Below are 57,671 nucleotides of genomic sequence, written 5' to 3' on the forward strand. Positions count from 1 at the left end.
ATCCTCTATTTCCGAAAGCATGGGCGGACGGATGAGCCACTTTTCCGCTTCGATATTTTCCAGTTTCTTCAGATTCGCCACGCGGGAATCGCCAATCATGGCAAGGCCGCCCGCCAGATAAGCTTCCGCCAGTTCAGGCGCACCGCAGCATGCCTTCGTCACGCCCATGACGCGGATACCGTGACCGGCACACAGCTGTTTGACGACCCGTGTATTTTCTTCAATCCGTTTCAAGTATATTTTCAACCGGGGATACATATGCCGCCTCCTGAAAAAGCCCACCCCGTCAATTTCCGGAATGAGCTTTTTAGTACGAAATTATTATTTCCAGTATTCCACTTCGTCAAGATCCAGACCCACGTCAGCCGCATGGAAGACCGGATCCCTGCCTTCTCTCTTCTGGCGCTCATAGTCTTTCATCACTTTGACTGCCGTTCCGCCGAGGACAAGGCAGGCGGGAATATTGATCAGGCACATAAGAGCCATGAGAATATCGGCGATATCCCAGGCCGCTGCCATAGACATGCCCGCACCGACGAAAATGACAAGGGATGCCAAAATTCGGAAACCTGTCATAAAAGATTTTCCCGGTTCTTTTTTATGAATAAAGATCAGGCAGTTATCCACATAGAAGAAGTTGCCGATCAGTGTGGAAAAGGCAAAGAGCACCATGCACACCGTGATAAGGATCGGGCCGAAGCTTCCAAAAGCCACAGTCACGGCATTCTGCACATATCCCGCACCGGCGATTTCTTTCGTAATCGGAGTACCGGAAGCCAGACACATCATAGCGGTCGCCGTACAGATAAGAAGCGTGTCGATGAAAACGGACAACATCTGTACAAGTCCCTGCTTGACCGGATGGCTTACATCAGCGGAAGCGGCAGCATTCGGCGCGGAACCTACGCCCGCCTCATTAGAAAAGAGGCCGCGCTTTACGCCGAACATGAGACAGGATCCGGAAACGCCGCCCAGAATGGACCGGAAATCAAAAGCATCGGCAAAAATCATGCCAAACACCTGCGGAATAAGATTTATATGCATCACAACGACAATCACAGCCGCCGCCACATAGATGAGCCCCATAATCGGCACGAGAACACCGGTGACACGGAGGATACGTCTTCCGCCGCCCATGATGCAGTACCCCACAAGCGCGCCGAGAACGGCACCGATGATCCACGGCGTGACAGCCGGATCATACCAGCCATAGGCCGCAAAAGTGGACTGCAGATTATATGAAGCAAGCATATTGAAGCCGCCGGCATAGGTGATGATGAGGAAGAAAGCGAAGAGTACGCCAAGGGTGCGGTTGTGCATGGCGGATTCGATGTAATAAGCAGGTCCGCCGTAGCTGTCTCCCTTGCTGTCTCTTCTCTTATAGACCTGGGCAAGGGTACTTTCAATAAACGCGGACGCTCCGCCGATGACGGCAATAACCCACATCCAGAAAACGGAGCCCGGCCCGCCAAGACAGATTGCCGTGGAAACACCCAGAATATTTCCTGTACCTACGCGGGATGCCGTGGAAACCATGAGCGCATGGAAAGGAGAAACCGCCCCTTCATTCTGCGGCTTTTCCATTACAAGGCGGATACTTTCCCAAAACATACGGAACTGCACCAAACCCGTCCTGCATGTAAAATACAGCCCTGCCGCCGTTAATACCACAACGAGGATGGGATAATACAGTATCCCGTCCAGATAATCAAGAATTGGCATCATAACCGTTTCCCCCTCTGCGTCCGCGGGTAAATCCCGGGCACTTCATTTCAGTCCCCGAGCCCATGACGACTTCAACATAAAATTCCTGTCCTGATTTGAATCATAACTATAAAAATAGTAATAACTTATATGCCTTTTGTCAACAAATTCCGTAAAAGCGCAAACAGGCTCCCATAGGGTTCAGAAAAAGCAAAGGCCGTACCGAACTTCCTTTTTATTTGCAAAAACCGGATAAAAAATCCCTGCTGATCCGATTCCCTTTACTCCTTCTCCTCTGTTTCCATTCCCACATATTCTTCGCCCCGGTCTTCCACCTTTACTTTTCCGCCGGTCATATCCCGGAAATACATTTCATGCCTTGCTTTATTTTCCGGAAGGCAGAGGCATGTGATTTGCACTTCTTCCGCAAAGATTCTGTCCAGTACACGGATATCCGTACCTTTGATGTAGTGTTCAAACGCGCCTGCCGCGGTATAGGGAATCGTAAGTTCCAGGCGGACGTGGGGCATAAAACAAAGAACACCCGCTTCCTCCACGGCTTCCGCCAGAGTACCGCCGTATGCTCTCGCCAGTCCGCCCGTCCCCAGTTTGATGCCGCCGAAGTATCTTGTCACAACGGATAGAGTATTAGTGAGCGATTTCATCTGCAGGACATGGAGCATGGGATGTCCTGCCGTCCCCTGCGGCTCTCCGCCGTCGCTTGATTTCTCACGGATGCGGACGGTGCCGATGCGCCATGCCCAGCAGTGGTGGGCCGCATCTTTGTGATTTTTCCGCACAGTTTCCAAAATGAACTGCGCTTCCTCTTCTGTTTCTACAGGGAAAAGCTGCGCAATAAATATTGATTTTTTTATCTCCGTTTCTTTTCGGCAAGGTGTCCGCACCGAGCGGTAAGGAATGAGCATGAATGATCCTCCATGAAATATATTTCTATTGTACCATGAAAAAACACCTTCCCCTGCTTGCAGAGAAGGTGTCTTTATCATTTCAAGGTGTAATCGTAATCTTCTTTCAGGATGAGGATGGCGCCTTCATCGCCCTTCATGGCCGCTTTGATAAGCCATTCCATGGCGGATTTTTTATTTTTCCTCACGCCTTCCCCATTGGCAAGGGCGCAGCCGTAATGGGCCATGGCGAAAGCATTTCCTTTTTCCGCCGCTTTTTTATAATATTTCACGGCTTTGGAAATATCCGCTTCTGCACCGAGACCCGACTCATAGCAGAGACCCAGCGCCGCATCGGCTTCGGGCAGTTTGTATTTCGCCGCTTTCTTAAAAGCATCAAAAGCTTTTTTCGCATGATTTTCCACACGGCTTGCGCGATAAGCGTATCCCATGCGGAGATAGACTTCCTTATCTCCCATCGCTTCCGCTTCTTTGGCCATGGCAGCAGCCTTTTTCTCATCCACCACGCCTGCCGCCCCTGTCAGATACTCCGTGCAGGCCACCGCCAGAAATCCGCGGAGCGTTTCATCGGCATCGGGGTCGCCCGCTTCTTTCCCCTTCCGTATCCATCTTTCTGCTTCCACGGTATTTTTGGGCACGGATACTCCCTGCGCATAAAAAAGACCGGTCATAAGCATGGCTTCCGAATCTCCCCGCTGTGCTGCCAAAAGGTAGTATTTAAAAGCAGTTGCGGGATTAACCTGCCCCATGACACCTTCATCGTATATCCGGGCAAGAAGAACGGCCGCTTCCGTATATCCTGCCTCAGACGCATGCTCCAAAGCGCGTTTGGCTTTCCTCGGATTCGGCTTTCCTCCATTAAGCCCCCGAAGGTACAGCTTCCCCAGGTACAGCCACGCTTCATCATCGCCCATTTCTCCGCACAGGCGGTAGCAGTGGGCCGCTTTTTCCTCATCCTTTTCCAGCCCGTCTCCCTTTTCCAGCCGGCGGCCGATAACGCCGATTTCATGAGCCGCTTCGCCGGCACCTAGGTTGGCCGCTTTACGGAAATAAGTGACCGCTTCGTCGATATCTCCGGCAGCCAGGGTATCCTGCCCCATGGAATAATAGTATTCCATCATTCGATCTGATGCCATGATGCTTATCCTTTCCTCAGGACGCAAAAGCGCCCTTCACACTTCGGGACAGGCCCGCTATTTCAAGTAGTTGCTGCTTAAATCGCAGAATCTGATTTATAAATGTTTTCTTAATTCCGAAAGCGGAAAACCGCCGCCGGAGAACGATTTTACCGAAATTCCATACAGAGATCTTCAAAAAGCGCAGCTGACGGCTTTTCCACGTGATCTGCAAGGCGCACATCCGCCGACGGAACGATTTCACCGAAAGGTACAGCGCCTTCCTCTTCATAAATAACGCCCAGTACGAGGCTGTCGGTGTCGGAAAGCAGATGGAACGCAGCCGCCTTATCATGAGGATCATAGTTTTCCCGTATATCTGCCAGTTTTTTCAGATGACCATTGTACCATTCCACTGTATTGAACTGGTTGAAAGTGACGCAGGGCGTGAAAATATTGACATAGGAGAACCCTTTATGATCGACCGCTTTGGTAATGACATCCACCATATTCTTCATGTCGATGGCATACGCCTGCGCCACGAAGGTAGCGCCCGCGGCAAGAGCCATGGACGGAGCGTCAAGCGGAGTGAGGGGATTGCCGTCAGGCGTCGTCTTGGTCACAAAGCCTTTGGAAGACATGGGGCTCGTCTGCCCTTTTGTCAGGCCGTAAACCTGGTTGTCGAAAACGATATAGGTGATATCCATATTTCTCTTCATCGCATGGAGGGCGTGTCCCAAACCGATGGCGTAAGAGTCGCCGTCACCGGAGCAGACGATCATATGAATATCTTTGTTGGCGCATTTGATGCCCTGGGCAAAAGGAAGCGCGCGTCCGTGGGTCGTGTGGGCACCGTAGCAGTACTGGTACCCGCCGATGCGGGAAGAACAGCCGATACCGGAAATCAAAACGATATCTTCATTCGGCCAGCCTTTAGCCGCACAGACAGCGGCAATCGCATTTTGGATCCCGAAATCGCCGCACCCGGGACACCAGTTCGGCACGATAGTATTTTTATAATCTCTCGGTGAACCCATAATCAGATGACCTCCTTGGATTTATTGATAATGGTCGAAGCCAGGAACGGCGTGCCGTCATACTGCAAAAGAGAAAGAAGTTTATCGTGGCAGTCAAAGCGGATGGCAAACTGCTCGCGGAGCTGCGCCGTCAAATCCTCTTCGACAATGAGAACCTTCTTCGCCCCTTCGATATACGGACGGAGTTCTTCTGCGGGGAACGGGGAAATCAGGCGGAGCTGGATATGATTTACCTTCCTGCCTTCCGCTTCCAGACACTCCCGCGCTTCTTCCAGCGCGCCATTGGTGGAAGTAATGCCCACAAGGAGCAGGTCGCAGTTCGTTTCTTCATGGGCTGCGGTAAACGGCTGAATCGCTTTGGAAACGGCAGCGAACTTCCTGTGGCGCTTTTCCATTTCCATCACACGGTCGCCCTGTCCTTCCGCCGGTTTGCCGAATACATTATGTTCAAGGCCCGTAGAAAGGAACATGCCGTTTTTCACGCCGGGAATCGTCCTTGGGGAAATACCGTCTTCCGTGTCCTCAAAACGGTGGAAATAAGATTTCGTTTTCATATCCAGTTCAGAAAGGCCTTCCGTCACTAATTTACCGCGGCGGATGCCGATACGGTTCCTGTCGAAAGCGGGAACAGACTGCTTGCACATGCCAAACTGCAGATCGGACAGCACAATGACAGGAGTCTGGTATTCCTCCGCCAGATTAAACGCTTCCTGGACGATATAGTAGCAGTCTTCGATAGACGCGGCAGCAAGAACAATCTTTTCCGCATCTCCGTGCCCGGAGCCGACAGCATAGCGGATATCGCTCTGCTCCACCTTTGTCGCCATCCCCGTGGACGGCCCTGCACGCATCACATCGATAATGACCACCGGGATTTCAGCAACAGCCGCCATGGAAATGGATTCCGCCATGAGAGAAAGCCCGGGGCCTGATGTCGCGGTAAACGCGCGGACACCCCCATAACCCGCCCCCATCGCCATCATAACGGATGACAGTTCATCTTCCGTCTGCACGACCGTGCCATGAATCTTATGAGCCACTTTAATCATATATTCCATGATTTCCGATGCCGGAGTAATCGGATAAGAAGCCATGAAACGGGATCCTGCGGAAATAGCGCCGAGCGCGGCCGCTTCATTCCCAAGCAGGTACAGCTGGTCTTTCTTTTCAGGAACGGCCAGTTTCCCCAGCTCCACCCCCTGCATGGCAGCGACAGCCGTGTCATAACCCTCCTTGAAAATCTCTTTATTTTTATTGATGACCGCTTCCCCTTTTTTCGCAAAACGTTCCGCGATAAAGCGGTAGAACGGCGTTTCCGGAAACCCGAGCAGTCCTGCGCTCATACCGAGAGCGGCAATATTTTTCATCTGCATGGATCCGTACTTCTTTGCCATTTCCGTAATGGGGAGCGGCAGGAAAATACGTCCCGTATGCGCCTCCCATTTCGGTTTAAAAGCATCGTCGGCAATAATAACACCGCCTTCACAAATTTCCTTTCCGTGAAGATCGATCGTTTCCTGGTCAAGAGCTACAAGACAATCCACATGCTCCCCGATCGTCGCAATTTCCTTGGTCGCGATACGCAGGGCAATCGTCGTATGTCCGCCTTTGATCCGGGATGCAAACAGACGCTGGCTGAAAAGGGAATATCCCTCCTGTGCCAGAACACGCCCCAGAATTTCTCCGCAGGATTCAACGCCCTGTCCCTGCTGCCCTCCCATTTTCCAGATAAAATCTTTCTTTTCCACTCCATCTTCCTCCTTGTCGATGTTCAGTGAATCGATCCTATGTGCACGGTAATGGTCCGGTATCGATTTTTTATCATACACATACGATTTCATTATACCATTAAAGTCGTTTTTATAAATGGGATGCCGCCGTTAAAATGCAGAAATTTTCAAGGAAATAAAAACACAGGTACCGGATATTGAATATTGTCGACTGCCGGCACACGTAGTACGATTGAGGATATTCGCTTGTCGTAATGATTTAAATCGTAAAAGAATAGTTAGCTTGCAGCTGACAGCTCACAGCTGATAGCTTTTATCTTCATACCGGCCTCCTCACTACAGCAGCAGATCCTTCACATTCGTTCAGGATGACGATTAACGTTAGCGTCACTCTTATCAAACAATAAAAAGACCGTCCGCTTATCCCCCGCTTACATAAAAATACGGTACCCATCACATCTGACGAGTACCGCATTCTATTTCTTATACTATTTCCTTATCCTTGTCTTTGCTTTCCAGTTTACGCTTCCGGGGAAATATGAGAACCGTACACATCACGGTAATCATTGTTTGCCTTATCATCTTCGCTGTTGACGCGGACACGTTCTACCTTATTTCTGTCATTGTCCTTGCCGGAAATACGGTCAACACGGATACGATCCAGACGAATCTGGCGGAGTTCCGGTTCGAACTCATTCATAGCTCTGTCCATATTGTCATCTACCGGTGCTCCATTCTTCAATGCACGATAGAACATCGCCGCAAATTCATAGCGGGTCATGGTACGGTCGCCGCTGAACATGCCGTCCGGATAGCCTTCAAGGATGCCGTTTCCTGCCAATGTAGCCACATATTCATAAGCCCAGTGGTTTTCCGGCACATCGGGGAAGTCCTTCTTTTTACCCATATCCAGGATGCCGAGAATGGAATTCATCTTCTGCTCCATGGTATCCAGACGTTTCTTCAAATCCTTGTTCTCATCACGGAGATCGACGATTTCTTTCGCCATGGCTACTTTGGATGTGGATACATGGTTGCCCTGTCCCAGCTTCACGCTGACTCCGGCATTCACCATATTTTCTCCTCCTCCGAAGGAGCCTCCCACGCTGAACATGGTGTCTTCATTAGGACGGTAGAATGCGCCTACCGCTACCGCATGGGCGTCTTTGTAGTTGCCGTAGCCGGCTGCCACATCCCACTTGTCATCCGGGTCGAAGTCCAGCGGGTGGAGGGCTGCCAATGCCGCTGCTCCTGCTCCTACTCTGTCCATGCGGTCGCCAAGTTCATTGACGGCTCCTCCTATGTTGTTGATTGTTTGGTTTGTTTTCCACAGCTGCCCCCCGTTGACGGCGTCAGTGCTGTTTGCGCTGATGTCTCCGGCTGCTACGTTGGTGATTTTCTTGTTCCCTGCGTTGATGCCGCTGTTGTCGATTTTCACGTCTCCCACGGTCAGGGTGTTGGTGGTCACACTGTTCAATCCTTTCAGGTCTTTGGCCATGCGGACTTTCAGGTTGTTATTGCCGTCGGATACGACGCCGAGGTTGTCTTCTGTGGTCAGTTTGTTTGTGTCTGTAATGCCTCCGACTACGTTCACCTGTTCGTTCAGTTTCTTCTTGATGACTGCTCCTGTGTCACCGCCGTACTTCATGCCGTCATTTAAGGTAGCCACTTCTTCTTTGGTGCCGTCCGGTTTTTCGTATACGATACGGGTCGTTGTCGTACCCGGCGCGCCGTCTACTCCGGGTTTGCCGTCACGGGTAACCGAGATGTTTGTTGTTACGCCGTCTTTTCCGTTGATGCCGATTTTTCCGTCTTTGCCGTTTTTACCTGTAGCAACGATGGTTTCGGTTTTCAGGTTCTTGTCCATTTTGACGGTGAGGTTTCCGTTCGCATCGGCAAAGGTTTTTATGTTTTCACCGGAGTATTCGGAGGCATCTTTTGTCCCTTCTCCTTTGATGGTGACTTTCTCTCCCAGGTTCCGGTGGAATTCTCCGTCGTTGCCGGCAAAGTCCATGCCTTTTTTCGTCAATTCTTCGGACGTATTCGTAATCTTTTGGTCTACGGCTTTGAGCTGGTCTTCTGTGGCGGCCTGTCCGCTGGTGATGTTGTTCGGATCCCAGGTTTTGTTGGTCAGTCCGTTGACGGTTCCTTTTTCTCCATTGATTTTCACTTTTCCGGCATCGATGTTTCCTGTCTTGCCGTCAATGGTGACTTTGTCTCCGGCTTTGATGATGCCTGTTGTTCCGTCGATGGATACCTGTTTGGACGGATCGGTTCCCAGTGTGACTTTGTCGCCGAGTCCGACAGTATATTCTTTGCCGCCTGTTCCATTGGTTCCTTCGGTGACAGTTATATTGCTGTCTTTGGCTTTGACGGTCGTATGCTGGCCTGCCAGTGTCTTTACGTCATGCAGCTGGCTGCCGTTGACGGCATCGGTGCTGTTTGCGCTGACGTCTCCGGCTGCTACGTTGGTGATTTTGTTGCCGCCGTTGTCAAGGCCGTTCTTGGTGAGGGATACGGTGTTTCCGGCTGCACCGTTGCTGATGGTTATTCCGTTATTGTTGATGAATGTATCGCCGGCGGTTATGCTTTCGAGGCCTTTCAGGGCTTTGGCAAGACGGACTTTCAGGTTGTTAGTACCGTCAGATACCACGCCGATATTGTCATCTGTCGTCAGCTTGCTTTCGTCTCTAATGCCTCCGACGACGTTCACCTGTTCGTTCAGTTTCTTCTTGATGACTGCCCCTGTATCACCGCCGTACTTCATACCGTCGTCCAGTGTGGCAATATCATGCTGCTTGCCGTTCTTTTCTTCGATGATGAGACGGGTGATATTGGTACCGTCAACGCCCGGCTTTCCATCGCCGCCCTTAATGGTGAGTCCGTTAGCGCCGTCCTTACCGTTCAGACCAATGGAGCCGTCTTTGCCGTTGATCACTACAGCAGAGCCGTCTTTGCCGTTGACTCCGATGGAGCCGTCTTTGCCGTCGGCGCCTTTCCTGCCGAGCACCAGATCGTCATTTACATTGACTTTATATGGATTGGCAACGGTGCCTTCGCCTTCGACGGTGGTATTCTTACCGTCTTTCAGGATTGTCTTTCCCGCCGCGACAGCATCTTTCAGCTGGCCGAAGTTGACTGCGTCACTGTTTACTGTGCCGTCAGCCACGTTGGTAATCTTCTGGCCGTTCGCATTGAGACCGTCTTTATTGACATAGGTCTTTCCGTTGATGGTCAGGCTGCCATTCGGCCCAAGATCCACATCTTTTTTCAGCTTCACATTGAGCTTTGCTCCATCAGATACGACGCCAATATTTCCATCTGTCAGATCTGCCGAGGCTCCGCCTTTGATTTCCAGCTTGTCTCCCAGCTTTTTATTAATATCCGCGCCGGAGTCTCCGCCGAAGTTCAGCCCTTTTCCAATTGTCGTATTGATGTTTGTAATATCATTGGCATTCTTTGTGATATTTGTCTTATTGGTCTTCACGCCGTCACTGACTGTTTTCAGCTGGTCTTCCGTGGCTGCCTGTCCGTGCACGACTGTCGGGTTGTCAATATCCCAAGTCGTATTTGTAAGACCGTTTACGGTTCCGGCATCCCCATTCACCGTGACGGGATGGGTCTGCCCTACGGTAACTACATTCCCCAGCCCGACGGTATATTCTCTACCGCCTGTCTCAGCACTGGTTCCTTTCGTAACGGTTACATTGGCGTCTTTCGCTTTGACTGTCGTCGCCTTTGCCGTACCGCCGATGGCCGCATTCAGCTGATCCACATTGACGGCATCGGTTCCGGCCGTACCGGTTGCCACGTTGGTAATCCTCTGATTGTTGGCATTTAGGCCGCCGTTATTGATATAGGTCTTTCCGCCTACATGGACGCCGTTGTCGTTGATGACGACTTTATTCGTTCCCGTGCCTGCCGTCACTTCTTTAAATTCCGGCTTTTCACTCATCACTAAATCGAGGCCGTCTCCTGCCGCATTTTTCTTCACGCCCAGGTTCTTGCCCGATACGCCGGTGGTCACATCAGCAAGTCCGCCTTTCACGGTCAGTTTGGTGCCGAGGTCACGATGCACTTTGTTCGCCGCGCCGTCATTGCCTTCGAAATCAAGGCCTTTTGCCGTCAGTGCATTTGTGACATTGGTTACAGCTGTCTTTACATCGCCAATATTGGCCGCGTTGCTGTCTGTCGTTCCGCCGCTGGCTACATTCGTGATAGTTTGGTTATTCGCATTGATGCCATTATTCGTCACATAGGTCTTTCCGCCTACATGGACGCCGTTATCGTTGATGACGACTTTATTCGTTCCCGTGCCTGCCGTCACTTCTTTAAATTCCGGCTTTTCACTCATCACTAAATCAAGGCCGTCTCCTGCCGTGTTTTTCTTCACACCCAGGTTCTTGCCCGATACGCCGGTGGTCACATCGGCAAGGCCGCCTTTCACGGTCAGTTTGGTCCCGAGGTCACGATGCACTTTGTTCGCCGCGCCGTCATTGCCTTCGAAATCAAGGCCTTTTGCCGTCAATGTATTCGTAACATTGGTCACCGCATTGTTTACGGCTGTCTGCACATCTCCGATATTGGCCGCATTGGTCGTCGTATTTCCGCCGCTGGCTACGTTCGTGATGGTCTGGTTATTCGCATTGATGCCGTTATTGGTTACATAGGTCTTTCCGCCTACGGTCAGCCCGTTATTATTGATCACCGTATTGCCCGTTGTGACGCTGTCCACTTTCACGTCTTTCGCCAGTTTGATATTCAGCGTATCTGTCCCGTTGGATACCACGCCGATATTTCCGTCTGTCAGCTTAGACGCATCTGCCACGCCGCCGACGATATTCGTCTGTTCGCCTAATTTTCGGGTAAACTTATTAGCCGCGGCTGCCGCAGCTTTCACATCGCCCGCATAGGCCACGCCCTTATCCATTTCCGTAGTCACCGCATACAGCTGGCTGCCGTTGATGGCATCGGTAGAGGCAGCGGAAATACGGCCTGCCGCCACATTGGTGATCGTCCGTTCACTGCCCGCCTTGCCCACGCTGACTGTGGAAGCCGGATTTACTCCTGCAAAATTATGTGCTGTGCCGTTGATTGTTGCGGAGGGTGTCGCCACAGCTGCCGCCGTTTCCGAACCGGCGCCGAGGGCTACGGCATTTTCATTGGCCGCTTTTGTATTGCTGCCGAGAGCCATGCCGTTCTTCGCCGTTACAGAAGCGTTGTTCCCCAGCACCATAGCCCCGTCGGCGGAAACCGTGGAATTGCTGCCCACTGCATAGGCATTATCCGCATTAATAGTATTTTTGTACCCGAAAGCGCCTGCCATATTTCCTTTCACCGTGCCGGCAGTGACTGTCGTGATTTTATCCTGATCAGCACCGGCGGCGCTGCCGTTTGCTTCCGTCGCAGTGTTAACCGTGGCGGAGCCGATGGTATTTCCGGCGCCGACAGCATAGGCCTGATTTCCGTAAATAGTATTTTTAGATCCGACGGCTGCAGATTCTTTCCCAGATTTAGACCCGTCCTTCATATCCAAACCCACCTGGTTCGTATCCCCGATGGAGGAAGACCGGTCACCATAGGCACCTACCTGCGTACCGAGGGCAAGAGAATTCGTGCCCCAGCTCCGTGCCATGATACCGATACCGGTGCTGGCTACGCCCTTGGTCAAAGAATTGATACCAATCGCCGTGGATCCTGTGCCATAGGCTTCACTCAATGTCCCGATGGCCGTGGTGGCATCACCGATGGCAGCGGTGTTCGCATACTTCCCTTTCACATTGATAGAAGCTGACCCCAATCCGCCCGGAAATTTAGTTTCTATTTCCTTATTAAAGCTCTTTTTAATCCCGTTTCCTGCCGCCAGCTGGGGCACGGCCGTTTCCAGTTCCGTACGGGCCATATCAATATCATCCCCGCCGATAGCAACGGAAGAGTTCCCAATCGCCCTGGTATCCGCACCAAGCGCCAGCGACTGGGTACCATATGTCTTAGCTGTACTCCCAATAGCGACCCCTTGTGCATATTTAGGATCGACAGTACCGCCGGACTGTTTGATCTTGACATTGGTCTCTGCCGCAGCGCCGATGACCACATCGCCTCTGGCGCCGTATGCCGCCGCTTCCGCGCCTGCCACTACCGCGCCGGATCCCGGATTGCCGTGCTCTGTAGAAGCGATACTCTTCGCCTTGCGGCCGATGACGATATCCCCGTTTTCCAGCGCCTGCGCGCCCTGTCCGATGGCTACCGTACTTGCCGGGAGACTTGGAGTGCCGGTGCTGCCTTTCCCTGACGCTTTCGCTCCTGTACCGATGGCAATGCCATGCTCTGTTCCATCCTCAACGGAAGCAGTCTCACCTATGGCGATACCGCGATCCGCTTCACTCTTGCTGTCCCAGCCGATAGCCGTAGAATTAACTCCTTTTGCCGTGGAATTTGCCCCCAATGCGCGGGCGCCATCAGCCAGGGCTTTTGCACCGTTACCGATGGCTACGCCCCAATCCCCTCTGGATTGAGAACCGTTCCCCATGGCAATGGCACCGCCATTAGCAGCTTTCGCATTATTCCCGAAAGCCATAGAGGAACCGCCCCAAGCCCTGGCATTGGAACCGAAGGCCTGGTCATTATCTTTGCCTATAATATTTCCAGCCTCATCTATACCTGCCCGTGCTTCATTACCAAGTGCAAAACCGTTAGTAGAACGAACCCAGGTATTATTCCCGATAGCGACCGTATTATTCCCGTCCGTATGCGCATTACGGCCGATCGCCACTGCCTGCGCGCCTTGGCCGACAGTACCGGTACCGAGGGCAACCGTATTGATATCTTTGGTTGTCGCATTATGACCGATTGCGATCCCTCCGCTCTTATCGGTAATCCCCGGTGTCGCCGTGGCAGGGTTTACTGTAACGTTCGCACCATGTCCGATGGCAATCCCGTTTTGGCTCGATTCTGGATCCGGATCTCCCTTGCCGACGGACGCTTCATTACCGATGGCCACACTGTGTGATGACAATGCCTTTGACTTAAGACCGTAAGCGGAGCTGTTCACCGCCGCCGCCTTAGCATCGTCCCCCACCGCCACGCTGGCAGTTCCGGTAGCGGAAGCGCCGGGACCATACTCTGTCTTTGCTTCCGCCATACCCGGCAGCAGGCATCCCGTGACGGCAAGGGCGCACAGAAACGCGCGGACGGGCATACTCTTCTTTTCAGAAGCCACTCCCCCATTTTTTCCGCAGCGGCCGGCGATTTCCGAAACCACCACATAGCAGCGCTTCACCCGGCTCCAGATGACTTTGTAAATCTGATTCATAACTTCCTCCTTTTACATAAAAAGATATCCGCTCTCTAAAGAACTAAATAATTTATATCTCTTTCACCATATTATACATTTATAAAGTTATTTAATAAAGTTATTTATTATAATGAGATTAGTATACCAAACGCACTTTTATTAAAGTATTTCACCGGAGATTTTCCGTACCTGATTCTCTTTCAGCTGTCTGCTTGATCCGTTTCTCTTCCTCCGCATATATCTAATCAGGACATCCGTCACAGGGAAGCCTTACAGAAAATATCCGGAAAGCGGATCATACGTAATTCACAGTTCTTACATTTCCATAAATAAAGAGAAATAAAGATATCATCGTTCAGAAAGACAACGCTGTCTCTTATGCCGTCGTCATTCCCGTTCATGGAATGGCAAATCCGGTTTCGAGTTAAAATGTGCGATTTCTGCTTTCCGCAATAAATGGGTAAAAGACTCTCTCCTGAAAGCATATGCTATCGAAGAAAGTCTTTTATCTTCTTCCTGATTTAGAAAGATGGTCTTATCCAATCAGGATCCTACGCTGTTTACGAACTGGATTGTCAGCACTGACGGAGTGGAAATAATCCCCAAAACGGTTACCCGCTGTCCCATAGGAACAACTGCACCATTGAGATTGATAAGAATTTTATTCCCCCGGGCGGTACGGAAATTCATAAGCCCGCCGCCGGCGCTGGACAGGATGCTGCCCACAGTGCAGATCCTTGTCCCTACAGGAAGCCCGGACAAATTCCATGCTACCCGGTAAGCACCCAGATCCTCTAATTTCAAATCTCCCGGATTCGTCTGATACCAGTTGGCAAGATCGCTTTTCACCGGTCCCATGAAATACCCTGCGTCCCGGGATGTCCGTGATCCTATCGGCCCCTGTGACGCCTGCGGATTCCCAATATCTTTTCTGTAGCTGACCGCACGCTGATTAGGAGCCCGCTCCTGGTAAGACACGTTCCGGATAATAAGTACGGGCTGCCCGGCCTGATTATAAGCCACATACCCTGTCGCCTGAAAAGGCGTATAACTCATTATCTTTCCCGCATGCTCCATCATGGCAGGGATTTCCTGTCCATCGGCAGTAACAAAACGATATACATTGTCCGCATAGGCTCCTTCAAACTGGCCGGCTACGGTGATATTATCCGCTGCCGCAGCCATCGTGCCCGGCAGCAGCAATATCAATATCATTCCTATCACAGCAAACCATGATTTCTTCATCTGAAAGCCTCTTGCTCCGATTAACCGCGGCCTTTGATGACGCGTACACGCTGGATATCAGGTGTACCGTCCTTATGCTTGCTGATGGTATCTACCCTGATGCGTTCCAGTTCCGGTTCGAATTCTTTCAGCGCTCTGGCCATCCGATCATCGGCAGCCGCACCATTCTGCATAGCCCTGTAGATCAACGCGGCCATTTCATACCTGGTCATCATGCGGTCTCCGCCGAACTGTCCGTCCGGGTAGCCCACGATGACGCCGTTTCCTGCCAGAGTCGCCACATAGTCATAGGCCCAATGATTTTCAGGCACATCGGGGAAGAGCTGCATCTTGTCCATATCCATGGAATCCAGTGGTCTTCCGTCCGCAACCTTCAGCAGCGCCCCCTTCACATTTTCCAGTTCAGCGCGGAGATCCTTGATTTCCTTAGCCATCGCCACTTTGGATGTGGACACATGGTTGCCCTGTCCCAGCTTCATGGAAAGACCTGCATTCACCATATTTTCTCCGCCGCCGATGGAACCGCCTACACTGATCATCGTATCTTCATTCGGCCGATAGAAGGCACCGAGTGCCAGAGAATGGGCATCTTTATAGTTGCCGTAGCCCAAAGTGAAGTCCCACTTGTCATCGGGATCGAAGTCCAGCGGATGGAGTGCTGCCAATGCCGCCGCTCCTGCGCCGACTCTGTTGATACGGTTATCAACTTTGTTGATGGCTCCGCCGATCTGTTTCAGCTGTCCTACATTCACAGCATCCGTATCTGCCTTGCCTGCTGCCACATTGGTAATCCGTTTTCCGCCTGCGTCAACGCCGGTCTGCGTGATGCTCGGGCCATTCTTAATCGTCAGGCCGCTGCTACTCATCACCGTATTTCCTGTAGTCACGGTCTTGAAGGTCGGTGTATCGACTACAGATACTTTGTAGTCCGTACCGCCGTTTGCATTTGTTCCCGTTGTCACGGAAATATTGCTGCCCGCCGTTACGGAAGAATGCCTGCCTGCCTGGCCGGATACAACCTTCAGCTGGTCTTCCGTCGCTGCCTGTCCGCTGGTGATATTATTCGGATCCCAAGTCTTATTGGTCAGTCCGTTCACTGTGCCGGCCGTACCGTTGACAGTCACCTGTCCGGCCTTGATCGTACCTTCGGTACCTTTAATGCTGATCTGCTTGGAAGGATCGGTTCCCAGCGTAATATCATCATTCAGATTGACACGGTACGTTTTGGATCCGTCGGCATTGTCTCCAGAAGTCACCGTCGTATTTTTTCCGTCCGCTACTTTCGTAGTGGCACTGGCTGCCGCTTTTTTCAGCTGGCTGACATTGACAGCATCGGTATCCGCCTCGCCTGCTGCCACGTTGGTGATCTTCTTGCCGCCTGCGTCGATTCCCGACTTGGTAACACTGGGGCCGTCCTTGATCTTCAGCCCATCCTTGTCGACTGTCACTGCTGTATTCCCGGAACCATCCTGAATGGTAAGCCCGTTGGTATCCATTTTCGTACGGCCCGTAGTAACGCTATTCAATGAAATATCATCTTTAAGCGCCACTTTGACTCTGCCGCCTTCGACTCTGGTGGAAATATTCTTACCGTCGCCTACAACGTCCACCGTTTCGCCAAGCTTCTTCTTTACTTCATTTCCGTCTTCCGCTTTTATGCCGAAGCCCTTGTTGACGATCTCCGAACCCTGATTTTTCAGCTGGCCGAAGTTGACTGCGTCACTGTTTACTGTGCCGTCAGCCACGTTGGTAATCTTCTGGCCGTTCGCATTGAGACCATCTTTGTTGACATAGGTCTTTCCGTTAATGGTCAGGCTGCCGTCCGGTCCCAGGTTGATATTTTTCGCCAGACGGACTTTCAGGTTGTTGCGGCCGTCAGATACCACGCCGATATTGTCATCTGTCGTCAGTTTGCCTTCATCCGAAATGCCGCCGACTACATTCACCTGTCCGTTCAGTTTCTTCTTGATGACCGCCCCTGTATCACCGCCGTACTTCATGCCGTCATCCAAGGTGGCAATATCATGCTGTTTGCCGTTCTTTTCTTCGATGATGAGACGGGTGATATTGGTACCGTCAACGCCCGGCTTTCCGTCGCCGCCTTTAATAGTCGCTCCGTCTCTGCCGTCTTTGCCGTTAATTCCGACACTGTCCGCTTTCAGGTTCTTATCCAGACCAACAATCATTTCACCGTTACTGTTTACCATGGTCTTGATATTGGAGGCATCATACTCCGTATCAGCCTTCACACCAGTTCCTTTGATGGTCATGGTCTCATTCAGTTTTTTAGCTACAATGCCGGTATTTCCTGCGAACTTGAGCCCGTCATCCAGTGTGGCTACATCATGCTTCTTGCCGTTCTTTTCTTCAATGATGAGACGGGTGATATTCGTGCCGTCAACGCCCGGCTTTCCATCGCCGCCCTTAATGGTGAGTCCGTTAGCGCCGTCCTTACCGTTCAGACCAATGGAGCCGTCTTTGCCATTGATCACTACCGCAGAGCCGTCTTTCCCGTTGACTCCGATGGAGCCGTCTTTGCCGTCAGCACCTTTCTTACCGAGCACCAAGTCATCATTTACATTGACTTTGTACGGATTGGCAACGGTGCCTTCGCCTTCGACGGTGGTATTCTTACCGTCTTTCAGGATTGTCTTTCCCGCCGCGACAGCATCTTTCAGCTGGCCGAAGTTGACTGCGTCACTGTTCACTGTGCCGTTAGCCACGTTGGTAATCTTCTGGCCGTTCGCGTTGAGACCGTCTTTGTTGACATAGGTCTTTCCGTTGATGGTCAGGCTGCCGTCCGGTCCCAGGTTGATATTTTTCGCCAGACGGACTTTCAGGTTGTTGCTGCCGTCAGATACCACGCCGATATTGTCATCTGTCGTCAGCTTGCTTTCGTCTCTAATGCCGCCGACTACATTCACCTGTTCGTTCAGTTTCTTCTTGATGACCGCCCCTGTATCACCGCCGTACTTCATGCCGTCGTCTAAGGTGGCAATATCATGCTGCTTGCCGTTCTTTTCTTCGATGATGAGACGGGTGATATTGGTGCCGTCAACGCCCGGCTTTCCATCGCCGCCCTTAATGGTGAGTCCGTTAGCGCCGTCCTTACCGTTCAGACCAATGGAGCCGTCTTTGCCGTTGATCACTACAGCAGAGCCGTCTTTGCCGTTGATTCCGATGGAGCCGTCTTTGCCGTCAGCGCCTTTCCTGCCGAGTACCAGATCGTCATTTACATTGACTTTATACGGATTGGCAACGGTGCCTTCGCCTTCGACGGTGGTATTCTTACCGTCTTTCAGGATCGTCTTTCCTGCCGCGACAGCATCTTTCAGCTGGCCGAAGTTGACTGCGTCACTGTTCACTGTGCCGTCAGCTACATTGGTAATCTTCTGGCCGTTCGCGTTGAGACCGTCTTTATTGACATAGGTCTTTCCGTTAATGGTCAGGCTGCCGTCCGGTCCCAGGTTGACATCTTTCTTCAGCTTCACGTTGAGCTTCGTTCCATCAGATACAACGCCGATATTGTCATCTGTCAGGTCTGCCGAGGCGCCGCCCTTGATTTCCAGTTTTTCTCCCAGCTTTTTGTTAATATCCGCGCCGGAGTCTCCGCCGAAGTTCAAGCCTTTGCCAATGGTGTTATTGATGTTTGTAATATTTGTCTTATTGGTCTTCACGCCGTCGCTGACTGTTTTCAGCTGGTCTTCTGTTGCCGCCTGTCCATGTACGACTGTCGGGTTGTCAATATCCCATGTGCGGTTGGTCAGTTCATTCACTGTGCCGGCGCCTGTCACTTTGACTGTGCCTGCCTGGATGTCCCCTGTCGTTCCGTCGATGGTGACCTTGCTGCCCGCCGTAATCTTTCCGCTGGTTCCGTCTACGACGATTTTCTTGTCAGCCGTGCCGAGGGTTACTTTATCACCCAGTCCGACGGTGTATTCTTTTCCGCCTGTCTCTGTACTGAGCCCTTCCGTAACGGTTACATTGGCATCTTTCGCTTTGACGGTCGTCGCTTTTGCCGTACCGCCGATGGCCGCGTTCAGCTGATCCACATTGACGGCATCTGTCCCGGCCGTACCTTTCTCTACGTTGGTGATCTTCTGGTTGTTCGCGTTGAGACCGTTTTTGTTGATATAGGTCTTTCCGTTGATGGTCAGGCTGCCGTCAGCACCCAGATTGACATCTTTCTTCAGCTTCACATTGAGCTTTGCTCCGTCAGATACGACGCCGATATTTCCATCTGTCAGGTCTGCCGAGGCACCGCCCTTGATTTCCAGCTTTTCTCCCAGCTTTTTGTTAATATCTGCGCCCGAGTCTCCGCCGAAGTTCAGGCCTTTGGCAATGGTGTTATTGATGTTTGTAATATTTGTTGTATTCGTATTCTGCTGCGCTTTGGATGCGATATCTGTCAAGGTAACCTGTTTCCTGTCGTCTTTTTCGTTCGCTACGGTCAGCACCATATTTCCGCTGCTGTCCGCTTTGTACTTGCCCTGGCTTCCCGCTTCCGGATTTGCTACCAGATGGTAATCTTCCTTTGCCACCTCGGTGAATATTTTGCTCAGGTCCACATTGACTTTGCCCGTATCATTCCGTTCCAGTGTCAGGGTTTTGCCGTCATTGGAAACACTGCCTGTTGTGACATAATTGTTTTTGAGTCCCGTTATATTGGCAGTCAGGTTGTTCGTACCGGTCAACGCAGCCGTGCCGTCGCCGTTTGTCTGGTAATTTGCGGTACCGCCTGTCACATACTTGTCTTTTGCTTCGACAATACGGTTGATATCGCCGATATTAGCCGCGTTCGTTATCGTATCTCCGCCGCTGGCTACGTTCGTGATCTGCTTGTTCCCTGCGTTGATGCCGGTGTTGTTGATCTTTACGTTACCTATGGTCAGGCTGCCGTTCGAACCGAGATCCACATCTTTTTTCAAGTTGTATTTTACAGCCGTTACCTTTCCGGACGCATCTTTTGTCACGGAAGCCGTTGTATTTGTTCCATCGGCAAAGTTGACTTTACTGCCGTTCTTTACCTCATTCACATCGCTGTAGTTCTCCTGTACCGTCCAGGAAACACTGCCTGCCGCATTGGCTGCCGCCGCTTTCAGCTGGGCCACATTGACGGCATCGGAATCATCCGTGCCGGCCGCCACATTGATGATCTGGCGTTTTACCGTATCCGAGCCGACACTGACGGCACCTGTCGTTCCTTTTGTCGCATTAATGGCATTTACCTGCGCTGCGCCGGCACCAGCAGGAATATACGGATTGGTCGTTCTTACATCCCCTGTCGCAGACCCGCCGGCATGGCGGTTGGAAATACTGTTCGCGCCGAGCGCCACGCCGCCGTCCACTTCGGAATTGGCATTAGATCCCAGAACGGTAGAATACTCCCTGGAAGCCTTCGCCGCCGAACCCATGACGGAGGAATACTGGCTTGTCCCCGTCGCTGTCGCCCCGACACCGATAGCGATGACATGAGCCTGATTGCCATCATCCGCCTTCGCATCCTTGCCGATTACAATAGAGGATATGCCTTTGGCGGAGGCATTCAGGCCGATAGCTACGCCGCCGGCATTCGTGGAAGAGTCCACACTTGCTTTCTTGCCCAAAGCGATGCTGCCTTCATTACCGCCGGCGCTGCTTTCTGTACCGATAGCCAGTCCGCTGTCATCACCGGAGCTCAATACTTTAGCCTTGTAACCGATGGCAGTCCCTTTCTGGGCACCGTCTACGGAACTTTCCGTACCGATAGCTATACCGCTCTCTGTGGATGAGGCCGTCACCTGTGCCTGCCGCCCGAAAGCAATACCGCTGCCTTCCACACGGCTTCCTGTACCGATAGCCGCCGCATCGGCAGCCGCACCGATACCGATAGACGCGCTGTTGCCGATAGCGATACCGTATCCGTTGACGGTATTTGCGGAAGCATTTTTACCGATGACAACATGGCCGGCGCCGTCTTTGACGGACGCGCTGCTGCCGAAAGCAATATTACCGTCACCGGCGGCGCTTTCAACCTTTGCCTTATGGCCGATGGCCGTATTGCCTTTTCTACCGGCTGCCTCGGCACCAGCACCTACGGCTATAGAGCTTTCCCCTTTTGCCTTTGCCGATCCACCTACTGCCGTACCATAGCTGCCTGCCGCCTGTGCATAGTAACCAAGAGCAACGGAACTGGTACCGCTGGCAGTCGTCACATACCCCAAAGAGGTCGCGCTGTCGCCGGACGCTGTTCCTCCCACGGCAACTGTTGATTTATTCATTGCCTGCGCATTATTACCGATACTTACCGCATTTGTTCCTTTCGCATTCGCGTTCGTACCGATGGATAATGCGGAACCGTCAGTCAGCCCCGGGGCAGTCGGATTTCCCTCTGCCGCCGCATTATAGCCTACGGCAATATCATAATTTTTCTTAGCCTTTGCTTTATTTCCCAAAGCAGTCCCCGAGGTTCCGTCGGCCAAAGATTCATTACCGACGGCCACAGCACCTTCTTCCTTAGCCAAAGCGGTCCTGCCCATGGCAATGGAATTCTTTCCTTTGCTCCGTGCCAAAGGCCCGATCGCCGTGCTGGCATCGCCTTCCGCCAAAGCATTGAGCCCCATGGCCATGGAAGCGTCACCGGCGGCCTGGCTCATCGCGCCGATTGCTACAGATGCGGTACCGATGGAAGCAGTCTTGACATAGCAAGGTTTATCTCCCAAGGCGGCCGAACCAAGCGTCGCATCATTGGGCGCCTTATTATTCAGATTTTCATTATCCTCCAGCCCCGGCAGAAGGGATTGCAGTCTTGTACGATCCAGCTCGATATCATCGGTGCCGATCGCCACGGAAGAGTTGCCGATCGCCCTTGTGTCCGCGCCGACAGCCACCGCCTGCGATCCGTAAGCCTTTGCCACGCTGCCGATAGCCACGCTCTGTCCGTCAGGTTTTTCCACCGTGCCTGTAGTATGATCCACATTTTTGACCCTTATATTCGTCTCCGCGCCGGAACCGATTGCCACATCACCCCGAGTTCCGTAAGTATTGCTGTTGCTGCCGATCGCCACCTGTCCGGAACCGGGCAGCTGATGATACTTGGACTTGACCGTAGCCGCCCTGTAGCCCACAGCGATATCTTCATCAGACTGTACGCTGGATTCCATACCGACAGCAACCGCGTTATTGACGGACCGTGTCGATGTCAGCTTGGTAATCCGTTTCACATCACCGGTCAGGCTGACAGAATCTTCATTCCGTTTTTTCTCCAAATCGCCGGCTTTGGCGGAAGTACCAAGAGCGATGGAATTATTGCCGCTTGCCATGGCATTATCGCCGATGGCCATGACGCCTTTTTTATCCAGCTGCTCATCAGTCCCGGTCACAAGCGGATTTGTGCTTGTCGCATTTTCCAAGGTCAACGCGCTGGCTTCACGGCCGATAGACAGCGAACCGGCGCCTTCCGCATGGGCATTGTTGCCGATGGCCGTAGTCCTCACATCATTAGCCGTTGCCGCATTGCCGATAGCAACAGAAGACGGTCCGTTGCCGATGCTGTCATTCCCTACTGAAACGGAAGAACCGCCGCTGGCTTTAGCCGAATTGCCCACTGCTACCCCATTTTTGGACAGAATGGTCGGTATACGGGGATCCTTATCGTCTGCCGTTCCCGATTCCGCATTGTTGCCGATAGCTACACCGTCCTGCGCGTATCCTTTGGCACCTGCGCCTGCCGCGATACTGTTCGCGCCTTTCGCGTTCGCCTGTCTGCCGATAGCAAGGCTCTGTAACCCCTTAGCTGTGGCTTTATACCCCATAGCCAAAGCATATTCTTCCTCTGCGTCCGCCTCTGTGCCCTGGGCGATTGAATGTTTCTTCATCGCTTTTGCACTATACCCGTAAGCAATGCTGGAATCGCCGGAAGCTGTCGCGCCGGTTCCTGCATGGATCAGTCCCGGCGCCGCATCCGCATCAGCAGGAAGCATACAGCCCGCAATCACCATGGCGCACAAAAGCGCGCGAAGCGGACGGATTCCCGTCACAGAGGCTTTATTATCTCTGCCGACCCTCTTCGTGATTTCCGAAACGACTATGTAGCAATTCTTCACCCTGCTCCATATGACCTTGTGTACTTGATTCATAACTTTAATCCCATCCTTTCTCTATTGCAAAAATGTTTTCTCCGATGTATAAAACGCCAACCGTTTTTATTCCTGTTTTCTTTACGATACTTTCTGCCGGAGAAACTGCCTGCGCATGTTTTCCCTGAAACCGCAGCATTGGGCTGTCTCTTTATCCTCTGCCCTGTTTTGTGCATCAGGAAATCATGCTCCCGCAGCAAACACGAAAATCATTTTACCCCATGCCTTAAATTTTTTCAACCGTAAATTTTACAAATATAAAATATCCAGTATTTATACGGTTTTCTTATTGTTTATAAATTGACCCTAAGACGGTTTATCTTTATTTTCTCCAAGATCCAGCCATCTGCGGATTCCTTCATCTTACAGACACCGCTTTATGCCTGCCTCTGAAAAACAACCTCGTCAAATCCTGCATTCCTGTAAAAATACGGGAAACTCCACTCGGGCAGGATATTTCCCTAAAAGTCCGTAACCTTCTTCATGACCGCCTCCATTTTCCATCATGCCTCTTCACGCCGGTACCGCTCCGGTTCGAAATTTCTCTCCCCGAATCTCTCTTCACGCCGGCTTTTCAGGCATACAAAAAACGCCCTCGAAAACAGCCGCCTAAGCAGCCGCACAGAGCGCTCTTAAATTCCTGTGTATGTTCCGGACACAGATGTCACATCTACTTCGTGACTTGCCCCGGATATCCCAATAAAACATATCCATTATTAAAACTCCCCCATCATCCCTGCCCCAGTCACTTCAGGGATATCTGCCGTTTTCTGCCATTACTCCGATTACAAAAAGCGGTTCTGCCGGCAAAAACAATCTCACCATCATACTCCCGTGGATGATAAGTATTCTTTCCATGCCGCAGCAGGATTGTATATCAGACTCAACTCTCCCCCCATCCGGATTAAAAACGAATAGTATGATTCCGATACATAATCGTTTCGATTATACGACACCCCACCACAAAATGCACATATCAATTCCGCATAGCTGTATTACTTTTTATAATCAATAGGTACATATTTTCTAATCTTTTCATAATGCATCATGTTTCGGCAAACCATGCTGCGTACCGCATTCACGTTTTATACACCCCTATAAATATTTTCTTATTTTTTAACTTTATTTCCTCATTAATCCTTGAACTAAAGTTTATAACATTACATCCCATATTCAGCATTAAGTAAAATACATAGATAATACATCATGCCAAATTGCGCAAATCATGAATTCCACTTCATGAATAATGGTTGCATGCCCCTGCGTGATAAATCTGTCACTTTGATGAGATTTTACGGTTTTCCCCACCATGGTGACAGATCCTTCACATTCGCTTCGGATGACGCTTTACTGTCCGTCATCACTCAGAACGGGGGCAGAAAAAGAATCTTCATTCTATTCTTTTGCGTCGTTCCCCCAAGCCAGTATCCTCCGTCCGACTTCGCCGGCCACCTCCTTATAAATAAGGAGGCTTGCCCAATCCCTATTTTTCCCGTCAGAATCCCTTTCCTCAACACAGCAGCAAATCCTTCGCTGGCGCTTTGAATGACGCCTTACCGTATCCCGTCATTCAGAGCGGAAGTAAGAATGCTGTATGAGAATGAGGAAAAATCACAACATAACACAGAGCGAAGAATCTATTACTCTGATGACACCTTACGGTTTCCCCTCATCACGGCAGCAGATCCTTCACATTCGTTCAGGATGACGTTTAACGTTTCCCTCACTACAACAGCAAATCCTTTGCTGTTGTTTCGTATGACACCTAATGGAAATCATATGCTTCGGCTTTTAACTCACAGCTAACGGCTAACAGCTCACAGCTTGCAGCTGACAGCTCACAGCTGATAGCTTTTATTTTCTTACCGCTTTCCACTCATCACGGTAACAGATCCTTCATATTCGTTCAGGATGACGTTTTACCGTCCGTTATCACTCAGAACGGGGGGCAGAAAAAGAATCTTCATTCTATTCTGGGTTATAGGACATTTTGTGTTGGTGGTTAATCCCAAAAACAAGCAGGAAATGAATCGGATTTATGTAATTCTGACCACACAATAGCATCTCCCCATGTGGGAATTGAATCCTCTAATTTGGCTCGTTCATTCATCGCTTTATACAGTTTAGAAATGCTTCTGTCAGTGGGCATTACCTTTAGGATTTCAGATGCAGAAAGCGGTTTCGGTGTGTGGAAGTAACACCACCAGAAAACCGCTTTTATGCGTCTTTCAATGGACATCCCACGATGGTTTCTAAGCATCGTTCTTAATTGTGCATTTATTCCGCCTTCTATACGGTTATTTGTCGATGGTAGTTCTTCTCCATAAGACAACGATTCATCCAAATAGGTAAATAATGTGTTTTGCCGTACTAATCTGACCAGTGACCGCTCGGCCTTTAGTAAACGTTCATGCATAGGGCGAAGTTTGCCTTTTTCATCTTGTGTCATTTCACTAAGAAAGGTCTTATGCTTTATTCTCCAGTTTATCAATCGGGTTACCCAATGACCTGCTTGCTCCATGTCTTTTATCATCAGCAAATCCTTTGCTATCATGTACATCTCAATGCCGGCAATGGTTTTAGGACTACCGGTTGTGTATCTCTTTACCTGGATGAATGCATGGAAAGTACAACGCTGCAACTTAGCCTTGGGCCAGACTCTTTTTAGTGCTTTCCGGAAGCCGTGGCCTCCATCAGAAACGACCATAGCGGGAGCCGCAATTCTCTGCATCAATGCTTCCCAGGCTCTGGAATTCTCATAGCGGCACAAATACCATCCAAGCACATATCTTTCATTACAACAAATAAGGATACATGCTTTTCTTCCTAAATAAATCCCATCCACATATATGACATTCATCGGACTCTCAATTTTAGGCTGCATAGGCCATATTTCCCAAAATTTAGAGGTTTTCCTTCGAAAACCACGACCGTTGCCAGGCATGGATTTTTGCACATCCTTACCAAACAACCACTGAATAAAGTGCTTAAAATCATGAACCGTCTTATTAATCGGATTCACAAAGACAGAATGACATTCTTTGCAGTACCACCGTTGCCTTCCTGTACGAGTTTTACCATATTTTGAGCAAAAGAAACCGCAATATAAACACCTAACTTGTTTCATAAGGTTCTCCTTTTAAAATAAACATATTTTAAAAAGATATAACCCTAATTAAAGCAGTCATAGCAATCATTTTCGGATTTTTTACCAACTCATTTTGTCCACCCTTTATCTTCTTAGGAAAAGGATAAAATACCGATGAAGCCAGACAATGTCTAACTTCATCGGTATTAAAATCAACACAAAATGTCCTATAACCCTCTATTCTTTTGCGTCGTTCCCCCAAGCCAGTATCCTCCGTCCGGCTCCGCCGGCCACCTCCTTATAAATAAGGAGGCTTGCCCAATCCCTATTTTTCCCGTTAGAATCCCTTTCCTTAACACAGCAGCAAATCCTCTTTGCTGTTGTTTCGTATGACACCTAACGGAAATCATATGCTTCGGCTTTTAACTCACAGCTAACAGCTTATAGCTGACAGCTCACAGCTAACAGCTGATAGCTTTTATCTTCTTACCGTCTTCCCCCAACATAAAAACCGACCCATTATTTGTATGGATCGGTTCTTGTGTTGGGATCAAAGGGTTCCTGTCGTTTTGAGCCGTGTCAGCGCACGCTGGAGAGCGAGTTTAGCACGGTCGACATCAATCTCTTTGCTCTTGGACGCGAGCCTGTCTTCCGCACGTTTCTTCGCGGCTTGGGCACGGGCAATATCGATGGTGTCCGCCAGCTCCGCCAGGGGGGCTACGATATTTACCTGATTGTCCTTTATTTCCAGGAAACCGCCAAATACAGCCACCTTTTGTTCCTTTCCGCCTTTAACAATGCGCACAGGGCACATTTCAAGAGCGGCTGCCAGAGGCAGATGGTTTTTCATGACGGCAAATTCGCCGTCTGCTGCACGGGCCACCACCATTTCCACGCCGGTTTCTCGATAAATCGGTCCGTCGGGGCTGATGACTTCCACGTGCATGGGATTCGTAAGGGTATCAGCCATGGCTTATTCCCCTTTCTTCATCTTTTCAGCCTTTTCGATCGCTTCATCAATTGTGCCGACCATGTAGAACGCGCCTTCAGGCATATCATCGTGCTGGCCTGCAAGGATTTCCTTGAAGCCGCGGATGGTTTCCTTCAGGGATACGTATCTGCCGGGGGAGCCTGTAAACTGTTCGGCTACGAAGAAGGGCTGAGACAGGAATCTCTGTACCTTTCTTGCGCGGGCTACGATGACTTTGTCATCATCGGAAAGTTCTTCCATGCCCAGGATGGCGATGATATCCTGCAGTTCTTTGTAGCGCTGCAGAATAGCCTGTACGCCGCGGGCCACTTCGTAATGCTCTTCACCCAAAACATTCGGGTCAAGGATACGGCTGGTGGAGTCCAGCGGATCTACTGCCGGATAGATGCCCAGTTCCGCGATGGAACGGCTCAGTACGGTGGTAGCGTCCAAGTGTGTAAATACGCCTGCCGGAGCCGGATCCGTCAAGTCATCGGCCGGTACGTATACGGCCTGGATGGATGTGATGGAACCGTCTTTGGTGGAAGTGATGCGTTCCTGCAGTTCGCCGATATCGGTGGCCAGGGTCGGCTGGTAGCCTACGGCGGACGGCATACGCCCGAGCAGCGCGGATACTTCGGAACCGGCCTGTACAAAACGGAAAATATTGTCTACGAAGAGCAGGACGTCCTGTCCCTGTTTGTCGCGGAAATATTCAGCCATGGTCAAACCGGTGAGAGCCACACGCATACGCGCTCCCGGAGGTTCGTTCATCTGGCCGTATACCAGCGCAACTTTGGAAAGAACGCCGGAGTCTTTCATTTCTCCCCAGAGATCGTTCCCTTCACGGGTACGTTCGCCGACGCCGCAGAATACGGAGCAGCCGGAGTGTTCTGTCGCCACGTTATGGATCAATTCCTGGATAAGAACGGTCTTACCTACACCCGCACCGCCGAAGAGCCCGATCTTACCGCCTTTTGCATACGGAGCGATGAGGTCGACGACTTTGATGCCGGTTTCAAAAATTTCGGTTGCCGGAGACTGGTCTTTAAAGGCCGGTGCCGGACGATGAATAGGCCAGTAGTCGGATGCCGGTACTTTTGTATCGTCATTGTCGACGGTCTGTCCGAGTACGTTGAAAATACGTCCCAGGCATCCGTCGCCGACCGGTGCCGCAATAGCACGGCCGGTATCTACTGCTTTCATTCCGCGTACCATGCCATCGGTGGAACTCATCGCAACGGTGCGGACTACGCCGTCACCTAAGTGCTGCATGGTTTCACAGATAACATCTACCGGAACAGTGCCTTCTTCATCTTTGACATGAATTGCGTTATAGATGGCAGGAAGTTCCTGATCGTCGGAAAAAGCGATGTCGACGACAGCGCCCATGACCTGTACGACCTTGCCTACCTGTCCCTGCTGTTCATTTGCCATGAAGAAGCATTCCTCCTTAATCAAATTAAGCCGGTTTATTCAAGAGCTGCCGCACCGCCGACAATTTCGGAAATTTCATTGGTGACCTGTGCCTGACGCGCTTTGTTGTACGTAAGGTTGAGGTCGGCAATTCTTTCCGTCGCGTTGTCAGTGGCAGCGGACATGGCCGCCATACGGCTGCCCAGCTCGGACGCCGCGGATTGCAGCATCGCATTATAAACCTGTACTTGTATATATTCAGGAAGCAGTTTGGAAAGTACTGCCGCCGCATCGGGAAGGAAAATATAGGGATCTTCCTCGATACGGAGGAAATCCTGTCTTTCTTTTTCCCATTCGCTGGCAGCCGCTTTTGCTGCTTCTTCCGTTTTTCCCTCAGCCGGCGCTTCAATGGGGAGCAGCCGGTCTACCCGGACCTGCTGGCGGAGGGCGGTGATGAATTTGGTATAAATAATATAAACTTCATCGACTTCTTCTTTTGTGAAGTATTCCACCATCTCTTTGGAGAGATCGATAGAATCCTGAGCCGACGGCTTATCAGAAAAGCCGAAATGATAGGTATCGGGATCATACCCGCGGAATTTCAGATAATTCTTCGCCTGTTTCCCGCAGACATATAAAGCGTATGCAGAACGATCCTTTCCGGAGATTTCCTGCAGGGTACGCTTCATCACGTTGGAGTTATAAGCGCCGGCAAGGCCTTTGTCGCCGCAAATGACGAGATATCCGACCTTCTTTACTTCGCCTGTCCTGAAGAGCGGGCTTGTAAATCCGGGTGTCACCGAAGAAGCACGGCGCAGGAGCTCTCCGATCTTTTCCGCATAAGGACGGGAGCCGTTTGCCTTTTCCTCCGCTTTGCGCAGACGGGCGGCGGCTACCATCTTCATGGCTTTCGTGATCTGCTGGATGTTGGTGACGGATTTTATGCGCCCTTTTATATCACGCGTACTTTCCAATCAGATCACCCCTCTACCGTTTCAGACTTTTCTTCTGTTTCGCTTTGTGCCTTGTAACGTTTCTTGAATTCATCAAGAGCTTCTCTGAGTTTCGCTTCATTTTCATCTGTCAGCTTCTTTTTATCCACGATATCAGCGCCGATTTCCGGATGGCTGCTGTGGAGGAAATTCAGAACCTGCTGTTCAAACCCGACAACCTGGTCTACGTCCACGTCATCAAGATACCCCTTGACGGCCGTGTAGATCGCCATAACCTGGTCTTCGACCGGATAAGGGGAATACTGCGGCTGCTTCAGAATTTCCGTCGTCCTCTGACCGCGGTCGATCTGCGCTTTGGTGGCAGCATCAAGATCGGAACCGAACTGGGCAAATGCTGCCAATTCACGGAACTGTGCCAGATCCAGACGCAGCGTGCCTGCGACCTGTTTCATGGCCTTAATCTGTGCAGAACCGCCTACACGGGATACGGACAGGCCGACATTGATGGCCGGACGGATCCCGGAATAAAAGAGTGCCGTTTCCAGATAAATCTGTCCGTCCGTGATGGAAATGACGTTTGTCGGAATGTACGCACCGACATCACCTGCCAGTGTTTCAATGATCGGCAGCGCGGTGATGGAGCCGCCGCCCAGTGCATCGGACAGACGTGCCGCACGTTCCAGCAGACGGGAATGCAGATAGAATACGTCACCGGGGTAAGCTTCGCGTCCCGGCGGACGGCGCAGCAGAAGCGACATGGCGCGGTAAGCGACAGCATGTTTGGAGAGGTCGTCATAGATAATGAGGACATCTTTGCCCTGGTGCATGAAATGTTCCGCAATGGATACACCGGAGTATGGTGCAAGGTACTGCATCGGAGACCCTTCGGAAGCACCGGCATGTACGATGATGGAGTAATCCATAGCGCCGGCAGCTCTCAGCCGTTCGTATACACGGACGACGTTGGAGTTCTTCTGCCCGATGGAAACATAAATACAAATGACATCCTGCCCCTTCTGGTTCAGAATGGTATCAATAGCGATGGCAGTCTTGCCTGTACCGCGGTCGCCGATGATCAGCTCACGCTGTCCGCGGCCGATCGGGACCATGGAGTCGATACATTTCAGACCGGTCTGCAGCGGGACGTTTACCGGCTGTCTGTCGGCAATGCCCGGAGCTTTGATTTCAATGTCGCGATAAGCGTCAGTCTTGATTTCGCCTCTGCCGTCAATCGGCTGTCCCAGTGCATTGACCACGCGGCCGATGACCGCATTGCCTACGGGAACCTGCATCAGACGGCCCGTTCTCTTTACTACGTCGCCTTCCTTGATGGTTTCCGCATTTCCCAGAAGAACGGCACCTACATTGCTTTCTTCCAGGTTCATGGCCATGCCGTAAACGCCGTTCGGCAGTTCCAGCAGTTCACCGGCCATGCAGTTTTCAAGGCCATATACATGGGCGATACCGTCGCCGACTTCAAGAACCGTACCTACTTCATCGACATTGAGGTCTACTTTGTAATTTTCAATCTGTTTTTTAATGACAGATGTGATTTCATCTGAACTGATTTTCATATCCTGTAAGTCACCTCAATCTCTTTGCATCATTTGCGAGCGGAGCGCCGCAAGCTGGCGGGCTACGGATCCGTCAATCAGACGGTCTCCCATCCGGACCGTGAATCCGCCTATCAAAGATGCGTCTACTTTCTGTTTCATGATAATTTTGCTTCCCGTGATTTCCGCAAGTTTGGCTTTCAAAGCGTCCACCTGGGATTTGGTCAATGGAAACGCAGAGGTTACCACGGCTTCCTCCATGCCCATCCCATGATGCGCAAGATTGGCATAGACATCCGCCATGGCAGCAAAATCAGCGATGCGGCCTTTGTCGATAACAACATAGCAGAACTGTAAAACTATCGGCTGCACCTTATCTGCAAATAACTTATTTATAGTATCTTTCTTGACATCCTTAGCAAGCAGAGGATGGTTCAGAATCTCCCCGAGCTCTTTGCTTTTCCCTATGGTATCGGCAATGAGGCGGAGATCTTCTTCCGTTTGTTCCAGGCAGTGCTGCTCTGCGGCAATTTCATAGATGGCTCGTCCGTACTTCTTTGCAAGGATTACGTTCTTATCCATGATTACTTACCTGCCCGCCCGGCATCCAGTCTTGCGATGCTTTCCGCTATGAGCCGGTCATTCGTATCCGGCGTCATATTTTTGCTGATGATCTTCGATGCAATATCACAGGAAAGAGCGGCCACCTGCGTCTTCAGATCCTCCAGGGCATCCTTGCGTTCCCTTTCGATCTGTTTAGCAGCCTGGACTTTTTCCCTCTCAATAGCCGCATGGGCCTCATCGATCTGCGCCTGGGCCTGTACCTTGGCCTCTTTTACGGCCTTATCCACGATCCCCTGTGCGGCGACCTGGGCATTGGCAAGTTCCGCTTCCAGATCGGATTTGAGCTTGGCCGCCTCCGCGCTGGACCGGGCCGCGCTGTCCAGATCATTCCGGATCTTGTTCCTGCGGTCATCCATGACCTTCAGCACCGGCTTATAGCAGAAATGTGCCAAAACGGCAACGAGAATGATAAAGTTGAGGATTGAAATCAGCAGCGTACCATTTAATTCTACCAATGAAATCCCCTCCTTAGGCTAACAATGAATTGGAATTAGCCGAGGAAAGGATTGGCGAATACGAGGACGAGAGAAATAACGATAGCGATAATCGGAATAGATTCTACCAGGCCGATGCCGACAAGCATGGAAGTGAAGAGCTGCCCCTGCATTTCCGGCTGGCGGGTCATGCCGTCGATAGCGTGGGATGCTACTTTAGCATCGTTGAATGCGGCTGCAAACGCAGAAACTGCGGCAATCAGCGCAGATGCGATAAGGGAATACTGAACAACAATAGTCTGATCCATGGTAATGATTCCTCCTAAGAATGTAATGTCCCGGTTTTTCCGGATATAATGAGTACCGTTTCGCGGGCGGCGCCCGGGCATTTTACGGAGTGCCGCTCCCATTCACCTGCACACCTTCACTTACTCCACGCTCTCCTTGAGATAAATGGAAGTCAGCGTAGTGAAAATGTATGCCTGGATCAGCCCGATGACAAGGCTGAACACGACCCAGAGCAAAGGTACAAGCACAGGTGCCAACGCGTAGAGGATTTCCAGCAGGATTTCCCCTGCCAGAATATTGCCGAATAGACGCATCGCCAGGGTGATCGGCCGGGAAAGTTCTTCTACGATATTGATGATCACGAACGGTGGCATCGGTTCAAAGAAATGTTTCAGCCATTTGCCGAATCCCCTGTTCCTGATATAAATGAAATGAATACATAATGTACCGGCCAGCGCCAGCCCCAGGGTCGTATTCACATCATTTGTCGGAGACGCCGTCAGATGGGCTGTCGGCAGAAGCCCGATTTCATTGGCCACAAAGATGAACATGAAAAGCGTCAGCAGAAAATAAACAACCTTTTTATAATGCGATCCCATATTCTTCTCAAACTGGGAGCATAGCGGCTCAATGATCATTTCCACCGCATTCTGGATACCGCTTGGAACGAGCGAACGCCCCCGGCTCGCAGCAAAAACGATAATAAATACTATGAGAGCAGTAAGCCATTGTGTAAAAATCGTATCCAGATTGACCGACATTCCGAAAAGCTGTGCAACCACATGTGTACCCGTATGAAGATGCATAGTCTCACCCCCTCTCTGTTTTGGACGTCAGGAAAATATTATTATTCTTATTCCACACTATTGCCTTGCCCAGATAGTAGCAGGGAACAGTGACAATAAGCCCGCCAGGAAGCCGAGAATGGAAAGCGGTGTCCACAAAACCACCGCCACCGCCAGCCCCGCTTCCACAAAAAGCCGGGAGCCTGCAAGCGCGGCGCCCATCTGGCCTATGTAGGCCGCGTCCCGCTCTTCTTTCTCCCAGTGGATGTAACGCTGTTTCATGTACAAGAAAAAAAGAATATGAAATACGACGCCGGCGGCAAATCCTGCCGCCACAGTCCATTCCCACTTCAAAAATGCGACGGCCGCGCCGACAGCGCCTATGGCTGCCAGACGGCTGACCACTCTATCCGCAAAAGCAGGGAATACCGTATCATACTTCATTTCTTACTTTCCTATCATTTTTCTAATTATGGCCCACAATCCGGATATGGCGCCCAAAAGGGATAACCCGATAAGGCCGAAAGGATACGTCCCCAAGTATTCATCACACTTAAGCCCGCCCCAGATACCGAGGCCGATACAGGAAAGAAGTGTCATGCCCGCTCCGCCTGCCACAGCGATACTGCGCATCGGATTGAACTCTTTTCCTTTATCTCCCTGTCCTCCGGCATTCTTCATGGCCATCTCCGGCATGTGCATATCATGAAAAACTGCACGCAAAATACGTACAGCTCTACCCATACAAAGTTATTGTAACATATGCGGATTTACTTAGCTATAAATTTAGACGGTTTTTTATGAGAAATCCCCTCCGCATACAAAAGCGTCTCCACGATGCGCCCGGCGGATCTGCCGTCACCGTAAGGATTCACTGCTTCCGCCATCGCATGATATGCCGCCTCATCGGTCAGCAGCCGGTATGCCGTCTGATAAATCTTCTCTTCTCCGGTGCCCACCAGTTTTACCGTCCCCGCCTCTACCGCTTCGGGACGCTCTGTCGTATCGCGAAGGACAAGGACGGGTTTCCCCAGGCTCGGCGCTTCCTCCTGTATGCCGCCTGAATCGGTCAGCACAAGGGCGGACCGCGCCATCAGATTCGTGAAAGGCTCATACTCCATCGGTTCTACAAGATGGATGCCCGCCGCGCCGTCCAGCTCTTCCTCCACCGCTTCACGGACAAGAGGATTCCGATGGACAGGAAATACCACTTCCGTATCCGGCACGGTTTCCACCAGCCGGCGGAGCGCACGGTACACATGATGCATGGGCGCACCCAAATTTTCACGGCGGTGGGTGGTCACAAGGATGACGCGCTTGTGTTCTTCAATCGCCTGTATTTCTTCATCTTCAAAAGTATAATCTTTCTTTACCGTCGAAAGGAGCGCATCAATGACGGTATTTCCCACGACGAAAATATTTTCATCCTTTTTATTTTCACGGAGTAAATTTTCCCGCGCCGTTTCTGTCGGGGCAAAATGAAGACTGGCCAGGACTCCTGTAAGCTGGCGGTTCGCCTCTTCAGGAAAAGGGGACGCCAGATCTCCCGTGCGCAGCCCCGCTTCCACATGTCCAACTTTGATCTGCTTGTAAAAAGCGGCAAGCGACGCGGTAAACGTCGTCGTCGTATCCCCATGGACAAGGACATAATCCGGTTTTTCCTTTTCCAGTACTTCTTCCAGTCCGCGAAGGACGCGGGAAGTGATGTCATACAGGGACTGTCCGCTCCTCATGATATCAAGGTCGTAATCAACGGGCAGCTTGAAAAGATCCACCACCTGATCGAGCATTTCCCGATGCTGCGCCGTGAGGCAGACCTTTGTTTCTATTTCGGGATGCGCCAGAAGCGACTGCACGACAGGAGCCATCTTTATCGCTTCAGGCCGCGTGCCGAAAACCGTCATGACTTTCACAGGACTACTCCTTTTCATAAAACAAGCTGATACAATGAAATATTTCTGTCAATTCCTTTTTTATTTTTCATCCTTTTCCGTCGGTGGAAGAACGACCTCTCTCATGACGCCGAGTTTCTTCGCCCAGAAAATAAACACCCCGAGTGCGAGAAGGATCACCGCCACACCGAGAAATGGATTCAGCCTCACCACAAGGAGTGCCGCTGCCGAGAAAAAAGCTGTCAGCGCGTACATGACCAGCACTACCTGTTTCTGCGACAATCCCGCCGCCAGAAGACGATGGTGGAGATGGTTCTTGTCCGGTGAAAAAATCGGCACCCCTGACTGCCTGCGCCGCACGATAGCAAGTACGGTATCGGTAATGGGCACGGCCAGCGCCACCAAAGGCACGATAAGGACTGCGGCAGCCGCCGTCTTCATAGATCCCATGACCGACACCGCGGCAATCACATACCCAAGGAACATGGATCCCGTATCGCCCATGAAAATTTTAGCCGGATTGAAATTATACTGCAGAAAGCCGAGACACGCCCCTGTCATGGCCACCATAGCGGCAGCCGATACCCACTGCCCCATCTGGAATGCGAGAAGGGCAATGGCAATAGACGCTATCGTGGCGATCCCCGCAGCAAGCCCGTCAAGGCCGTCAATAAGATTGACCGTATTGATAAATCCGATGATCCAGAAAATAGTAAGCGGTATGGAAATAAAGAGAGGAAATTCAATAATCCCCACATAGGGAAGATCGATCCAATCAATATTCACATCAAAGAATATCACAAGCACGGCGGCGGATAAGATCTGCCCGAGAAGTTTCACCTTGGCGGGAAGAGACACGATATCATCTGCAATCCCCACAAAAACAAGACAGGTCGCGCCGATCATAATCCCTGTCATTTCATAAGTAAAGCCCACCGTAAGGATGACGGATACCATAAACCCTGCGTATATGGCAAGCCCGCCCAAACGGGGTACCAGTCCGTGATGCACCTTCCGTGCGTCCGGCTTATCCACGGCGCCGATCTGCACCGCGAAATTTTTTACGGCCGGCGTGAGAATAAACGTCACGGCAAGCGCGGCAAGGAACGTGAACGCGTAAGCGAACAACGAACCACCTCCCCTTTCTATGTATATGGTTATTTTAGCACAACTGATGAAATATTGTTGCCCGCCTGCGGCCTCGAAATAAAGCGGAGCCCAAAAGAAGCGGGAACCGCAAAAGGAAGGCACGCGAAACGGAGCACAGCATTTTCGGATCCCGCGCAGCAAAAAACCTCACGGCTGTTTGATCGAAATCATTCCGCCATGAGGCTTTTTATTTTTACTGTTTCGCGCGAATCACGACGCAGCGATACGGCGCTTCTCCGTCGCTTTCTGTAGATACCGCGCCGTCATTCTGGAGCGCCAGGTGGATCATGCGGCGGTCGCCCGCCGACATCGGTTCAAGGCGGATTTCTTCCCCTGTACGCTTCACCTTATCCGCCAGGCGGTGCGCCAGCGATTCCAGGGTCTGCCTGCGGCGCTGCCGATAGTCTTCCACATCAAGAAGCACGAAGTAATGGTGACGGAAATTTTTATTTGCCGCCAGATTTGTCAGGTACTGGAGTGCGTCCAGCGTCTGGCCGTGCTTTCCGATAAGGATGCCCAGACCCTCGCCGTGAAGGTTGAAAAGAATGCGTTCTTCATTCACCATCTTTTCAAGCTGCACTTCCATCTTCATTCCTTTGAAAACGCCCGTCAGGAAACGTTTCGCTTCTTCAGCGGCTTCTTCCTGCTCTTCCGCGGAAAACGGAGTTTCCTCACGGCCGCGTTTTTCCTTCTTCACCGTAAGAACTTCTTCCGTATCACCGCCGCCCATGACGTTTTCCCCCGGCTCCTCCGCAGCGGAAACGGTTTCTTCCTCTCCGTCTGCAGCCCCGGCAACAGCCGAAGTCATGTCCCCGGCAGTCTCCGCAGCATCTTCCGTTTCTGATCCTGCCGCGCCGACCTCGACAACGGCATCTTTCTTGTTGAACAAACCGAAAAGTCCGCTTGAGGGCTGTTCAATGACACGGATCACTGCTTCTGCGCGGGAAAGCCCCAGCTTCTTCAATCCTTCTTCCACTGCTTCGTCAACGGTTTTTGCGGTAATTCTGACAGTTTTCATAGTTATCCCTCCGCTTTCCCGGAACTATCCCCGGCCTCTGCCGTCTTTTCAGCAGAAGCCGTTTTTTCTTTTTCATCACCGGCCTTCGGTGCTTCATCGACTGCCGGTTTCTTTGCTACCTTTTTAATAATTTTTCTGCGGATAATCTTTTTCCTCTTTGTCTTAGCCACAGCCTCTTCATCGGTATGGACAGTGACTACGCCTTTTTTCGAAGGCCCGTTTATCATTTCCTTTCCCTTTTCCCCGCGGAACATGATAAGCTGCTGGAAAAACTGGTAAATATTGCTCACCACCCAGTAAATCACCAAACCGCTCGGAAAATGAAGAGACATCCAGCCGATCATAAGAGGCATCATGAAAAGCATCGTCTTTTGGTTGCCCGGCGCGTCTTTCGGCGTCGTCTGCCAGGAAACAAGGAACGTGGACGCGGCGGAAAGAACAGGCAGGATGTACGTACCGTCTTCCGCTGCCAGACTTTCAATCCAGAGGAAACCCGCATGGAGAGGGTCATAACTGAACCCCTGAATCGCATAGTACATCGCGATAAGGAAAGGCATCTGTATGAGCAACGGCAGGCATCCCGCCATGGGGGACGCATTATGCTCTTTGTACAGACGCCCCATTTCCTGCCGCATCATGGCAGGGTCATTTCTGTACTTCTTCTGGATTTTCTGGATCTCCGGCTGTATTGCCTGCATCGCTTTCATGGAACGGATCTGTTTCACCGCGAGGGGAAGCAGCAGCGTCTTGATGAGTATCGTCAAAACGACGATAGCGATGACGTAATTGGGAAATCCGAGACCGGAAGTAAATTCATAACAAATCTGCAGGCCGATGCGCATCAGATCGGCAATCATGCCTACAATAGCCGAGAGTACGGGAATCTGGAAATCAGATCCGCCTCCGCCAAAGCCAAGATTCATAATTTCTCCTTATACGGCCTCTATTTCAGCCGCCTAAATGTTCCTGCTTTCTGAATTTCAAAAGCAGGATGAGACAAAAATGCAGAAACTCTGCAAAATTCATGGCGTGACAGGATAACAAAACGCGAAAGATGAAAAAAGCGGCGCCTTATCAAAAGCGCCGTACATTGCCTATCGGAAAAGCCTTATGGAACAGGGTCATAACCGCCCTTATGGAAAGGATGGCACTTCAAGATCCGCTTTAACGCGAGCCATCCGCCTTTCAGCGCGCCGTATTTCTCCACCGCTTCCAGCGCGTAAGTGCTGCAGGTGGGAGTGAAACGGCAGCATGGCGGTTTCAGGGGAGAAACATATTTCCTGTAAAATCGAATAAGAACGATCAGCACCGTCTTCATCATGCCCCCTCCAGCATGCCCGCTTTACGCCACAGCGCAAGCAAAGCCTTTTCCGCCTCGCTATACGTCGCTGTCGTCAGAAAAGCGGCGGCAAGCAATATGGCTTCATAATGGGAAGAAAGTTCATGACGATGGAGGCGATAAACCTCTTTCATCAGGCGCCTTGCCCGGTTGCGCGCCACGGCATTGCCGATGCGCTTCGTCGTCACAAACCCGATCCGGACAGGTTCCCGTTTCGTCCTGACCACGTACATAAGTCCCGCGCGGTTGCTGAAACGCCGGCCGGACGAGTATATACGCCGGTAATCCCTGTTTTGCCGGATACGGAAATCACGGTGAAGCGGATACTTCTTCTCCTGCTTCGATTCTGACTCAGGCACTTAATACCTTTCTGCCCTTGGCTCTTCTTCTTTTCAGAACAATACGGCCGGCTTTCGTCTTCATACGGGCGCGGAATCCGTGGGTATGTTTTCTCCAGTGGTTATTAGGCTGGAATGTCATTTTTGCCATCAGTGAACACCTCCTTACTGCGTCCTGTGTATTCATACACCATAACATGCTAATTATAGCTAAACGGCCATCAGATGTCAAACGAAAACACTTCACACACTCCGCTTTTCACGAAGAAATCAGTACCGCATTATGACGCCTTATCGTTCCCCTCATTATGACACTCTCTCCTTCAATCGTCATTCTGAACGGTGGCAAAAATGCCTTGAGGGAAAGATGGGAAACAGGATGGTGACACGGAGTGAAGAATCTATTACCTCACTTTCCCCTCTTGATTCCTGATAAAGAAAAAGGAAACGGTCTCCCGTCTCCCTTATTTTCCTTTCCGCATCACCTATTACAGTGCGGACCCCTGCAAGCTTCCCGGTCATCACCGCTTCTCTCCGGAACACCGCAGACTCCCCGCTCACCGTTTTCTCCGATGGGACAGAGCTGTACGTTTTCATCCTGCGGCGGATTATCTCCGCCATCATACGCGGCAAAACCGCCAACTACGCCACCTGCAAGCAGTGCCGCGGCAAGTATTGTTTTCTTCCACATAAGAACACCTTCTTTCAAAACTGAAGCTTATTCATATATTTATATATATCTATTATAACATACCCTGTATAGTGTCTTATTGACAGGGAACAGCAAAACGCCATCTGAAGCGAATGTGAAGGATCTGCACCCGCGATGAGGAAGACCATAAGAAGATAAAAGCTATCAGCTATCAGCTGTCAGCTGTCAGCTATAAGCTGTTAGCTGTTAGCTGTTAGCTGTGAGTTAAAAGCCGAAGCATATGATTTCCGTTAGGTGTCATACGAAACAACAGCAAAGGATTTGCTGTTGTAGTGAGGGAAACGTTAATCGTCATCATAAGCGGACGTGAAGGATCTATACCCGTAATGGGGAAAAGCGGTAAGGCGTCATCCGAGTCATAGATTCTTCACTCCGAATGACATCTTATCATGAATTCCATTTTTATCGGCAGACGATCATAAAAGGCTGTAATAAAACATTTCCGCGTTATATCACAGATCCTTACTCATGCTTTTTTCTGCAAATAAGAATTGGCATAGCCGCATTTAACGACTATGCCATGTTTCCGGAATTATAAACTTCTGACTTTTTATTTATAAAATTCTCCCGCTTTACACTGACACGTCGCGCCGGCCTGTCACTTTATAGAAAAGGAGCAGCGACAGGATGGATGTCACCGTGAGGATGGTGGCATACGCGGAGGCGTTCCCGTAGTTGCCGCGGATGACTTCCGTGTAGATGGACACGGTGAGTGTCTGTGTGCTGTTCGTATACAGGATGATGGATGACGACAGCTCGCTGATGATGGTGACCCAGCTCATGATGGCGCCGGAAAGAACGCCGGGCATCATCATGGGAACCGTGATTTTACGGAATGTCGTCATGTCAGAGGCGCCCAGAGAAATGGCCGCTTCTTCGATGCTGGGACTGATATTTCCCAAAATGGCGGTGGAGGAACGGACGGTATAGGGCATTCTCCGCACCGCGAAAGAAATAATCATGATCAGCGCCGTTCCGGTAAGGATAATCGGCGATTTATTGAAAGCAAAGACGAAAGCGATACCGAGGACGGAGCCGGGAATGATGAAGGGGAACATCGTCATGACGTCAAGAATGCTGTTCAGTGTATTTCTTTTCCGCACGGAAAGGTAGGCGATAAGGACACCCAAGACGAGGACAGCAGCGATGGCGCAAAGTCCCAGGAAATAGGTATGCCAGATGACGTCATTGTCCTTGGCAAAGAGTGTCGCGTCATAACTCTGAAGAGCGAATCCGCCGGTGAATACCTGCCCTCCGTTTGTAGCAAGGAAAGAGGTGTACACAACGACGAACTGGGGAAGGATCGCCAGTCCCACAACCATGTAGACTGCCAGATGGGCAAGGATATTCCGCAGGCCGCCGAGTGATTCCGCCGCCATGGGTTTCAGGGCGGTCATGGCGTAGGTATTTCTTCCCGCGAGAAAACGCTGGACGAAGAACATGACGATGGTGAGCCCGATCACGATGCAGCAGATGGCTGCCGCGAAGCCGTCATCCCCCGATACTTCGCCCATGAACTGGTTGTAAATAAGGACGGGGAGTGTCTTGTATCCCTCACCGATGAGCATGGGCGTGCCGAAGTCAGCAAAGACACGCATGAAAACGAGCATGGAGCTGGCAAGGAGCGTGGGCATGACAAGAGGCACGATGATTTTCCAAATGCGCCCCATGCGGCTGCACCCCAGGCTTTCCGCCGCTTCATTCAAAGAGTTGTCCAGATTTTTCAGCGCTCCCGATACGTAAATGTAAACGAGGGGAAATGACTGGAGCGTAAAGACGAGGACAATGCCGGCAAAGCCGTACACACCGCCATAATGGAGTCCGAAGGTGTCGTTCAGGAACTGGGTGATGACGCCCTGCCGCCCGAGCATCTGTATCCACGCATATGCCCCGATGAAAGGCGGCGACAGATAGGAGATAACGATGAGGATATTCAGGAAACTGCTTCCTTTTATTTTCACGCTCCTCATGAGGTATGCCAGCGGAAGGCCGAGAGCCGCCGATAAAATCGTGGAAACGACAGTCACTTTCAGCGAGTTTACCATCGTTCCCCAGTAGAATTTTTTGGCGAAGAAATGGGCGAAATTCTGAAGCGTGAGCGCCCCTGTATCCCCATGAATGACACTCCGGTACAGAATGAGGAATATGGGATACATGATGAAAAGGGCGAAAGCCGCAAGAATAACGACACTGAAAAGGTTCCAGACAGTCAGATTCTTTTTCATAGTCCTTCCTCTCTGATCAATGTTTCTTCCGTTGCCCGGCGGAAGACATTGATCCGTCCGGCTTTGACGGTGAGCGTGACGGCGCTGCCGTCGGGAAGAATATCGTGGCCTTCCTGGGTCTGGAGAATCTCCAATTCCTGCCCTCCGTCAGTGGTGATGAAGTAATGGGTGGTAAGACCGAGGAAGACGGAAGAACGGATCACGCCGCGGATCCCCTCTTTCGTGCCGGGTTCCATATCAAATTCTTCCGGACGGACGGAAATGATGACTTCTTCTCCGTCCTCTACGCCGCCTGATAAGTTATCCATGTCTACAAGCCAGTCTTCATTTTCTTTAAAGGAAATGCTTGTCTTATCTCCTTTTTTCACGATATGTCCGTCCAGCAGGTTGGAGAGCCCGATGAAAGTCGAAACGAAAACGTTCTTCGGCCTTTTATAAATATCCGCCGGTCTGCCGATCTGGCAGATGACCCCGCCATTCATGACGGCGATACGGTCGGACACCGCCAGCGCCTCTTCCTGGTCGTGGGTGACATACACCGTGGTTATATCCACCCGGCGCTGAATCTGCTTGATGGCATTCCTCATTTCGATACGGAGTTTCGCATCCAAGTTGGACAGCGGTTCATCCATCAGAAGTACCTGCGGCCGGATGACGATCGCCCGCGCAAGGGCGACACGCTGCTGCTGCCCGCCGGAAAGCGCTGTGGGCATACGGTCTTTCAGGTGGTCGATCTTCACGATCTTCAGGATTTTATCCACCCGCTCTTCGATTTCCTTTTCAGGCACCTTCCGCATCCGCAGACCGAAAGCCACATTATCTTTCACCGACATGTGGGGGAAAATGGCATAATTCTGAAAAACCATGCCCATATTTCTTTTATCTGTCGCCACATCGTTGATGACATTCCCGTCGACGGAAATCGTACCGCCTTCGATGGAATTGAATCCGATAATCATACGGAGCAGTGTCGTTTTACCGCAGCCCGACGGCCCTAAAAGGGTGAAAAATTCGCCCGGCATAATATCCACGGACAGGCCGTTCACCACCACCGTATCCCCGTACTTCTTCACCACTTTGTCTATATTGATAGAAACACTCATAATAACCTCATAACCTCGCGCTTCAAGCGTCATCTATAAAAAAGAACGTCAGGCGAAATGCCCGACGCCCTCTGATGACCTAATTACTTATTACTGCCTGGAATTTTCCAGATGTTTATTCCATTCCGCCACGACTTCTTTCTTATGGGCAGCTACCCAGCCTTCGTCATAATTCTTGAACAAAGCGATTGTGTCCTGGGGTGTCATGTAGTCAGCAAGCTTCACACCCTTGCGGAGCGGACGGACGGTGAGCGTCTTTCCTGCCGCTTCCTGGATCTTCTGGGAAAGCATGAAATCGACAAATTTCTTCGCATTTTCCATATGTTTCGCGCCTTTGATGATCTGTACGGATTCGCCCGGGAAAATGGCTCCCTCTTTCGGGAATACGACTTCTACGTCAGCGCCGTTCTTCACATAGGTAGCCGCCGGATCTTCCCAAGTAAGCCCCACGGTATATTCGCCGTCGGCAGCGCCTTTATGGACAGCACCGGAACTGTTCAGGAATTTCCCATCTACATTCTTAATGAAGTTATCCACGTACGCCCAAGCCTCGGGGGACATGGGATCTCCATCCTTGCCCTTGGCGTAAAGCATCGCCATGAGCACCTGGAACGCGGAGCTGGAGTTGGCAGGGTCGCCGCAGGCAATCTTACCCTTCAGCGCCGGATTGAGAAGATCGTCAAACCCGGCAATCTTCATATCGCCTGCCAGTTTTTTATTAACGATGAAAACGGTGGGATCGGCAAATGCGGGAGAAAAATATCCTGTCTTATTTTTAGCGGCATCAATCATATTCGCGTCTTCCGGGGATACATATTTCTCAAAAAGTTCCTTCTGGGAATCCAGCATCGTCTGGTCAGCCGCCCAGAGAATGTCACCCTGGGGATTGTCCTTTTCAGACGCCACACGTTTCACGAGGGGGCCCGTCCCCGCCACAATAACATTGACTTTAATCCCTGTTTCTTTTTCAAAAGCGGGAATGACAAGATTGTTTAAGCTTTCGCTGCGCGCCGTGTAAACGGTGAGCACCTTTTCCTCTGCGGGAGCGGCCTTGGCAGTATCCTTTTTATCTCCGCCGCAGCCGGAAAATACGGAACAGAGCACAGCAGCACATGCCACCGCCAAAGCTGCTTTCTTCAATCTTTTCATGACAATCCTCCTTGCCTTTCATCGTAAGTAAACTTCCTGTTTAAATAATACCATGTATATTGTATCATTATTCATTCCTGTGTCTACACCTTATAAGCACAATGTATAGCTTGCCTTAAACTGTATAGGAAATACTCATAGAGTGACCGACAGGCATACCGATGTGTGCGGAAACGGGTACGCAGAAAGCAGGAAATATATGCTTCCATTACTATGGCAAAATAAAAGCGCCGATTGCCGATCAGCGCCTGTATTTCATTCGGCAGCTCCTGCCGCTGCTTTTTCCTCTTCCTCTTTGGGAAATACAAGATTCAGAAGAACCGCCACGATGAAAACCACCGCTACACAGTTCTCTGCGAATACGCTCCGCAGCAGTTCGGGAAATATGCGGAAAATCTGCGGTGTCTGCGTGAATCCCAGTCCGATGGAAAGAGACAGGGCGGCAATACTCATATTTCTCTGTGAATATCCGCAGCGGCTGATCATCTGCACACCGGACACCACGATGGAGCCGAACATCATAAGCGTACAGCCGCCGAGGACGGCCTCAGGCAGTGACGCCAAAATGACCCCCAGCGCGGGAATAAGTCCTGCCAGAACCATGATGACGGCGCCGCTGGCGATGGCTTTCCTGTTCACCACATGTGTCATGGCGATAAGCCCCACATTCTGGCTGAAAGATGTAATCGGCAAACACCCGAAGAGAGAAGACGCGGCAGAAACAAACCCGTCCACGGCAATGGAACCGGATATTTCCCTGTCTTTCGCCTCCCGATTGAACCCCATGGCGGAAAGCGCCGAGGTGTCGCCCAGCGTTTCTGTGGCAGACACCAGGAAAATAAGGAATACGGAGAAAATGGCGTCATAATGAAATTCCAGAGAATAAGGCATGAAAACCGGCAGAGACACAAGGGATACTTCCGTCAGGCGGCCCAAATCAACCATACCGTAGAAGTATGCCGTAACGTACCCCACAAAAAGCCCGAAAAGGACAGATAACTGCTTGTAGAATGATTTCGCCCGGATATTAAAAATAAGGCAGGAAACCAAAGTAATTGTACCGACAATGAGGAACCGGACATCGCCGAATTCAGGATGACCGAAACCGCCGCCGAAAGAATTCGCCCCGATGGGAAGCAGGGAAAACCCAATGGCCGTCACGACAGTCGCCGAAACGATGGGCGGTACAAGTTTCCGCCACCATGCCGCGCCGAGACCGAGGATTCCCTCCAGAACACCGCCTATAAGGACAGCGCCGAGAATAGCGCCGTAGCCGTATTTCAATCCGATCACACAAAAAACAGAAACAAAGGTAAAGCTGATTCCCATGATGACAGGAAGTCCGCTGCCCAGACGGAAGACGGGATACATCTGGAGCAGGGAGCCGATGCCTGCAATGATCATGGCCGCCTGGACAACAGCGCCCGCTTCTGAGGCAGGCATCTTCACCACGCCCGTCACGATAAGGATTGGCGCGATATTTGCCACGAACATGGCAAGAACGTGCTGGAGACCGAAAGGCACTGCTTTGCGGACAGATATTTTCCCATCCGCTTCATAAATCGGATCTGTATTCATTACGGCCTCCTCAGCGGAACGTAATGACGCCTGTTTCGGCATCCATTTTTTCAATAACTGCCAGAGAGCGGACATCATATCCCGCTTCACGGAGCGCGTCGCCGCCGCCCTGGAAACCTTTTTCGATGCAGATGCCGATGCCTTCTACGATACCGCCCGCCTGTTTTACCAGATCAAGAAGCCCGCTCACGGCGCAGCCATTGGCAAGAAAATCGTCCATGATGAGGATATGTTCGCCGGGTTTCAGATATTTCTTTGATACCACCACATGGTTTTTCCGATTATGGGTATATGACATAACCTCCGTAGCAAACATTTCCTTATCCATATTGCTTCCCGCAGATTTCTTCGCAAAAACTACAGGCACCCCGAAATACACCGCCGTAAGGCAGGCAATGCCGATCCCCGACGCTTCGATCGTCAGAATCTTGTCCACTTTCCGATCCCCGAAAAGCTTTTTAAATTCCTTCCCCAGTTCACTGATAAAAGGCACATCGATTTGATGATTCAGAAAACTGTCCACCTTGAGCACATTCCCTGGACGGATCACTCCGTCGCTCAAAATTTTCTCCTGCAGTAAATTCAGCTCTGCCACCCTGATACCCCCTCCAAAGACAATACACACCCTATAATTTATTTATTATAACATAGCTTATAGACGACAGCTCACAGCTGATAGCTTTTATCTTCTAACCACTTTCCTTACCACGGCAGCAGATCATTTACACGGTTCTGGCGGACACCCTGCCATGAGTTCCACTTTTACCGGAAAACGAAAAAGGAGCAGGCATCATCAGCAGTGCCTGCTCCTTTCTTTTTGGAAGCTCCTTACTTCTTGGCAGCGAGAGCTGCTACCTGGGCCTTCAATTCATCCAGCTCCGATCTCATCTCTTTATTTTCCGCCTGCATCTTGTCATTTTTCTCTTTCAAGTCCTTAATCTGGTTCGCCATTTCCACTTTGGAATAACGGGTATAAACGTCACCGCGTCCCAGCTTCACAGAAATTCCTGCATTGATCATGTTCCTGTCATCACCCATGGTCCAGCCGAGACTCATCATCGTTCTTTCGTTCGGCCGATAGAAGAGGCCTACCGCCGCAGCGCTGGCGTTGCGGTAATTGCCGAAGCCTGCCGCAATGTCCCACTTGTCATGGGGGGTCGAAGTCCAGCGGATGGAGGGCTGCCAGTGCTGCCGCCCCTGCTCCCACTTTACTGATCCGGTTGTCCAGGGTGCCCAGCTTTCCGTTCAGATTGTTGATGGTATTTCCCAGGTTGGTAATGTTGGTTGTATTCTTGCCGACCTGTTTGTCCAGTATGGTCAGGTTGTCTCCGGCACTGTTCTCTTTCTTCACATAGTTGCCGTCATTCTTCACATGGGTTTCGTGGTACACTGTATTTCCGCTGACAATCTTTGTGCTTCCGTTTTCCACTTTTCCATCGGCTTTCACGTTGACCGTGTATTCCGTTCCGCCAAACGTGTTGGCAGCTGTGTCAAGTGTCACATTTTCACCGGCTTTCACGGTGTTTCTTGTGTCTTTCGTAGCTACGGTGACTTTGTTTTCTTTTCCGTCGCTCCCTTTCAGGGTAATGGTGGTGGTATTGTCCGCGTTTTGTGTGCCGCTCATGGTATAGGTGGTATTGGTATCAATCTGCCCCGCGATAGCTGACAGGTCTACGCTGCCTTTTACTTCATTTCCGGCCGTGTCTTTTACGCTCATGGACAGGGTTTTACCGCTAAGGGACAGCGCATTGTTGTCGCTTACCAGTTTATCATTGCCGTCTGCAACGGATGAGAGATCCACGCTGCCCTTCACTTCATTTCCGGCCGTATCCTTTACACTCATGGACAGGGTTTTACCGCTAAGGGACAGCCCATTGCTGCCACTTACCAGTGTATCATTGCCATCCGCTGCTCCGGCTACCGCTTTCTTCAGCTGTGCCACATTGACGGCATCGGTATCTGTCGCGCCGGCCGCTACGTTCGTAATCTGGCGTGTATAACCTTCCGTCTTGTCCCCTACAGAAACGGCACCAAGAGTTGATTTCCAGGCAGCAGACGTATCTGTGGAAGCCGCCTGGGTAGATGGATCATAACCGCTCACACCTGCTGCCGTGTCTGCTACACTCCATGCGCCAAGTGCAACTCCATGATTTGCCTTCGCATGAGAATCATAACCAAAAGCCATAGCAGTTTCTTTCTCCGCTTTACTATTCTTGCCCATGGCAATGGCCCAGTCCGCGGTCGCGGAAGCATTTGTACCTACAGCTACCGCTTCTTCGCCCTTGACTGTCAGATAATTCCCCAGGGCAAGACCTCTCTGTCCGCCGCCGCTATTCGAGCCGATGACTTTATTCCCATGACCGAAAGAGACCCCCAGATTTTCCGCTTCGGAACTGGTGCCTACCACGACACTACCGCCGTTTGCCGTATTTGTCATACCGACAGCCACATTCTGGTCGCTGCCGCTGGAGTTCTTGGTGTAAATCCATTTTGTCGGATCGCTCGGATCTTTTTCTGCCGTATAGCCAACCAGGTTCCCCAAGCCGATGACCGTATTCTCCTCCCCGAAGACTTTTGTCAGTTTATGGTCATAATTGTTGTAATCCGTGCCGAATACGGCATTATGGACGCCTTCCACTTCCAGATTCTGGCCGGCGACGATACTATTGTTTCTTCCGTTTTTCACTCCGGTCAGTTTGTTATTATTGCCAAGAACGGTGCTGTTCACCCCTTTCGAAGAAGAGGAAATACCGAGCACGATGCTGTCTTCCGCCTCGGCGCCGTCATTGTCATAGTTGCTGCCGGCTCCCGTTTTTGTAGACTTGGCGCTGTAATAATGCACTTTCGCCGCACCGGCAGCTGCCTGTACCTTTTTCAGCTGTGCCACATTGACGGCATCAGTATCCTGCGTGCCGGCTGCTACGTTTGTAATCTGGCGGGTGACTGCCGCACTGGTCGGAGTTGCCGCTTTACCGATAGAAACAGCAGCGGCCGTCGCTTTCCATGTTGCTGACGTATCCGTAGAAGCCGTATCGGTCGACGGATCGTAACCGGCAGCTCCCTTATCAACAGAGGCGACGGAATCCGCGCCGATCGCTACACCGCCGTCTTTTTCCACATCCGTATTGTAGCCGAGCATCACCGCATTGCTTATGTTCGCCGTATGCGATTTAATCGGTACATTTTCCGTCACCTTATATTTCTTTTCACGAATAACATTGCCCGAAGCATCTTTCCTCGTATACGTTTTCGTTACAGTCTTCTTTTCCGTCGCCATGGATCCAAGGATTACATTGTTTTTACCGCCGTCCTTGTGGTGATAATCCCCGATCACTACATCGGCCGTACTGCCGGACATATTATTCCCGGTCCCCATCATAGACATACGTTCCACATTCCTGCCTGTATTTCCATATCCGTTGATCGTGTTATTGATGCTGGGTGTATTTGCTGTACCTGTAAGGATATTTCCGGAGCCGATAATCTGGGAATGGACGGCATAATCTGAAGTATTTCCGTTCCCCATGGTGACCACAGAGCCGCCGCCGGTCGACATGGCCAGCCCCATCGCTTTCCTGAGCTCATCATGACCCGACTGTCCGGTTCCGCCGGCATATCCCTGTCCCTCAAATGATATGATATCACCCCAATATTCGTTCATACTGTTTCCATTTTCATCGGTCGGCGCCGTCCCGAAAGAATGTGTAACGCTATTGCCCGCGCCGAAAACGAGCGCCCCATTGGCGCCTTCTGTTTTGTTCAGGGTACCGACGACGGTGTTTGCCATCCCATCATTCTGGTCCGCCTTATTTGACGCTACGGTATTAAGACCGCCATAGACAGAAGCCAAATAGCCGTCATAGCCGGAATCACCTGCTTCCACAATGGATTTGATCCCTGTCACGGTCTCCTGCCAGCCATAAGCTTTTGCGCCATGCCCAAGAGCCACATTCATTCCGCCGCCGTCTCTGGTTCCGCTCTGGGCATGATACCCGACAACGACACTGGCATGTTTCTGCCGGATATCGGAATCGGCCTTTTCTTCCGGTGTCATGGAACCGATAACAACAGATTCTCTAATCGCCCCAACTTTCTGGTTATCCCCGATCACGATACCCGCGCCGGGATTGACCATTTCATTATTATTCCCGATGACGGTCAGGCTCTCATACCCTTTCATATAGGTACTGTTGCCTTCAATTTTATTTCCCTTGCCGATGACAAGGTCGGACACATTCTTCGTCCTTTCTTCCTGCTTCCCGGAAACCGTACCGGCATTTCTATCGGTAATCTTATTGCTGTCCCCGATGACGGTCTGGCTCTTGCTGTTTTCAACGGTATTCTGAGAGCCGCTGATTGTAACATTCATTCCTTGTGAAACGGTATTTCCGTCGCCGGTAACAAAGACATGGCTTCCCCATTTACCGATGTACTTACCCAGAGGCTTGCCATCCGCCATCGCCTGCGCCAATTTCTGCTGCTCCGAAGCGGAAAGTTGTCCGAACTGATAAGAATCGGACACATGGTTAAACGCGCCGGTCACGAAAGCGCCATTGGACTCCTGTATCGTATTGTTGCTTCCGAGTATACCGTCATTAGAGCCGGCATGGTCTTTCGTGCCGCCTTTATCAACATTTTCCGTACCGATGATAATGCTGCTGTTTCCTTTGGAAGCCCCCCGTTTTGATGCATCAGGAATCAGGCCGGATGATTCGCCGATAACGATACTTCCGGAACCGTTGGACTGGGCATTAAAACCCATGGCAACCGCACTATTTGCCGTCGCCTCTGCATTTGCTCCAATCGCAATGGCTCCGGTCTCTTTTGCCCCATCGTTGTTATAATTGACTGATGATGCGTTTCCACCTTTCACGGATACGAAATGAATACTGCCCGTACCTCCGGCAATAGCTTTCAGCTGCGCCACATTGACTGCATCGGTGTCATTCGTGCCGGCTGCCACACCGGTAATCTGCCTTGTAGCAGTACTGCCATTACCAACAGATACCGCTGCATGCGTCGCTTTCCATGCGGCCGATGTATTTGTAGAAGCTAATTTGGTAGACGGATCATATCCCGCAATATCCTTGTCAACAGAGGCAACGGAATCCGCACCGAGCGCTACGCCGCCGTCTTTTTCCGCATTGGCTTCCGAGCCGAGTATGACCGCCTTGCTGGCGGTTGTAGTAATACCGCCGGCAGAAGAACCCATCACAATCGTATCTTTTGCATTGGAAATCGTGCGGTTCGTACCGATGACAGTTACACCGCTTACATTGGTACCTGTATTTCTATAACCGTTCAGTAAATTGTAAGCAGCCTTTTCCGCTGCGGTTCCTTCCAGAGTATTTCCCACCCCGACCAGCTGGGAGCGGTATGCGTAGTCTGCTTTATTTCCTCCGCCGATGGCAAGGACAGCGCCGCCGGAATCATTTCTCCGTATATCCTCCCTGAGTTTTTCTGCCAATTCCTTGGGACTGTTGATCCCCAAAAACGACATGGGATTTGCTATATTGTCCACTGAATTGGTCACTTCATTGCCCGCGCCGAAAACCAAGGTACCGTTTGCGTTGTGGGTCCGATTGGCAGTCCCTACGACCGCATTGGCGATTCCCGATACACTGCTGCCTGACGTTTTTGATTCAATGCTGTTAAAGGATCCGTTGATGACCGCCCCGAAATTCTGAGCGGCAGATCCCTGGTTCGTATTTCCGTCATACGCATTCGTCATGATGGAGTAGGCGCCGGTCGTCGTCGCAAACGCACCGGCAGAATAACTGTTCAGCCCGACGGTGGTCGCGCCTACCAAGACGGACAGTTTGCGCTTTTCATCATCCGTATTGGAATTTACCGTGGTATCTCCCAAGGCGCCGACATACTTATGGTCGCCGATCATCAGACTGCCGCTGCGGGCATAAGTATTCTGCCCAATGGCAATCCCTGCCGGCAGTAAATGGTCTGTACGGGAAGGATCCGTCGAATGCATCCCGAAACGGAATATTTTGTCCTGCGTTCCCCACATGTTTTCTACAAAAGCATTCTTACCGATGGCAATACTGCCTTCCTGCATAACATAATCATCAATCTGGGCGTGATCGCCTATCGCAATAGCACCGTTTTTCGTACTGTTATTTCTTAGATCAGTACCATTTCCGATTTTAATATTCTGATTCCCCGCCTCTACAAACGTATTGACCCCGTCAAGCGCCGCGGATACAGGGCTTACAGAAATCCCAGTCAATAAAAAAGCCGCCAAAACTGCTGCCAGCGTGTTTTTAGAGACTCTCACCCTCCCGCTTTTTCTCGCTGTGCCCGCAATTTCTGAAACGACGACATAACTGTTCTTCACTCGACTCCAAATGACTTTGTAGATGTGATTCATGTTTTCCTCCCATAAAAAAACAATATAATTTAGAAACGCAATAAAAAGAAGCACCATCCCCATGCTGCCGATACTGCCTTCATACCACCTCTCCCCATAACACTTCATTTGCCTGAAAAGCCGGGTACAGAATCCGTAAACAGGAAAATTCCTACCGGTTTCTCCCGCTCTTCTTTCAACACTTATTTTATTAAACAACCTCTGTTCTCATTATAACAAAAGATTTATCTTATTTCTATATAATATGTACTGTTTTACGAACACCTTTATTCACACTGCTTTCTCATCCACGGCAGCAATGTCTCCCGCTGTCATTCAGCACTTTTAGCTGACAGCTCACAGCTCACAGCTGATAGCTGATAGCTTTTATTTTCTTACCGTCCGTCATCACTCAGAACGGGGGCAGAAAAAGAATCTTCATTCTATTCTTTTGCGTCATTCCCCCAAGCCAGTATCCTCCGTCCGGCTTCACCGGCCACCTCCTTATAAACAAGGAGGCTTACCCAATCCCTATTCTTCCCGTTAGAATCCCTTTCCTTAACACTGTAGCAAATCCTTTGTTGGCGCTTTGAATGACGCCTTACCGTCTCCGGTCATTCTGAACGGAGGCAAGAATGCTTTGTAGGAAAACGGGAAACAAAACGATGAATCGGAGTGAAGAATCTATGACTCGGATGACATCTTACCGTCTTCCTCACTACGGTAATAGATCCTTCGCTGCCGCTCAGGATGACGTCTTACGGCTTTCCTCACCATGGATACAGATCCTTTACATTCGCTTAGGATAACGATTAACGTTTCCCTCACTACAACAGCAGATCCTTTGCTGTTGTTTCGTATGACACCTAACGGAAATCATATGCTTCGGCTTTTAACTCACAGCTAACGGTTAACAGCTCACAGCTCACAGCTAACAGCTAATAGCTAATAGCTATTACCCTTTTTGCCGGCCGCTCCTGTCATCTGATATCTGACTTGTTTGTAGGTGGTGATGGCTTTTTCAAATTCCGCTTTTACAGCGGCAGGCAGGTTTTGGGATACGGTTTCGCTTTTCACCATCTTTTCCAAATCCCTGTCGGCACAGATGCTTCCCGCCGGCAGGTCCGCTTCTTTGGCAAGCCGCGCTCTTACTTTTTTCAGATAGAGGAAAAACGCTCTTGTTTCTATGTCTATGGACACCGTCTGTCCGGCCTGAATCGTTTCCTTTCGTACCGCTGTGATTTTCCCTTTCCGTCCGCGGACGGGTTTTGCCGTTTTGGGAATGATATGTTCTCTTTTTTCCGGCACTTTACTTTCTGTTTTTGGGGAAATACGGCTCCGTTCCGGATGGAGGGCCTGTAAAAAGACTTCCGCGTATTTGTCCGCTTTTTTCGGGCCGATGCCTTTCACACCGCGGAATTCTTCTTCGGTTGCAGGGCGGGTTTCTGCGATCCTCCGGAGGACTGTATCGGAAAGAATTTGTGATGTCGACAGATTTTCTTTTTTTGCCAAAGAGCGGCGGAGCCGTTCGAGTCTCTCATATATGTTTTTTTCTTCTCTCTCGTCTTTTCCCCTCATTTCTTCCGCTCCGCTGAATTCTCCAAGCGCCGCAAGGAAACGTTCTCCGTACTTCTTTAATTTGAAAGCGCCGATGCCGTGGACTTCCGCCATTTCTTCTTCTGTCCGCGGGAGGCGGGAGACCATATCTTCCAGGGTGGCATCGGAGAATACGACGAAGGGCGGGACGTGTTCTTTCCGGGCAATGGCAAGTCGGAGTCCGCGGAGTTTTTCAAAGATACCGCTCTCCGTTTCTGAAAGGATGACTTTCTTTTCTACCGCCACAGACGCCATAACATCTTCCGCACCGAAAGCAAAACCCAGTACCGGCGCTTTTCTTTCGAGAACAATTTCCGCTTTTTCCGTAAGATGCAGCAGGGGGGATTCGCCGCCGTCACGTTTGAGGTAACCATCGGCGATGAGGAAATGGATGGCGGTTCTCAAATGTTTGATTTTCGCAAAGGACAGTCTGCCGTAGGTGGGAAGGCTGTCCAGGTTCCGTTCCCTGATCATTTTCGTGCGGCTTCCTTTAAGGATATCCGCCACCACACCGGCGCCGTACCGTTCCTTGAGAGATCTGACGGTTTGGAAAATGAGAACCGCCTCGTCGGTGATATCCACCTTTCCTCTTCCGCTTTCGCAGTTCCCACAGCGGCCGCAGGTCTCATCAGCAGTCTCGCCGAAGTAATTTAAGATGTAATTCCGCAGGCAGCCTGTGGTGCTGCAATAGCCGTCCATGGCATAAAGGCGGTCATAGTCCATCCGTTTCTGGTCGTCCGTCTGGTTTCCCGATTCGATGAGGTAGCGCTGTATGCCCGCGTCCTGCCCGCTGTAAAGGAGGATGCATTCCGCTTTCGCGCCGTCACGTCCTGCCCGCCCCGCTTCCTGATAATAGGCTTCCATGCTTTTGGGCATCTGGTAGTGGAGGACGTAGCGCACGTTGCTCTTGTCGATACCCATGCCGAAAGCGTTTGTCGCCACCATGACATGGATGCGGTCGAAGGAAAAATCTTCCTGCCCTTTCTTCCGCGCGTCATCTTCCATGCCCGCGTGGTACCGCCCCGCTTTTATTTTCCGGCTTGCGAGCATTTCATAAATTTCGTCCACTGCTTTCCTGGTGGCGCAGTAAATGATGCCGCTTTCTTTTCCGTGGTTCTGCACATAGCGGAGAATGAAATCTTTCCGGTCCGCGCCGTGGATGACACGGAAGGACAGGTTCGGCCGGTCCAGTCCCGTACGGAAAACGGCTGCTTTCCCCAGGCCGAGGCTTCGTTTCATATCTTCTTCCACCAAGGAGGTCGCCGTAGCGGTGAAAGCGGTGACTACGGGTTTTGCGGGAAGCGTATCGATAAAGGTTTTTATTTTCCGGTAACTCGGACGGAAATCATGGCCCCACTGGGAAACGCAGTGTGCTTCGTCAATGACGACCATGGACAGGGGTACTTTGGACAGGCAGTCGGTGAAATAGGTGGGTTCCAGTTTTTCCGGCGCCATGTAAAGCAGCTTCAGACGCCCCCGGAACAAATCGCGGAGCCGCTCGATAGATTCGTCAAAAGGCACGGTGGAGTTTACATAGGACGCGGAAATCCCCTGCTCTGCAAGCGCTTCCACCTGGTCTTTCATGAGAGAAATCAAAGGAGAAATAATAATCGTACCGTGGGGAAAGAGGAGGGCGGGAATCTGGAAGCAGACCGACTTTCCCGCGCCGGTGGGCATGACAGCCAGCACATCCCTGCCCGACAGAATGGTTTTGATGACATCTTCCTGCATAGGCCGGAATGTATCATAACCGAAATATTTTTTTAAAAGTTCCGCCGGTTCCATCGTTTCCTCCTTTCTTCAAATACTTTTCTATTATACCAGTTATTTCCCCAAAAGCGGCAAAATAAAAAGGACCGCAGCGGTCCCTTTGTTTCTTTATTTCAAAGCATATCTTTCTTCCACAGCACCAGCGCCGATACGAGGGTCAGCACGAGACCGAGAAGGGTGACCGCAGCAAATCCGATCTCGCTTGATTCCCACGGCACGGGCACATTAATACCCCAAAGGCTGAATATCAAAGTGGGCACGGCAAGAAGGATCGTCACCGAGGTGAGGAATTTCATAATCTGTGACAGACGGTTGGAAATAATCGAGGAGAAGGAGTCCATCATGGACATCAGGATGTTCGTGTAAATTTCCACCATTTCCAAAGCCTGTTTATTTTCAATGATGACGTCTTCCAGAAGATCCTCATCTTCTTCGTACATTTTCAGGAGTGTATGGATGGGGCTGTTGCGAAGACGCATGAGGCGCTCCATGACGTTTTCATTCGCATGAAGGGCGAAGTTGAAGTAGGTCAGAGATTTCTGCAGTTCCAGCATGCGGAAGAGTTCTTTGTTCTGCAAAGATTTCCGCACCTGTGTTTCGATGCCGTCCGTCTTTTTATAAATCTGCTGCAGGAAGTACAGGAAGGACGACGATGCGGTAGACAGTATCTGGAAAAGGAATCTTGTCTTTTTATAAGTCTGGAAAGAGGGATAATTATTATTTATAAACTTCTGGATCACCGTATTATTTTCAAGACACACGGTGACAAATACCTTATCCGTGATAAAAATCCCCAGCGGCAGTGCATCGTAAGCATCTGTTTCAAGGACGACAGGCGTATTTACAACGACAAAAATAAAATCATCTTCCAATTCTACGTGGGAACGTTCTTCGCGGTCAAGAGCGGTTTGGAGGGAATCAACAGGAATACCGGTAAGCTCATTCAGCTTTTCCAGCTCCGCCGCATCAGGAGCCGCGCAATTGATCCACGACCCTTTTTCCATCTCCTCAAAAGCAACGGAACAAAGTCTGTGATTTTCATCATGTTTATAAGCGGTAAGCATCGGGCTCCCTCCTTTCCATATAAAAGGAAATACCGTCTTCCCCTGTATTTCCATAATAATCCTACTCTTTAATATAGTGACAAAGGGGAAATATGTCAATCAGAAAGTAAGAAACTCTTTTCATCCATCATAAAAGCGCACGGGTCCGGCCCGCACGCTTTCACCTTTTCTTTCAAATTTCTTTTAGGCCTGTTCTTTCTTTCCGGTCACCAGCATCTGGACGATACCGACAGCAAATCCTACCACAAAGAAACAGATCCAGCCCATGCTGTATTCCGCCAGCGGAAGAGCCGCGAGCATCGGTTCCATGGCACCCAGCTTCAGACCGAACCCGTGAAGCCCGTCACAAAGAGCGGGCACAGCGGTAAAAAGCGTCGTCCATACATATACGCAGCGGCGGCCGTTAAAGAAGTTATGCAGGAACGCCAGCGCAATGAGGGAAATGGACATGGGATACAGGAAAAGCAGTACGGGAACAGCATTCTTGATGATCGTCGTCAGGCCGAAGAGCGCCACGAAGAAGCAGACAACGACCATGACGGTAACAAAGGTTTTTGAAGAGATTTTCGGCAGGAGCAGGTTAAAATAGGCTGCGCAGGAAGCCGCCAGACCGACACTGGTGGTCAGGCAGGCAAAGATAACGATCACTCCCAGAATGCCTCCGCCGGCGGCACCAAAGTAGTGGAGCGCCGTTTTTACGAGGACGGGAGCGCCGTTTTCCTGCACACCGATGAGGGATACGGAACTGGCACCGATATAGCAGAGCGCCGCATAAATAACCGCCATGAAAAATGTGGAAATCAGACCGGACCGGAGCGTGTCTTTCGTAATCTGCGCTTCGGAAACCGCGCCGTACATCTTGACCGATTCCACCACGATAATGCCGAAAACAAGAGCGGCAAGGCCGTCCATCGTATTATATCCGTCAACGATCCCCTGCCCGAGAGCTTTCACACCGGTGTCATAAGCAGCTGCCGGTGCCTGCCAGCTTCCCATGGGCGAGGCAATGGCGCTGATAATCAAAAGGAAAAGGAATACCAGAAGGACGGGAGTCATGAACTTGCCGACCCGGGCCACCAGTTTGGACGGTGAAATCGC

Annotated in this window: 39 protein-coding genes and 1 pseudogene (2 of these 40 only partly in view); all 40 read right to left on the reverse strand. The window is 50.9% G+C overall.

Translation table 11 applies throughout. The features are described from left to right. Nucleotides 1-258, reverse strand: partial view of an alanine/ornithine racemase family PLP-dependent enzyme gene (locus GCWU000321_RS05845; RefSeq protein WP_007070206.1) — the beginning only. The gene continues 813 nt to the left of window position 1, outside the view; 258 of the gene's 1,071 nt are visible here — the first part of the coding sequence; its start codon is at nucleotides 256-258; the stop codon falls past the left edge of the window. Between the two features lie 63 nt (nucleotides 259-321). Then, nucleotides 322-1,725, reverse strand: coding sequence for an alanine/glycine:cation symporter family protein (locus GCWU000321_RS05850; protein WP_007070207.1), 1,404 nt, complete (start codon nucleotides 1,723-1,725; stop codon nucleotides 322-324). 260 nt (nucleotides 1,726-1,985) lie between these two features. Continuing rightward, complete coding sequence (locus tag GCWU000321_RS05855) at nucleotides 1,986-2,630, reverse strand: IMPACT family protein (RefSeq protein ID WP_040381383.1); 645 nt, start codon at nucleotides 2,628-2,630, stop codon at nucleotides 1,986-1,988. 77 nt (nucleotides 2,631-2,707) lie between these two features. Beyond that, nucleotides 2,708-3,766: a tetratricopeptide repeat protein gene (locus GCWU000321_RS05860; RefSeq protein ID WP_007070209.1), complete on the reverse strand. Its 1,059-nt coding sequence runs from the start codon at nucleotides 3,764-3,766 to the stop codon at nucleotides 2,708-2,710. A gap of 149 nt (nucleotides 3,767-3,915) precedes the next feature. Further along, the gene (locus tag GCWU000321_RS05865; protein WP_007070211.1) at nucleotides 3,916-4,782 is read right to left on the reverse strand and encodes a 2-oxoacid:ferredoxin oxidoreductase subunit beta; all 867 of its coding nucleotides are present in this window, start codon (nucleotides 4,780-4,782) and stop codon (nucleotides 3,916-3,918) included. Nucleotides 4,783-4,784: 2 nt separating this feature from the next. Then, nucleotides 4,785-6,623: a 2-oxoacid:acceptor oxidoreductase subunit alpha gene (locus GCWU000321_RS05870; protein WP_007070212.1), complete on the reverse strand. Its 1,839-nt coding sequence runs from the start codon at nucleotides 6,621-6,623 to the stop codon at nucleotides 4,785-4,787. 409 nt (nucleotides 6,624-7,032) lie between these two features. After that, nucleotides 7,033-13,824, reverse strand: a complete 6,792-nt coding sequence (locus GCWU000321_RS05875; protein ID WP_007070213.1) for an S-layer homology domain-containing protein — start codon at nucleotides 13,822-13,824, stop codon at nucleotides 7,033-7,035. Nucleotides 13,825-14,349: 525 nt separating this feature from the next. Then, nucleotides 14,350-15,051 (reverse strand): hypothetical protein, encoded by a 702-nt coding sequence (locus GCWU000321_RS05885; protein ID WP_007070216.1) that lies wholly within the window; start codon nucleotides 15,049-15,051, stop codon nucleotides 14,350-14,352. Between the two features lie 20 nt (nucleotides 15,052-15,071). Beyond that, nucleotides 15,072-23,168 carry an S-layer homology domain-containing protein gene (locus GCWU000321_RS05890; protein ID WP_007070217.1) on the reverse strand — a complete coding sequence of 2,699 codons (8,097 nt, stop codon included), beginning with the start codon at nucleotides 23,166-23,168 and terminating at the stop codon, nucleotides 15,072-15,074. A gap of 4 nt (nucleotides 23,169-23,172) precedes the next feature. Beyond that, nucleotides 23,173-23,307 carry a hypothetical protein gene (locus tag GCWU000321_RS09850; RefSeq protein ID WP_007070218.1) on the reverse strand — a complete coding sequence of 45 codons (135 nt, stop codon included), beginning with the start codon at nucleotides 23,305-23,307 and terminating at the stop codon, nucleotides 23,173-23,175. Between the two features lie 1,863 nt (nucleotides 23,308-25,170). Then, the gene (locus GCWU000321_RS05895) at nucleotides 25,171-26,295 is read right to left on the reverse strand and encodes an IS256-like element ISDin1 family transposase (protein WP_040381389.1); all 1,125 of its coding nucleotides are present in this window, start codon (nucleotides 26,293-26,295) and stop codon (nucleotides 25,171-25,173) included. Nucleotides 26,296-26,806: 511 nt separating this feature from the next. Further along, nucleotides 26,807-27,226, reverse strand: coding sequence for a F0F1 ATP synthase subunit epsilon (locus GCWU000321_RS05905; protein ID WP_007070225.1), 420 nt, complete (start codon nucleotides 27,224-27,226; stop codon nucleotides 26,807-26,809). Between the two features lie 3 nt (nucleotides 27,227-27,229). After that, complete coding sequence (gene atpD, locus GCWU000321_RS05910; RefSeq protein WP_007070226.1) at nucleotides 27,230-28,663, reverse strand: F0F1 ATP synthase subunit beta; 1,434 nt, start codon at nucleotides 28,661-28,663, stop codon at nucleotides 27,230-27,232. 35 nt (nucleotides 28,664-28,698) lie between these two features. Then, the gene (gene atpG / locus GCWU000321_RS05915) at nucleotides 28,699-29,616 is read right to left on the reverse strand and encodes an ATP synthase F1 subunit gamma (RefSeq protein ID WP_007070227.1); all 918 of its coding nucleotides are present in this window, start codon (nucleotides 29,614-29,616) and stop codon (nucleotides 28,699-28,701) included. A 5-nt stretch (nucleotides 29,617-29,621) separates the two neighbouring features. Next, nucleotides 29,622-31,169, reverse strand: a complete 1,548-nt coding sequence (gene atpA / locus GCWU000321_RS05920; RefSeq protein WP_007070228.1) for a F0F1 ATP synthase subunit alpha — start codon at nucleotides 31,167-31,169, stop codon at nucleotides 29,622-29,624. 15 nt (nucleotides 31,170-31,184) lie between these two features. Next, a complete protein-coding gene (locus GCWU000321_RS05925) occupies nucleotides 31,185-31,730 on the reverse strand; it encodes a F0F1 ATP synthase subunit delta (RefSeq protein WP_007070229.1) in 546 nt (181 codons plus the stop codon). 2 nt (nucleotides 31,731-31,732) lie between these two features. Continuing rightward, nucleotides 31,733-32,227, reverse strand: a complete 495-nt coding sequence (gene atpF / locus GCWU000321_RS05930; RefSeq protein WP_007070230.1) for a F0F1 ATP synthase subunit B — start codon at nucleotides 32,225-32,227, stop codon at nucleotides 31,733-31,735. 35 nt (nucleotides 32,228-32,262) lie between these two features. After that, nucleotides 32,263-32,514, reverse strand: coding sequence for a F0F1 ATP synthase subunit C (atpE, locus tag GCWU000321_RS05935; protein WP_040381953.1), 252 nt, complete (start codon nucleotides 32,512-32,514; stop codon nucleotides 32,263-32,265). A gap of 120 nt (nucleotides 32,515-32,634) precedes the next feature. After that, nucleotides 32,635-33,300, reverse strand: coding sequence for a F0F1 ATP synthase subunit A (atpB, locus tag GCWU000321_RS05940; RefSeq protein ID WP_007070232.1), 666 nt, complete (start codon nucleotides 33,298-33,300; stop codon nucleotides 32,635-32,637). Nucleotides 33,301-33,357: 57 nt separating this feature from the next. Further along, entirely contained in the window at nucleotides 33,358-33,723 is a 366-nt protein-coding gene (locus tag GCWU000321_RS05945; protein WP_007070233.1) for a hypothetical protein, read from the reverse strand. Between the two features lie 3 nt (nucleotides 33,724-33,726). Continuing rightward, a complete protein-coding gene (locus GCWU000321_RS05950; protein ID WP_022026518.1) occupies nucleotides 33,727-33,960 on the reverse strand; it encodes an AtpZ/AtpI family protein in 234 nt (77 codons plus the stop codon). An 89-nt stretch (nucleotides 33,961-34,049) separates the two neighbouring features. Further along, complete coding sequence (gene wecB / locus GCWU000321_RS05955) at nucleotides 34,050-35,210, reverse strand: non-hydrolyzing UDP-N-acetylglucosamine 2-epimerase (protein ID WP_007070235.1); 1,161 nt, start codon at nucleotides 35,208-35,210, stop codon at nucleotides 34,050-34,052. Nucleotides 35,211-35,252: 42 nt separating this feature from the next. Further along, nucleotides 35,253-36,299: a glycosyltransferase family 4 protein gene (locus GCWU000321_RS05960; protein WP_040381394.1), complete on the reverse strand. Its 1,047-nt coding sequence runs from the start codon at nucleotides 36,297-36,299 to the stop codon at nucleotides 35,253-35,255. A 214-nt stretch (nucleotides 36,300-36,513) separates the two neighbouring features. Next, nucleotides 36,514-37,338 (reverse strand): RNA-binding cell elongation regulator Jag/EloR, encoded by an 825-nt coding sequence (gene jag, locus GCWU000321_RS05965; RefSeq protein ID WP_007070237.1) that lies wholly within the window; start codon nucleotides 37,336-37,338, stop codon nucleotides 36,514-36,516. Between the two features lie 2 nt (nucleotides 37,339-37,340). Further along, a complete protein-coding gene (locus GCWU000321_RS05970) occupies nucleotides 37,341-38,261 on the reverse strand; it encodes a YidC/Oxa1 family membrane protein insertase (protein ID WP_007070238.1) in 921 nt (306 codons plus the stop codon). A 185-nt stretch (nucleotides 38,262-38,446) separates the two neighbouring features. Continuing rightward, nucleotides 38,447-38,656, reverse strand: coding sequence for a membrane protein insertion efficiency factor YidD (gene yidD, locus GCWU000321_RS05975; protein ID WP_083786270.1), 210 nt, complete (start codon nucleotides 38,654-38,656; stop codon nucleotides 38,447-38,449). Further along, nucleotides 38,656-39,036, reverse strand: a complete 381-nt coding sequence (rnpA, locus tag GCWU000321_RS05980) for a ribonuclease P protein component (RefSeq protein ID WP_040381396.1) — start codon at nucleotides 39,034-39,036, stop codon at nucleotides 38,656-38,658. The genes yidD and rnpA overlap by 1 nt, the downstream gene beginning before the upstream one ends. Next, the gene (rpmH, locus tag GCWU000321_RS05985) at nucleotides 39,029-39,166 is read right to left on the reverse strand and encodes a 50S ribosomal protein L34 (RefSeq protein ID WP_007070242.1); all 138 of its coding nucleotides are present in this window, start codon (nucleotides 39,164-39,166) and stop codon (nucleotides 39,029-39,031) included. The genes rnpA and rpmH overlap by 8 nt, the downstream gene beginning before the upstream one ends. A 330-nt stretch (nucleotides 39,167-39,496) precedes the next feature. Beyond that, nucleotides 39,497-39,706, reverse strand: a complete 210-nt coding sequence (locus GCWU000321_RS05990; protein WP_007070244.1) for a hypothetical protein — start codon at nucleotides 39,704-39,706, stop codon at nucleotides 39,497-39,499. A gap of 593 nt (nucleotides 39,707-40,299) precedes the next feature. Continuing rightward, the gene (locus GCWU000321_RS05995; RefSeq protein WP_007070246.1) at nucleotides 40,300-41,952 is read right to left on the reverse strand and encodes an ABC transporter permease; all 1,653 of its coding nucleotides are present in this window, start codon (nucleotides 41,950-41,952) and stop codon (nucleotides 40,300-40,302) included. After that, complete coding sequence (locus tag GCWU000321_RS06000) at nucleotides 41,949-43,055, reverse strand: ABC transporter ATP-binding protein (RefSeq protein ID WP_022027421.1); 1,107 nt, start codon at nucleotides 43,053-43,055, stop codon at nucleotides 41,949-41,951. The genes GCWU000321_RS05995 and GCWU000321_RS06000 overlap by 4 nt, the downstream gene beginning before the upstream one ends. Before the next feature lie 90 nt (nucleotides 43,056-43,145). Next, entirely contained in the window at nucleotides 43,146-44,204 is a 1,059-nt protein-coding gene (locus GCWU000321_RS06005) for an extracellular solute-binding protein (RefSeq protein WP_007070248.1), read from the reverse strand. A gap of 255 nt (nucleotides 44,205-44,459) precedes the next feature. Beyond that, complete coding sequence (locus tag GCWU000321_RS06010) at nucleotides 44,460-45,782, reverse strand: uracil-xanthine permease family protein (RefSeq protein WP_040381400.1); 1,323 nt, start codon at nucleotides 45,780-45,782, stop codon at nucleotides 44,460-44,462. A 10-nt stretch (nucleotides 45,783-45,792) separates the two neighbouring features. Next, complete coding sequence (locus GCWU000321_RS06015; protein WP_244835069.1) at nucleotides 45,793-46,344, reverse strand: xanthine phosphoribosyltransferase; 552 nt, start codon at nucleotides 46,342-46,344, stop codon at nucleotides 45,793-45,795. 266 nt (nucleotides 46,345-46,610) lie between these two features. After that, nucleotides 46,611-46,841: an FtsB/FtsL family cell division protein gene (locus GCWU000321_RS09800; RefSeq protein WP_007070251.1), complete on the reverse strand. Its 231-nt coding sequence runs from the start codon at nucleotides 46,839-46,841 to the stop codon at nucleotides 46,611-46,613. Further along, nucleotides 46,842-46,955: pseudogene (locus GCWU000321_RS09805) on the reverse strand (YadA-like family protein); the annotation flags it as partial. Further along, a complete protein-coding gene (locus GCWU000321_RS09810) occupies nucleotides 46,930-52,164 on the reverse strand; it encodes an ESPR-type extended signal peptide-containing protein (protein WP_244835071.1) in 5,235 nt (1,744 codons plus the stop codon). The gene GCWU000321_RS09810 and the pseudogene GCWU000321_RS09805, both read right to left, overlap by 26 nt. Before the next feature lie 924 nt (nucleotides 52,165-53,088). After that, entirely contained in the window at nucleotides 53,089-55,524 is a 2,436-nt protein-coding gene (recQ, locus tag GCWU000321_RS06030; protein WP_007070253.1) for a DNA helicase RecQ, read from the reverse strand. Between the two features lie 98 nt (nucleotides 55,525-55,622). Beyond that, nucleotides 55,623-56,573: a magnesium transporter CorA family protein gene (locus tag GCWU000321_RS06035; RefSeq protein WP_040381403.1), complete on the reverse strand. Its 951-nt coding sequence runs from the start codon at nucleotides 56,571-56,573 to the stop codon at nucleotides 55,623-55,625. Nucleotides 56,574-56,756: 183 nt separating this feature from the next. After that, nucleotides 56,757-57,671: the 3' portion of a branched-chain amino acid transport system II carrier protein gene (brnQ, locus tag GCWU000321_RS06040; RefSeq protein WP_040381406.1), read on the reverse strand. The gene runs 411 nt beyond the window's last position; 915 of the gene's 1,326 nt are visible here — the last part of the coding sequence; the start codon falls outside the window, past its right edge — the gene reads right to left on this strand; its stop codon occupies nucleotides 56,757-56,759.

Origin of the sequence: Dialister invisus DSM 15470, assembly GCF_000160055.1 — a bacterium.
Lineage (GTDB): Bacteria > Bacillota > Negativicutes > Veillonellales > Dialisteraceae > Dialister > Dialister invisus.

Coding starts and splice junctions, on each gene's coding strand:
- GCWU000321_RS05850 (WP_007070207.1), bottom strand. CDS start 1,725: ATGATGCCAATTCTTGATTATCTGGACGGGATACTGTATTATCCCATC.
- GCWU000321_RS05855 (WP_040381383.1), bottom strand. CDS start 2,630: ATGCTCATTCCTTACCGCTCGGTGCGGACACCTTGCCGAAAAGAAACG.
- GCWU000321_RS05860 (WP_007070209.1), bottom strand. CDS start 3,766: ATGGCATCAGATCGAATGATGGAATACTATTATTCCATGGGGCAGGAT.
- GCWU000321_RS05865 (WP_007070211.1), bottom strand. CDS start 4,782: ATGGGTTCACCGAGAGATTATAAAAATACTATCGTGCCGAACTGGTGT.
- GCWU000321_RS05870 (WP_007070212.1), bottom strand. CDS start 6,623: ATGAAATCGTATGTGTATGATAAAAAATCGATACCGGACCATTACCGT.
- GCWU000321_RS05875 (WP_007070213.1), bottom strand. CDS start 13,824: ATGAATCAGATTTACAAAGTCATCTGGAGCCGGGTGAAGCGCTGCTAT.
- GCWU000321_RS05885 (WP_007070216.1), bottom strand. CDS start 15,051: ATGAAGAAATCATGGTTTGCTGTGATAGGAATGATATTGATATTGCTG.
- GCWU000321_RS05890 (WP_007070217.1), bottom strand. CDS start 23,168: ATGAATCAAGTACACAAGGTCATATGGAGCAGGGTGAAGAATTGCTAC.
- GCWU000321_RS09850 (WP_007070218.1), bottom strand. CDS start 23,307: ATGCTGCGGTTTCAGGGAAAACATGCGCAGGCAGTTTCTCCGGCAGAA.
- GCWU000321_RS05895 (WP_040381389.1), bottom strand. CDS start 26,295: ATGAAACAAGTTAGGTGTTTATATTGCGGTTTCTTTTGCTCAAAATAT.
- GCWU000321_RS05905 (WP_007070225.1), bottom strand. CDS start 27,226: ATGGCTGATACCCTTACGAATCCCATGCACGTGGAAGTCATCAGCCCC.
- atpD (WP_007070226.1), bottom strand. CDS start 28,663: ATGGCAAATGAACAGCAGGGACAGGTAGGCAAGGTCGTACAGGTCATG.
- atpA (WP_007070228.1), bottom strand. CDS start 31,169: ATGAAAATCAGTTCAGATGAAATCACATCTGTCATTAAAAAACAGATT.
- GCWU000321_RS05925 (WP_007070229.1), bottom strand. CDS start 31,730: ATGGATAAGAACGTAATCCTTGCAAAGAAGTACGGACGAGCCATCTAT.
- atpE (WP_040381953.1), bottom strand. CDS start 32,514: ATGGATCAGACTATTGTTGTTCAGTATTCCCTTATCGCATCTGCGCTG.
- atpB (WP_007070232.1), bottom strand. CDS start 33,300: ATGCATCTTCATACGGGTACACATGTGGTTGCACAGCTTTTCGGAATG.
- GCWU000321_RS05945 (WP_007070233.1), bottom strand. CDS start 33,723: ATGAAGTATGATACGGTATTCCCTGCTTTTGCGGATAGAGTGGTCAGC.
- GCWU000321_RS05950 (WP_022026518.1), bottom strand. CDS start 33,960: ATGAAGAATGCCGGAGGACAGGGAGATAAAGGAAAAGAGTTCAATCCG.
- wecB (WP_007070235.1), bottom strand. CDS start 35,210: ATGAAAAGGAGTAGTCCTGTGAAAGTCATGACGGTTTTCGGCACGCGG.
- jag (WP_007070237.1), bottom strand. CDS start 37,338: ATGAAAACTGTCAGAATTACCGCAAAAACCGTTGACGAAGCAGTGGAA.
- GCWU000321_RS05970 (WP_007070238.1), bottom strand. CDS start 38,261: ATGAATCTTGGCTTTGGCGGAGGCGGATCTGATTTCCAGATTCCCGTA.
- yidD (WP_083786270.1), bottom strand. CDS start 38,656: ATGAAGACGGTGCTGATCGTTCTTATTCGATTTTACAGGAAATATGTT.
- rpmH (WP_007070242.1), bottom strand. CDS start 39,166: ATGGCAAAAATGACATTCCAGCCTAATAACCACTGGAGAAAACATACC.
- GCWU000321_RS05990 (WP_007070244.1), bottom strand. CDS start 39,706: ATGTGGAAGAAAACAATACTTGCCGCGGCACTGCTTGCAGGTGGCGTA.
- GCWU000321_RS05995 (WP_007070246.1), bottom strand. CDS start 41,952: ATGAAAAAGAATCTGACTGTCTGGAACCTTTTCAGTGTCGTTATTCTT.
- GCWU000321_RS06000 (WP_022027421.1), bottom strand. CDS start 43,055: ATGAGTGTTTCTATCAATATAGACAAAGTGGTGAAGAAGTACGGGGAT.
- GCWU000321_RS06005 (WP_007070248.1), bottom strand. CDS start 44,204: ATGAAAAGATTGAAGAAAGCAGCTTTGGCGGTGGCATGTGCTGCTGTG.
- GCWU000321_RS06010 (WP_040381400.1), bottom strand. CDS start 45,782: ATGAATACAGATCCGATTTATGAAGCGGATGGGAAAATATCTGTCCGC.
- GCWU000321_RS09800 (WP_007070251.1), bottom strand. CDS start 46,841: ATGATGAGTCTCGGCTGGACCATGGGTGATGACAGGAACATGATCAAT.
- GCWU000321_RS09810 (WP_244835071.1), bottom strand. CDS start 52,164: ATGAATCACATCTACAAAGTCATTTGGAGTCGAGTGAAGAACAGTTAT.
- recQ (WP_007070253.1), bottom strand. CDS start 55,524: ATGGAACCGGCGGAACTTTTAAAAAAATATTTCGGTTATGATACATTC.
- GCWU000321_RS06035 (WP_040381403.1), bottom strand. CDS start 56,573: ATGCTTACCGCTTATAAACATGATGAAAATCACAGACTTTGTTCCGTT.